At 63.9% G+C, this 56,612-nt stretch carries 51 protein-coding genes and 2 riboswitches (1 of these 53 running past the window's edge); of the genes, 32 read left to right on the top strand and 19 right to left on the bottom strand.

Annotated elements, in window-relative coordinates; genetic code table 11:
• From IAE38_RS13990 to IAE38_RS13980, 3 genes are all read left to right on the top strand, one after another.
• On the top strand, nucleotides 1-566 hold the 3' portion of the coding sequence (locus IAE38_RS13990; protein WP_201218057.1) for an ABC transporter ATP-binding protein. 583 nt of this gene lie to the left of the window's left edge; only the last 566 of its 1,149 coding nucleotides appear in the window; its start codon lies off the left edge, out of view; its stop codon occupies nucleotides 564-566.
• A gap of 110 nt (nucleotides 567-676) precedes the next feature.
• Entirely contained in the window at nucleotides 677-1,984 is a 1,308-nt protein-coding gene (locus IAE38_RS13985; RefSeq protein WP_201218056.1) for a substrate-binding domain-containing protein, read from the top strand.
• A 155-nt stretch (nucleotides 1,985-2,139) separates the two neighbouring features.
• Nucleotides 2,140-3,171: a TerC family protein gene (locus tag IAE38_RS13980; protein WP_201164111.1), complete on the top strand. Its 1,032-nt coding sequence runs from the start codon at nucleotides 2,140-2,142 to the stop codon at nucleotides 3,169-3,171.
• Here the strand turns inward: IAE38_RS13980 and IAE38_RS23905 are convergent.
• The 3 genes from IAE38_RS23905 to IAE38_RS13970 all read right to left on the bottom strand — a co-directional run bounded on the left by IAE38_RS23905 (nucleotide 3,095) and on the right by IAE38_RS13970 (nucleotide 5,253).
• A complete protein-coding gene (locus IAE38_RS23905; RefSeq protein ID WP_236404011.1) occupies nucleotides 3,095-3,454 on the bottom strand; it encodes a hypothetical protein in 360 nt (119 codons plus the stop codon). The two genes, IAE38_RS13980 and IAE38_RS23905, sit on opposite strands and share 77 nt — an antisense overlap.
• On the bottom strand, nucleotides 3,454-3,822 hold the full coding sequence (locus IAE38_RS13975; RefSeq protein WP_201164110.1) for a histone-like nucleoid-structuring protein, MvaT/MvaU family: 369 nt from the start codon (nucleotides 3,820-3,822) through the stop codon (nucleotides 3,454-3,456). The genes IAE38_RS23905 and IAE38_RS13975 overlap by 1 nt, the downstream gene beginning before the upstream one ends.
• A 210-nt stretch (nucleotides 3,823-4,032) precedes the next feature.
• On the bottom strand, nucleotides 4,033-5,253 hold the full coding sequence (locus IAE38_RS13970; RefSeq protein WP_201164109.1) for an acyl-CoA dehydrogenase: 1,221 nt from the start codon (nucleotides 5,251-5,253) through the stop codon (nucleotides 4,033-4,035).
• 139 nt (nucleotides 5,254-5,392) lie between these two features.
• Between IAE38_RS13970 and IAE38_RS13965 the strand changes: the two genes are divergently transcribed.
• Both IAE38_RS13965 and IAE38_RS13960 read left to right on the top strand, forming a co-directional pair.
• Nucleotides 5,393-6,316 carry a LysR family transcriptional regulator gene (locus tag IAE38_RS13965; RefSeq protein WP_028634441.1) on the top strand — a complete coding sequence of 308 codons (924 nt, stop codon included), beginning with the start codon at nucleotides 5,393-5,395 and terminating at the stop codon, nucleotides 6,314-6,316.
• 190 nt (nucleotides 6,317-6,506) lie between these two features.
• Nucleotides 6,507-7,661, top strand: a complete 1,155-nt coding sequence (locus tag IAE38_RS13960) for a cysteine desulfurase family protein (RefSeq protein ID WP_201218055.1) — start codon at nucleotides 6,507-6,509, stop codon at nucleotides 7,659-7,661.
• Nucleotides 7,662-7,691: 30 nt separating this feature from the next.
• On the opposite strand, the gene nfsB is transcribed toward IAE38_RS13960, so the two are convergent.
• Nucleotides 7,692-8,345: an oxygen-insensitive NAD(P)H nitroreductase gene (nfsB, locus tag IAE38_RS13955; protein ID WP_201218054.1), complete on the bottom strand. Its 654-nt coding sequence runs from the start codon at nucleotides 8,343-8,345 to the stop codon at nucleotides 7,692-7,694.
• A gap of 105 nt (nucleotides 8,346-8,450) precedes the next feature.
• On the opposite strand from nfsB, the gene IAE38_RS13950 reads away from it, so the two are divergent.
• Genes IAE38_RS13950 through IAE38_RS13940 form a run of 3 tightly spaced genes read left to right on the top strand, consistent with a single transcriptional unit; the run spans nucleotide 8,451 to nucleotide 10,868 of the window.
• Nucleotides 8,451-9,359 carry a LysR family transcriptional regulator gene (locus IAE38_RS13950; RefSeq protein WP_201218052.1) on the top strand — a complete coding sequence of 303 codons (909 nt, stop codon included), beginning with the start codon at nucleotides 8,451-8,453 and terminating at the stop codon, nucleotides 9,357-9,359.
• A gap of 48 nt (nucleotides 9,360-9,407) precedes the next feature.
• Complete coding sequence (locus IAE38_RS13945) at nucleotides 9,408-10,238, top strand: AraC family transcriptional regulator (protein WP_201218051.1); 831 nt, start codon at nucleotides 9,408-9,410, stop codon at nucleotides 10,236-10,238.
• Between the two features lie 48 nt (nucleotides 10,239-10,286).
• Entirely contained in the window at nucleotides 10,287-10,868 is a 582-nt protein-coding gene (locus tag IAE38_RS13940; protein WP_201218050.1) for a LysE family translocator, read from the top strand.
• Here IAE38_RS13940 and IAE38_RS13935 read toward each other — a convergent pair whose 3' ends face one another.
• A complete protein-coding gene (locus tag IAE38_RS13935) occupies nucleotides 10,869-12,068 on the bottom strand; it encodes a sugar transporter (RefSeq protein ID WP_201218049.1) in 1,200 nt (399 codons plus the stop codon).
• A 197-nt stretch (nucleotides 12,069-12,265) separates the two neighbouring features.
• On the opposite strand from IAE38_RS13935, the gene IAE38_RS13930 reads away from it, so the two are divergent.
• The gene (locus IAE38_RS13930; protein WP_201218048.1) at nucleotides 12,266-13,582 is read left to right on the top strand and encodes a PQQ-like beta-propeller repeat protein; all 1,317 of its coding nucleotides are present in this window, start codon (nucleotides 12,266-12,268) and stop codon (nucleotides 13,580-13,582) included.
• Between the two features lie 42 nt (nucleotides 13,583-13,624).
• Here IAE38_RS13930 and calA read toward each other — a convergent pair whose 3' ends face one another.
• On the bottom strand, nucleotides 13,625-14,677 hold the full coding sequence (gene calA, locus IAE38_RS13925) for a vanillin reductase (RefSeq protein WP_201164101.1): 1,053 nt from the start codon (nucleotides 14,675-14,677) through the stop codon (nucleotides 13,625-13,627).
• Between the two features lie 180 nt (nucleotides 14,678-14,857).
• Between calA and IAE38_RS13920 the strand changes: the two genes are divergently transcribed.
• The gene (locus IAE38_RS13920) at nucleotides 14,858-15,763 is read left to right on the top strand and encodes an AraC family transcriptional regulator (RefSeq protein ID WP_028634450.1); all 906 of its coding nucleotides are present in this window, start codon (nucleotides 14,858-14,860) and stop codon (nucleotides 15,761-15,763) included.
• A 29-nt stretch (nucleotides 15,764-15,792) separates the two neighbouring features.
• On the opposite strand, the gene thpR is transcribed toward IAE38_RS13920, so the two are convergent.
• Nucleotides 15,793-16,338, bottom strand: a complete 546-nt coding sequence (gene thpR / locus IAE38_RS13915) for an RNA 2',3'-cyclic phosphodiesterase (protein WP_201218046.1) — start codon at nucleotides 16,336-16,338, stop codon at nucleotides 15,793-15,795.
• 157 nt (nucleotides 16,339-16,495) lie between these two features.
• On the opposite strand from thpR, the gene lpxO reads away from it, so the two are divergent.
• Together lpxO and IAE38_RS13905 are read left to right on the top strand one after the other, a co-directional pair.
• Complete coding sequence (gene lpxO, locus IAE38_RS13910) at nucleotides 16,496-17,395, top strand: lipid A hydroxylase LpxO (protein ID WP_028634452.1); 900 nt, start codon at nucleotides 16,496-16,498, stop codon at nucleotides 17,393-17,395.
• Between the two features lie 20 nt (nucleotides 17,396-17,415).
• Nucleotides 17,416-17,985: a GNAT family N-acetyltransferase gene (locus IAE38_RS13905; RefSeq protein ID WP_201218045.1), complete on the top strand. Its 570-nt coding sequence runs from the start codon at nucleotides 17,416-17,418 to the stop codon at nucleotides 17,983-17,985.
• 51 nt (nucleotides 17,986-18,036) lie between these two features.
• On the opposite strand, the gene IAE38_RS13900 is transcribed toward IAE38_RS13905, so the two are convergent.
• On the bottom strand, nucleotides 18,037-18,783 hold the full coding sequence (locus IAE38_RS13900; RefSeq protein WP_028634454.1) for an outer membrane beta-barrel protein: 747 nt from the start codon (nucleotides 18,781-18,783) through the stop codon (nucleotides 18,037-18,039).
• Between the two features lie 161 nt (nucleotides 18,784-18,944).
• A riboswitch (cobalamin riboswitch) is annotated at nucleotides 18,945-19,151 on the top strand.
• 107 nt (nucleotides 19,152-19,258) lie between these two features.
• Here IAE38_RS13900 and IAE38_RS13895 point away from each other — a divergent pair.
• The 7 genes from IAE38_RS13895 to IAE38_RS13865 all read left to right on the top strand — a co-directional run bounded on the left by IAE38_RS13895 (nucleotide 19,259) and on the right by IAE38_RS13865 (nucleotide 27,618).
• A complete protein-coding gene (locus tag IAE38_RS13895; RefSeq protein WP_201164098.1) occupies nucleotides 19,259-21,385 on the top strand; it encodes a TonB-dependent receptor in 2,127 nt (708 codons plus the stop codon).
• Nucleotides 21,386-21,515: 130 nt separating this feature from the next.
• Nucleotides 21,516-22,682, top strand: a complete 1,167-nt coding sequence (locus IAE38_RS13890; RefSeq protein ID WP_201218044.1) for a DUF1624 domain-containing protein — start codon at nucleotides 21,516-21,518, stop codon at nucleotides 22,680-22,682.
• 26 nt (nucleotides 22,683-22,708) lie between these two features.
• Nucleotides 22,709-22,907, top strand: a riboswitch (cobalamin riboswitch).
• Between the two features lie 113 nt (nucleotides 22,908-23,020).
• Entirely contained in the window at nucleotides 23,021-24,031 is a 1,011-nt protein-coding gene (locus IAE38_RS13885) for an ABC transporter substrate-binding protein (RefSeq protein WP_201218043.1), read from the top strand.
• Nucleotides 24,028-25,047 (top strand): FecCD family ABC transporter permease, encoded by a 1,020-nt coding sequence (locus IAE38_RS13880; RefSeq protein ID WP_201218042.1) that lies wholly within the window; start codon nucleotides 24,028-24,030, stop codon nucleotides 25,045-25,047. Before IAE38_RS13885 ends, IAE38_RS13880 begins: the two co-directional genes overlap by 4 nt.
• A gap of 5 nt (nucleotides 25,048-25,052) precedes the next feature.
• The gene (locus IAE38_RS13875) at nucleotides 25,053-25,832 is read left to right on the top strand and encodes an ABC transporter ATP-binding protein (RefSeq protein ID WP_201218041.1); all 780 of its coding nucleotides are present in this window, start codon (nucleotides 25,053-25,055) and stop codon (nucleotides 25,830-25,832) included.
• Between the two features lie 17 nt (nucleotides 25,833-25,849).
• Complete coding sequence (locus tag IAE38_RS13870) at nucleotides 25,850-26,284, top strand: pseudoazurin (protein ID WP_201218040.1); 435 nt, start codon at nucleotides 25,850-25,852, stop codon at nucleotides 26,282-26,284.
• The gene (locus IAE38_RS13865; protein WP_201218039.1) at nucleotides 26,281-27,618 is read left to right on the top strand and encodes an OprD family porin; all 1,338 of its coding nucleotides are present in this window, start codon (nucleotides 26,281-26,283) and stop codon (nucleotides 27,616-27,618) included. Before IAE38_RS13870 ends, IAE38_RS13865 begins: the two co-directional genes overlap by 4 nt.
• Here the strand turns inward: IAE38_RS13865 and IAE38_RS13860 are convergent.
• Both IAE38_RS13860 and IAE38_RS13855 read right to left on the bottom strand, forming a co-directional pair.
• Nucleotides 27,613-27,885, bottom strand: coding sequence for a hypothetical protein (locus tag IAE38_RS13860; protein ID WP_201218038.1), 273 nt, complete (start codon nucleotides 27,883-27,885; stop codon nucleotides 27,613-27,615). The two genes, IAE38_RS13865 and IAE38_RS13860, sit on opposite strands and share 6 nt — an antisense overlap.
• Before the next feature lie 131 nt (nucleotides 27,886-28,016).
• Complete coding sequence (locus IAE38_RS13855) at nucleotides 28,017-28,514, bottom strand: GNAT family N-acetyltransferase (RefSeq protein WP_201218037.1); 498 nt, start codon at nucleotides 28,512-28,514, stop codon at nucleotides 28,017-28,019.
• Between the two features lie 128 nt (nucleotides 28,515-28,642).
• Here IAE38_RS13855 and IAE38_RS13850 point away from each other — a divergent pair, with 128 nt between their 5' ends.
• The 5 genes from IAE38_RS13850 (at nucleotide 28,643) to IAE38_RS13830 (ending at nucleotide 33,777) form a co-directional block, all read left to right on the top strand.
• Nucleotides 28,643-29,128, top strand: coding sequence for a hypothetical protein (locus IAE38_RS13850; RefSeq protein ID WP_201218036.1), 486 nt, complete (start codon nucleotides 28,643-28,645; stop codon nucleotides 29,126-29,128).
• 165 nt (nucleotides 29,129-29,293) lie between these two features.
• Nucleotides 29,294-30,844, top strand: coding sequence for a sensor domain-containing diguanylate cyclase (locus IAE38_RS13845; RefSeq protein WP_442968293.1), 1,551 nt, complete (start codon nucleotides 29,294-29,296; stop codon nucleotides 30,842-30,844).
• Nucleotides 30,845-31,012: 168 nt separating this feature from the next.
• Entirely contained in the window at nucleotides 31,013-32,350 is a 1,338-nt protein-coding gene (locus IAE38_RS13840; protein WP_201218033.1) for an MFS transporter, read from the top strand.
• Between the two features lie 132 nt (nucleotides 32,351-32,482).
• Nucleotides 32,483-32,932, top strand: coding sequence for a type II 3-dehydroquinate dehydratase (gene aroQ / locus IAE38_RS13835; RefSeq protein ID WP_028634466.1), 450 nt, complete (start codon nucleotides 32,483-32,485; stop codon nucleotides 32,930-32,932).
• Entirely contained in the window at nucleotides 32,929-33,777 is an 849-nt protein-coding gene (locus IAE38_RS13830; RefSeq protein ID WP_201218032.1) for a shikimate dehydrogenase, read from the top strand. The genes aroQ and IAE38_RS13830 overlap by 4 nt, the downstream gene beginning before the upstream one ends.
• A 34-nt stretch (nucleotides 33,778-33,811) precedes the next feature.
• Here the strand turns inward: IAE38_RS13830 and IAE38_RS13825 are convergent, their stop codons facing one another.
• The 4 genes from IAE38_RS13825 to IAE38_RS13810 form a co-directional block, all read right to left on the bottom strand.
• Nucleotides 33,812-34,372, bottom strand: coding sequence for a DUF4174 domain-containing protein (locus IAE38_RS13825; protein WP_201218031.1), 561 nt, complete (start codon nucleotides 34,370-34,372; stop codon nucleotides 33,812-33,814).
• Nucleotides 34,373-34,596: 224 nt separating this feature from the next.
• Entirely contained in the window at nucleotides 34,597-39,060 is a 4,464-nt protein-coding gene (locus IAE38_RS13820) for an NEL-type E3 ubiquitin ligase domain-containing protein (protein WP_201218030.1), read from the bottom strand.
• Between the two features lie 98 nt (nucleotides 39,061-39,158).
• Entirely contained in the window at nucleotides 39,159-41,519 is a 2,361-nt protein-coding gene (locus IAE38_RS13815) for a DNA polymerase II (RefSeq protein WP_201218029.1), read from the bottom strand.
• A 74-nt stretch (nucleotides 41,520-41,593) separates the two neighbouring features.
• Nucleotides 41,594-42,514, bottom strand: coding sequence for a LysR substrate-binding domain-containing protein (locus IAE38_RS13810; protein WP_201164085.1), 921 nt, complete (start codon nucleotides 42,512-42,514; stop codon nucleotides 41,594-41,596).
• Between the two features lie 159 nt (nucleotides 42,515-42,673).
• Here IAE38_RS13810 and IAE38_RS13805 point away from each other — a divergent pair, with 159 nt between their 5' ends.
• The 7 genes from IAE38_RS13805 to IAE38_RS13775 all read left to right on the top strand — a co-directional run bounded on the left by IAE38_RS13805 (nucleotide 42,674) and on the right by IAE38_RS13775 (nucleotide 47,261).
• Complete coding sequence (locus IAE38_RS13805; RefSeq protein ID WP_201218028.1) at nucleotides 42,674-43,462, top strand: YqcI/YcgG family protein; 789 nt, start codon at nucleotides 42,674-42,676, stop codon at nucleotides 43,460-43,462.
• Between the two features lie 2 nt (nucleotides 43,463-43,464).
• A complete protein-coding gene (locus tag IAE38_RS13800) occupies nucleotides 43,465-44,091 on the top strand; it encodes a LysE family translocator (RefSeq protein ID WP_201218027.1) in 627 nt (208 codons plus the stop codon).
• 256 nt (nucleotides 44,092-44,347) lie between these two features.
• A complete protein-coding gene (locus IAE38_RS13795) occupies nucleotides 44,348-45,043 on the top strand; it encodes a sel1 repeat family protein (protein ID WP_201164082.1) in 696 nt (231 codons plus the stop codon).
• Nucleotides 45,044-45,127: 84 nt separating this feature from the next.
• On the top strand, nucleotides 45,128-45,820 hold the full coding sequence (locus IAE38_RS13790) for an AzlC family ABC transporter permease (protein ID WP_201218026.1): 693 nt from the start codon (nucleotides 45,128-45,130) through the stop codon (nucleotides 45,818-45,820).
• A complete protein-coding gene (locus IAE38_RS13785; RefSeq protein ID WP_028634476.1) occupies nucleotides 45,817-46,131 on the top strand; it encodes an AzlD domain-containing protein in 315 nt (104 codons plus the stop codon). Before IAE38_RS13790 ends, IAE38_RS13785 begins: the two co-directional genes overlap by 4 nt.
• On the top strand, nucleotides 46,128-46,961 hold the full coding sequence (locus tag IAE38_RS13780; RefSeq protein ID WP_201218024.1) for an AraC family transcriptional regulator: 834 nt from the start codon (nucleotides 46,128-46,130) through the stop codon (nucleotides 46,959-46,961). Before IAE38_RS13785 ends, IAE38_RS13780 begins: the two co-directional genes overlap by 4 nt.
• Nucleotides 46,962-47,033: 72 nt before the next feature.
• Nucleotides 47,034-47,261 carry a hypothetical protein gene (locus tag IAE38_RS13775; RefSeq protein WP_201218023.1) on the top strand — a complete coding sequence of 76 codons (228 nt, stop codon included), beginning with the start codon at nucleotides 47,034-47,036 and terminating at the stop codon, nucleotides 47,259-47,261.
• Nucleotides 47,262-47,297: 36 nt separating this feature from the next.
• Here IAE38_RS13775 and IAE38_RS13770 read toward each other — a convergent pair whose 3' ends face one another.
• From IAE38_RS13770 to IAE38_RS13750, 5 genes are all read right to left on the bottom strand, one after another.
• Nucleotides 47,298-47,780, bottom strand: a complete 483-nt coding sequence (locus tag IAE38_RS13770; RefSeq protein ID WP_201218022.1) for a copper chaperone PCu(A)C — start codon at nucleotides 47,778-47,780, stop codon at nucleotides 47,298-47,300.
• On the bottom strand, nucleotides 47,781-48,389 hold the full coding sequence (locus tag IAE38_RS13765; protein ID WP_201218021.1) for an SCO family protein: 609 nt from the start codon (nucleotides 48,387-48,389) through the stop codon (nucleotides 47,781-47,783). It abuts the gene before it with no gap.
• 215 nt (nucleotides 48,390-48,604) lie between these two features.
• Nucleotides 48,605-49,189, bottom strand: a complete 585-nt coding sequence (gene nfuA, locus IAE38_RS13760; RefSeq protein ID WP_028634481.1) for a Fe-S biogenesis protein NfuA — start codon at nucleotides 49,187-49,189, stop codon at nucleotides 48,605-48,607.
• Nucleotides 49,190-49,247: 58 nt separating this feature from the next.
• The gene (locus tag IAE38_RS13755) at nucleotides 49,248-50,282 is read right to left on the bottom strand and encodes an acyltransferase family protein (RefSeq protein ID WP_201218019.1); all 1,035 of its coding nucleotides are present in this window, start codon (nucleotides 50,280-50,282) and stop codon (nucleotides 49,248-49,250) included.
• A gap of 106 nt (nucleotides 50,283-50,388) precedes the next feature.
• A complete protein-coding gene (locus tag IAE38_RS13750; RefSeq protein WP_201218018.1) occupies nucleotides 50,389-52,689 on the bottom strand; it encodes a fatty acid cis/trans isomerase in 2,301 nt (766 codons plus the stop codon).
• A gap of 172 nt (nucleotides 52,690-52,861) precedes the next feature.
• Between IAE38_RS13750 and metH the strand changes: the two genes are divergently transcribed.
• Nucleotides 52,862-56,569 (top strand): methionine synthase, encoded by a 3,708-nt coding sequence (gene metH, locus IAE38_RS13745; protein ID WP_201218017.1) that lies wholly within the window; start codon nucleotides 52,862-52,864, stop codon nucleotides 56,567-56,569.
• Nucleotides 56,570-56,612: the final 43 nt, after the last annotated feature.

Below are 56,612 nucleotides of genomic sequence, written 5' to 3'. Positions count from 1 at the left end.
GCATCACCATCGTGTATGTCACCCATGACCAGGAAGAAGCCATGCGCCTGTCCCAGCGCATTGCCATTTTCAGCCATGGCAAGATCGTCGGCCTGGGCACCGGCTACGACCTGTATCAGAACCCGCCCAATGCGTTCGTGGCCTCGTTTCTGGGCAACTCCAACTTCCTGCGCATCAAGGCCACCGGCAACGGTGCCGGGCGCTTCGAGGGCCAGCCGGTGGCCATCCGCCTCACCCCGGGGCTGGTTGCCGAACAGGAGGCGCTGGTGATGGTGCGGCCTGAAAAAGCCCTGGCCCTGACCGCCGAACAGGCCGCGGCACAACCCCTGCCTGCGGGCTGGAACGAAGTCAGCGCCAAGGTCGGCGAGGTGTTGTTCCTGGGTGAAAGCCAAACCTGCCACGTGATCACGGCGGGGGGGACCGAGCTGACCGTGAAAGCCTTGTCGGCTGCCGGCATGCCGATGCAGCCAGGGGATGCGGTGCACGTGCGCTGGGCGGTGGCCGATGCGTGCATCTACACCGAATGGGAAGAGAGCGACCTGAGCAAGTCGGCTGGAGCCCATTGAAGCCTTGAACGCGGCGGCGCCACTGCGGCGCCGCTGCGCCAGCGCAGTCATATAAACATCACGCAACTGTCGTAATCTGCCGGCCACCTCTGTGCCACGGGCCTTCCGGCATGCCTCGCCTGCTCATCCTGCTGTTCAACCTGCTCCCGCTGACAGCCCTGGCCGAGCCCGTGCACCTGCGCCTGGCCGGCTCCAATACCATGGGTGCGACCTTGCTGCCTGCACTTGTGGTCGGGCAACTGCAGGCGCAGCAGGCAACCGCGGTGCACACCCAGCCAGGCCAAACCGCCAATGAAACAGTGATCACTGCCGTCGACGCCTCCGGCAGCCCCATTCGGGTCGACATAGCCGCCCACGGCAGCAGCACCGGCTTTGTCGCCCTGGGCCGCGGTAACGCCGACCTGGCAGCAGCGTCGCGCCCCATCACCGAGCGCGAACAACGCGCGCTGCACGCGCTGGGCAACCTGCGCGAGGCCGACACCGAGCAGGTGATCGCCCTGGATGGCATTGCCGTGATCACCCACCCAGATAACCCACTGGCGCAACTCACCACCGATCAGCTCGCCCAGGTGTTCTGCGGCCAGGTGCATCACTGGGAGCAACTGGGTGTGCCCGGTGGTGCCATTCATCTCTATGCCCGGGACAACCGCTCGGGCACCTATGCCAGCTTCAAAGCGATGGTGCTGGCACCCCGTCAGTGCCAATTGGCGCACAACGCCCAACGCTTCGAAGCCAGCGAGCCCTTGGCCGCAGCGGTGGCCAACGACCGGCAGGCGATTGGCTTCAGCAGCCTGGCCGCCGTCCACCGGGCCAAGGTGTTGCCTGTGGCGGACGGCGATACCCCCGCCCTGCTACCCACGTCGGCGCAGGTCGCCAGTGAGGATTACCCGCTCTCCAGGCGTTTGTTCCTGTACCTGCCCGCCCACCCCAAACCGCAGGCCATGGCCTTGGCCGAATTTGCCCAGAGCCCAGCCGGCCAGGCGATCGTCGCCCGGCAAGGCTTCGTTTCCCAGCAGATCGAAGCGCAACAGGTAAACACCCGGCCCACCATGCCGCCGAGCTATCGCAGCCTGGCGCAGCAGGCGCGGCGGTTGAGTGTGAGCTTGCGCTTCCAGCCAGGCAGCGCCGCGCTGGACAACAAAGCCCTGCGCGACATCCAGCGGGTCGCCCGCTACCTCGACCAGGCCGGCAAGCTGCAGCGCCGGGCGGTACTGGTGGGGTTCGGTGACCCCAAGGACACCCCAGGGCGCGCAGCGCTGCTGTCACGGCTGCGGGCGCAAGCGGTGCGGCGCGTGCTGGCCCGCGAGGGTGTCGAGGTGCTGGAACTGATCGGCCTGGGGGACGACCTGCCGGTAGCCGACAATGAGCGTGAGCAGGGCCGCCTGCGCAACCGTCGGGTAGAGGTGTGGGTGTACTGACAGGTGCCAGCAAAGAAATGTAACAGCTGGCCACCCTCCCCGCCGGTAACCTCGTCTAGCCTGAAACCCATGTGATACCGGGCCCCTCTGACGGCTGCCAAGCCGCCATGTCGGATCACTGTTGCCTTGCAACATCGACAATCAAGGAGGGGCTCATGACAGCTCTGCACACATTGCTCACCACCCCGTTTCTTGGCACCAGCACCTGGTTGTGGCTGGTTTTCATGGCGATCGTCATCGGCTTGCTGGTGCTCGACCTGGGCGTTCTGCATCGCCAGGACCGGGAAATTGAAATGCGCGAAAGCCTGTTGCTGTACTCAGGCTACTTCAGTGTCGGCCTGTTGTTCGGCGCCTGGGTGTGGTTCCAGCTGGGTGCCCAGTCGGCACTGGAGTTCTACACAGGCTTTCTGGTCGAACAATCGCTGTCCATGGACAACGTGTTCGTCATGGCCATGATCTTCGGTTATTTCGCCGTGCCCCGCCGCTACCAGCACCGGGTGCTGTTCTGGGGCATTTTGGGGGTGGTGTTCCTGCGGGCGATCATGATTGGCGTGGGCGCGGCGCTGGTGCAGAACTTTGCCTGGGTGCTGTACCTGTTCGGCGCCTTCCTGTTGTTCACCGGTATAAAAATGGCCTTGGCCAAGGATGACGACAAGCCTGACCTCGCCAACAACCCGATCTTGAAGTTCGTGCGCCGGCACATGCGCGTCACCGACGACATCCACGGCTCACGGTTTTTCGTGCAGCACACCCCGCCTGGGCACAGCAAGCCGCTACGCCACGCCACGCCTCTGTTCCTGGCGCTGGTACTGATCGAATTGGCCGACCTGGTATTCGCGGTGGACAGCGTGCCAGCGATTTTTGCCATCACCCAGGACCCGTTCATCGTCTACACCTCGAACATCTTCGCCATCCTCGGCCTGCGCTCGCTGTACTTCGCCCTGTCGGCGCTGATGCACCGCTTCGTGTACCTCAAATACGCGCTGGCCCTGGTGCTGATTTTCATCGGCTGCAAGATCTTTTATCACGGCATGGTGGGCAAAGTGCCGGCACTGTTGTCACTGGGGGTGACGTTCGGTTTGCTGCTGGGCGGCGTGGTGATATCGCTGATCAAGACGCGGGGGCAGCAGTTGCCTGCGCAAGAGGCTGCTCAAGCGCGCGATACCACTGGGCATAAGGAGTGTTGACTGCCATGTGCCGGTTGAAGTCCGGGCTGCCGTCGGACCACCAAACCGGCCCGCGCTCGCCCAGGGCCTCCTTGGCCGCCTGCACATGGGCGCGTGCTTGCTGGAGCAGGCTTGGGTCACTGTGCGCCCTGGCATGTTTCACGGCGCGCCGTGCCTGCATCAGCGCATGCACCCAAGTGCTGCGCTGCGCGTCTGACAATGAGGGGTTGGAGCAGCGCCACAGCCGCCCCCGGACCACGAAGTATCGGCCGTCCGGGGTGGTGGGGTAGCGCTTGCCAGACATTAGCGGGCCAGCCAGTTTTCCACTTCGTCGGCACCGTATTCGGCTTTCCACGACTTGAGCTTGGTGTGGTTGCCGCCTTTGGTCTCGATCACTTCACCGGTGTGCGGGTTCTTGTACTGTTTGACCTGCCGCGCACGGCGCGGCGCTTTTTGCCCAGCAGCGGGTGCGGCCTTGTGTTGCCCGGCCTGCGGGTCGAGCAAATTGACGATGTCGCGCAGGCTGTACTCATACTTGGCCAACAGGTTGCGCAGTTTGGTTTCAAACTCGATTTCTTTCTGCAGCTCCGGGCTGCCTTTCATGGCTTCCAGTTCAGCAAGTTGCGACGCCAGCTTTTGTTCAAGCTGGCGGAATTCGGCGAGACGGGACATGGGCATGGTTCCTTTTTCAAGACGGCCAGGTAATAACGCGTTATCAACTGCTTAGTGGCACCGAACAGTATATTGGTTCAACACGTTGTCGAACTTGCTCGGGCACCTTCAGCCTGTCGTACTCCCAGTTATAGACTGTCCCAACCCCTTTTGCCCAGCCACTCTCAATACACGCGCTGCCTTCTCAATGCGCACCCTCTGACTCGCTGCCTACTTCATCATCTGCACAGGCAGATACTTGCCCACCTCATACTTGCCAATCGCCGCACGGTGCACTTCGTCCGGCCCATCGGCCAGGCGCAAGGTGCGCTGCATGGCGTACATATACGCCAATGGGAAGTCCCCACTTACACCCGCGCCCCCGTGAAGCTGAATGGCACGATCAATGACCTTCAACGCCACATTCGGCGCGACAACTTTTATTTGGGCAATCTCGCTGCGGGCAATCTTGTTGCCCACGGTGTCCATCATGTACGCCGCTTTGAGCGTGAGCAGCCGCGCCATGTCAATTTCCATTCGTGAATCGGCAATGTTGTCCATATTGCCGCCCAGGCGCGCCAGCGGCTTGCCGAATGCCGTGCGCGACACGGCGCGCTTGCACATCAGTTCCAGTGCCCGTTCGGCCATGCCGATGGAACGCATGCAGTGGTGAATACGGCCGGGGCCAAGCCGCCCCTGGGCTATTTCAAAACCACGGCCCTCGCCTAGGATCACATGGTCGTAGGGCACCCGTACGTTTTCGAACAGCACTTCGGCATGGCCATGGGGGGCGTCGTCGTAGCCGAACACGGGCAACGGGCGTACCACCTTCACGCCCGGCGCATCCATGGGCACCAGCACCATCGAATGCTGCTGGTGGCGCGGGCCCTGTGGGTTGGAAAGGCCCATGAAGATCATCACCTTGCAGCGCGGGTCGCAGGCCCCGGAGGTCCACCACTTGCGGCCGTTGATCACCCATTCGTCACCCTCGCGCAACGCGGTGGCCGCCATGTTGGTGGCATCCGACGAAGCCACGTCCGGCTCGGTCATGGCAAACGCCGAGCGGATCTGGCCTTGCAGCAGCGGCTCCAGCCACTGGCGTTTCTGCGCCGGGGTGCCATAGCGCACCAGCACCTCCATGTTGCCGGTGTCAGGCGCTGAACAGTTGAAAGGTTCCGGCCCCAGCAGCGAGCGGCCCATGATCTCGGCCAGCGGTGCGTATTCAAGGTTGGTCAGCCCCGCGCCGTATTCCGATTCCGGCAGAAAGAGGTTCCACAAGCCCTCTGCGCGGGCTTTGGCCTTGAGGGCTTCCATGACTGCCGTGGGCTGCCAGCGGTCGCCTTCAGCAACCTGGCGCTCGAACACCGCTTCAGCGGGGTATACATGGGTGTCCATGAACGCGCTGACGCGCTCGCGCAGTGCCTGCACCTTGGGCGAATAGGCGAAATCCATCGGGGCTACCTTCATGGTCCGGGGTAAGTGAGCAGAGCCTAGAGCAGCCACGCGCCATCCAGCTAGTCTATTTTCGCCGTGTATTAACATTCATAACCGATATATGATCGACGAATAATTCAAACAACGAGCGGCGCCCATGAACCTCAGCAAGGTCGATCTCAACCTGTTCATCGTGTTCGATGCGATCTACACCGAAGCCAACCTTACACGCGCCGGGCAGATCGTCGGCATTACCCAGCCGGCGGTGTCCAACGCCCTGTCGCGCCTGCGCGAAACCTTCAACGACCCACTGTTTGTGCGCACCGCCCAGGGCATGGTGCCCACCCCCATGGCGCAGAACATCATCGGCTCGGTCCGCAATGCCCTGGCGCTGCTGCGCACCTCGGTGCAGGAAAGCCGCACGTTCAACCCTCAGCAGGCCAACAAGACGTTTCGCATCAGCATGACCGACCTGACCGAGGCGGTGATATTGCCCCCGCTGTTTCAGCGCCTGCGGCGCCTGGCGCCCTCGGTGCTGATCGAGAGCTTTTTGTGCAAACGGCGCGAAACCACCAAGGAGCTGGCCGCCGGCCGCCTGGATTTCGCCATTGATGCCCCGCTCAACACCGACCCCCAAGTACGCCATGTCAAGCTCATGCAGGACCGCTATGTGTGCGCGTTGCGCCAGGGCCACCCGCTGGCAGACAGCACGCTCACCCTGGAAAGCTACCTGGGCATGACCCACATTCATATTTCCAGCCGGCGCAATGGCCTGGGTTACGTAGACCTGGCCCTCGGCAAAATGGGCGTGCAGCGCAAGGTTGCCCTGCGCTCGCAGCACTACCTGATGGCCTCTCAGGTGCTGCAACAGACTGACATGGCGATGACTGTGCCCGAGCGCTTCGCCCGTCGCCACCAGCTTTGCTACAAACCACTGCCGGTGGAGGTACCCGCACTGGAAACCCACCTGTACTGGCACGAGAGCACCGACCAGGACCCGGCCAACCGCTGGATGCGTGAGCAGATCACCGAGCTGTGCGAGCGTGTGGTGGCGCAAGAAGAGAGAACGATGCAGCCTTGAACGCGCGTATCAGATCAGTAATGAACCCTCTGGCGGCTTAACGTTAGAAAAAAATTCTCCTTATTCCCAACAGGGAGAATTTTTTCGCGAAATATTCTTAAAACAGGGCAACTAAAGGTAAAACCATCTTCCGGCGCCGGGTAATCTTGCTCAATCACTTGAAGCTTTCTGGCCACACACGGAATTGCCCATGCCTGACGCCCCGCTCTATTTCGACTACGCCGCCACTACGCCCGTTGATGAACGGGTGATCGAAACCATGCTCGCCAGCCTTGGGCGAGAGGCCCACTTCGGCAACCCTGCTTCCAGTGGTCACGCGTACGGCCAAGCCGCTCGCGCTGCCGTCGATCAGGCGCGCCAGCAGGTGGCAGAGCGGGTGGGCACCACGGCGGATGCGTTGGTGTGGACGTCTGGCGCAACCGAATCCAACAACCTGGCGCTCAAGGGCATCGCCCAGGGTCTGGGGCAACCTGCACACCTGATCACCAGCCAGCTGGAACACAAGGCCGTGCTGGACACGGTGGCAGAGCTTGAACGCCAGGGCTGGTCGGTCACGCGCCTGCCCCCTGACGCCGCCGGGCTGATTCAACCCGCTGCCGTGCAGGCTGCGCTGCGCGCAGACACCCGTCTGGTGTCGCTGATGGCGGTGAACAACGAACTGGGTACGGTCACCGACTTTGCCGCCATCGGCGAGCGGGTGCGTGCCCACGGCGCCTTGCTGCACGTGGATGCTGCCCAGGCCGTGGGTAAATTGCCCATCGACCTGGCAGTACAGGCGGTAGACCTGATGTCGTTCTCGGCGCACAAGGTGTACGGCCCCAAAGGCATTGGCGCGCTCTACGTGGGGCCGCGGGCACGCCCCCACTTGCGTGCGCAGATCCATGGCGGTGGGCATGAACAGGGGTTGCGTTCCGGTACCCTGGCGACCCACCAGATCGCCGGCATGGGCAGCGCCTTCGCCCTCGCAGGGCAGCCGGGGGGCAGCGAATACCAACGCCTGGAGCGGCTTGCCTGGCGCCTGCGCGATGGGCTGCTGGCACTGCCCGGCGTCAGCCTCAATGGCTGCGCCCGGCAACGCGTGCCGCACACCCTCAACCTGTGTATCGACAGTACAGGCTTCAACAGCGCCGCACTGGCGAACGAGCTGGCGCTGTCAACCACCTCGGCGTGCAACTCGGCAAGCAATGCGGCTTCGCATGTGCTGCTGGCGTTGGGGCTGGATGAGCGCAAGGCACGCAACAGCGTGCGCCTGAGTGTGGGCAGGTTTACCCGCGAGGCGGATGTGGAAACCGCGATTGCGGTATTCACCAGGGTGCTGACTGCATCCTCGGCCGCGCTCTGGTGAGGTTGCGGGGCCTGTGAGGCCCCAGCCACACTAGAGGAACGTGAACACCTGTTCGGCAGGCAAGCGGGACTTGCTCAGGCCGGCGTTGAAATCTGCCTCGCCGTGATAGCCCAGGCACAACATCACCACGCTGGTCAAACCACGCTCACGCAGCCCCAGTTCAGCGTCCAGGCGTTTGCTGTCGAAGCCTTCCATGGGCGTCGCATCCAGGCCGTAGGCCGCCGCGCCGAGCAGGGCCGTACCCAGGGCCAGGTAGGTCTGCTTTTCCATCCAGTGCTGAATGTCCTTGAGGTCATGGCGATGCAGGTCCACGTAGTGGCGCCGGCTGTTGTTCTGCGCTGCCCGTGCCTGCTCGTCGCGGAAGCGCCCGTCGGTGGCCTCCTGGGCCAACACAGCATCCAGGTGCGCCTCGGTCATGGTGGTACGGGCGCAGAAGACGATCACATGGGACGCATCACGCAGCTTCGGCGAGTTGTAGGCGTAGTCGGCGTCGGTACTCTTGGCCAGGCGGGCCTTGCCCTCATCGCTGCCGACAACCACAAAATGCCAGGGCTGGGAGTTGACCGAGGACGGGCTGTGGCGCAGTTGCTCGAGCAGCGCGTCAAGGGTGGCCTGGGGAATGCAACGCGATGCGTCGTAGGCCTTGGTGGTGTAGCGGCGCTTGGCCAGCGAAACGGTATCCATGGGGTAGCTCCAGGCATTTCAAGGGGGACAGGTGGGCCATATTATCTTTCCTGCAGCAAAGAAAAACCGGCACAATCGAGCAACACTTTTCTTGCCGGAGTGAAAATGCTGCGCCTCGCTGACCTCGAACTGTTCGTGCGCAGCAGCGTATTGGGCAGCTTTACCGCAGCCGCCCTGGAAGCTGAGCTGCTGCCCGGCCAGGTGGCCGCCGCCATCAAGCGCCTGGAGCGCGACCTGGATGTGCGCCTGTTCGCCCGCACCACCCGCAGCCTGCGCCTTACCGCCGAAGGGGAGCGCTACCTGCCCACTGCCGTGACCGCGCTGGAGACCCTGCGCCAGGGCCATGAAGACCTGCACGGCAACCCAGGGTCGCTGCGCGGCACCCTGCAGGTGTCCGCGCCCTCGGACCTGGGCCGCAACATGTTGCTGCCCTGGCTCAGCGCGTTCCGCCGCGCGCACCCCGCCTTGCACCTGCGCTTTCTGTTGTCTGACCAGATTGCCGACCTCAACCGTGACCCGGTGGACGTTGCCATCCGCTACGGGCGCAATCAGGACGCCAACTACATCGCCCTGCCGCTGGCCGACTGGAACCGCCGGGTGCTGGTGGCCTCGCCCGCCTACCTGAACAGGCATGGCCGGCCGCAGACGCCCGATGCCCTGCAGCAACACGCCTGCCTGCTGTACATGCAATATGGTCGCGTGTATGACAAATGGCAGCTGGGTAACCGCACGGTGCAGGTGCGCGGGCCGCTGGTCAGCGACGACGCCGATGTGATTCGCCGGCTGGCGATTCTGGGGGAAGGTATCGTCTACAAGTCCTGGCTGGATGTGAGCAACGACCTGGCAAGCGGCGAGCTGGAAATCGTCCTGCCCGACCTTGCAGGCGAGCCGACCCCGGTCACGCTGGTATGCCCACACCGCAAGCAACTCACCCCCGCGGTCGGCCAGTTGCACCTGTGGTTGCGTGAACGGTTCGAGGCGCTGCGGGGCAGTTGCACAAACCTTCCAGACTGATGCGGGCAGCTGCGCTAAGGTAGCTGTTTACCCTGGGTGGAGACGGCCATGGGCAACTGGATCGACCTGAAAACGGACGCTGATACCGGCATTGAGTCGGTGCGCGCGCACTTTGTCGGGCATGCCTACGACCCCCACTGGCACGACAGCTTTCTGGTTGGCGTTACCGAGCAGGGCGTGCAGCAATTCAATTGCCGCCGGGTACGCCACCGCAGCACCCCCGGGCAGGTTTTTCTGCTGGAACCCGGTGACATTCACGATGGCCTGGCCCCGACCGAGGATGGGTTCACTTACTCGACGCTGTACCTGCAGCCTGCCTGGCTGGACCAGCAACTGCGTGCACTGTTCGAACACGTGCCCCACGACAGCCTGCCGAGCTTTGCCGATACCCTCAGCCACGACGTGCAGCTGGCCCAGGCCACCGCCCTCGCCTTCCAGGCGGTGCACCAGCAGGACCTGCGCATCGTCCGGCAGAGCGCGACCGACGCATTGCTGGCCAGCCTTACCCGCCACCTGCACTGGCGCCGCCGCCAGAACCCCGACCCGCGCCTGCCGCTGACAGCGCAACGGGCACGGGACTACCTGCATGACAACCTGGAGCGCGATATCGGCCTGGAGGAGATGGCGCTTGCCTGCGGCATCGACCGTTTCCGCCTCACCCGTGCATTCAAGGCAGCGTTCGGCCTGGCACCCCACGCCTACCTTATCCAGCTGCGCCTGGCCCATGCCCGCCGCCGGCTGGCGCTGGGCCAGCGCCCAGCCGACGTGGCGATTGCCCTGGGCTTTGCCGATCAAAGCCACCTGGGGCGCTGGTTCCGCCGCGCCTACCAGCTGACCCCGGCGCAGTACCGCAGGCTTTGCTCAAACCTTCCAGACTGACGCGCAGTAACCCGTGAGCATGGTGCTTCTTTGACAGGAGCCCATTCCATGACCCCTACCCTTTTGCCATTCATGCTGTTTGCCCTGGTAGCCAGTATCAGCCCTGGCCCCACCAACCTGTTGATCCTTGCACGGGGCGCCAGCCTGGGCCTGCGCGCGACCCTGGCGCCCGTCATGGCCGCCTGCACCGCCGCGGCTGCCATCGTGCTGGTGGTTGGCCTTGGCATGGGGGAACTGTTGCTGCGCCATCCATTGGCCAGGCAACTGATGACCTGGGGTGGTGTGCTGTGGCTTACCTGGCTTGCCTGGCAACTGCTGCGCAGCCCGACAGGGGTTGACTCACGCGCTGGTGGGCGTGGGTTCGATGCGCTGAATGCCGCCGCCCTGCAGATGATCAACCCCAAGGTATGGTTGATGGCCGTCGCCGTGATCGGGGTGTTTGCCACACCCTCGGTCGCAGTGTGGCAACTGGCGCTGCTGTTCTTGCTGATTGCCCTGCCGTGCATGGCCGCGTGGGCGTTGCTGGGTGCCGGCAGCGCCAGGTGGCTGGCACCCCGGCGCATGCGCGTGTTCAACCAGGTTCTGGCCCTGGCATTGCTGGTTTCGGCCTGGGCAGCGGTGTTGCTCTGATCAGTGCACCAATGCCTGCCGGAAGCGTTTGCTGCTGCAAGAGGCCAGCACCAGCCCCACCAGCGCCACCGCGCCCCCTACCAGGCCTATGTTGGCCACGCCCATCTGGCTGCTGACGATACTGCCTAACAAGGCGCCGCCGCCGATGCCGATGTTGTAGATACCCGAGAACAGCGCCATGGCCACGTCCGTTGCGTCCGAAGCCAGCTTCAGGGTTTTGGACTGCAGTGCCAGGCTGAAGCTGAGGATGGCCACCCCCCAGAACATGCTCAGTGCGGCAAAGGCGTAGAAGTTGCCCGCAAATGGCAGAAGTAACAACAGGCAGGCGGCGAGCAGGCCAATCGAGCCCACCAGAAAACCTTGAGGGAAACGGTCGCTGTAGCGGCTGAACAGGAACGAACCGACCACACCGGCACCGCCGAACAGCAGCAGAAGCAGCGTGGTGCGTTCACCGCTGAGCTGCGCCACATGCAGGGCGAAGGGTTCGATGTAGCTGTAGGCGGTGAACTGTGCCGTAACCACCAGCGTGACCAAGAGGTAGGTAATGACCAGCGCCGGGCGTTTGAACAGGATGGGCAGGCTGCGCAGCGAGCCGGAATTCTGGCTGGGCAGCAACGGCAATGACTTCATCAGGCACAGCATGGTGGCCAGCGCTACCCCGGCAATGCTCAGGAAGGTGACCCGCCAGCCCAGCGCCTCGCCCACCACGCGCCCCAGAGGAATGCCCAGCACCATGGCCAGGGTGGTGCCGGTGGCCAGCAGGCCCAGCGCCTTGGCCTGCTGGCCAGGCGGCGCCACGCGCACCGCCAGTGATGCAGTAATGGCCCAGAACACAGCATGCGCCAGCGCGATGCCGATTCGGCTGACCAGCAGCATGGCAAAACTCTGCGACAACCATGACAGCAGGTGGCTGACGATGAACACTACGAACACGAACAGCAGTAGCCGACGCCGCTCCACGTTGCGGGTCAGCAGCATCATCGGCAATGAAGCCAGCGCCACCACCCAGGCATAGATGGTCAGCATCAGGCCCACCTGGGCGGTACTCATGTCGAAACTGCGGCCGATGTCACTCAGCAACGCCACCGGTACGAACTCGGTGGTGTTGAAGATGAAGGCGGCCAGCGCCAGGGCGATGACGCTCAACCAGCTGCCCGTACCTTCGGTGGGAGGCAGGTGGGTGGGGGTGGGTCCGTTCATGAAAAACCGGTTCTCCGCAAGCAAGGCAACACCACGCACGCCTGGCACCTGCTGTTCGCGGGAGGGGCGCACGTTTTGTTATTGGAAGGAATGCAGGCATGGTACGCGTCAAACCAGGGCCTCACAACCGCAGGGCCGAAGGAGTAACATGCGCGCATTCTCAGAAACGCGTGGGCAACAAGGAGTTCCATCCACTCATGGACAAGCAGCATCCCCAGCAGCAGTGGCAGCAGGCAGTCACGGCCTATGCTCAGGCCATCAACCAGTACGTTGCCCAAGGGCAGGCACAGGGCTGGGATCACCTCGAAGAGCCGCAGCCACCTGCCACTGAACACTTGCTCGACGCCTGGCTGGCGGCCCTGCAATCGGCCAATCGGCCAGGCGTGGATGAGCAGGCGCACCAGGCATTCCGCCAGGCCTGGCCACCGGCCCACCAGCCCCTGGTGCCGTTGCTCGATGAGCACGCCCAGGGGATCGCCACACTCCTGTTGTTGGACGACGGCAGCGTGCTGGCGCGCATCGGCATGCCCCATGAAAAAGGCCAGGTGGTGCGTATCGACGGCAACAGCGTCACACCGGTGATCGGCGTCGAGCACTTTGGCCGTTGCCCTGAACGCCGCTATTTCGCCCTGGCCAACGCCGAAGGTGTACGCGTGACCGATGGCTGGGGCGGCCCGCTGGTACAACGCCTGGCCTGGCCCAGCGGCCTTGAAGGGCTGCCCAAGGGCTACCCGTTCGAACCGTTTGAAATGCCACCTACACCAACCGTGCTGATCCCGTTTGCCAATGGCCAGCAGGTGCTGCTGGTCAGCGACGAGGGCATTTTCCTGCTGGCTGCCCACGGCGCAACACGCCTGCTACCGCAACAGCAGCAGGTGCTCGATGACCTGGCCGAGGGTATCGACCCCGACGATATCAACCTGGGGCTGAGCATGGCCCATGGCACGGTATCGGCCGACGGGCGCCTGATCGTGGTGGGCGACCAATGCAGCCGGCACCTGGTGCTGGACGACAACCTGCAGGTAGTGGCGCAGGTGGGCCCGGTGAGCGAGTACCCGCACTTTGCGCTGTTCAACGCCGCAAGTGACCAATTGCTGCTCAATGCCTGCCACTTCTACAGCGGTGCCACGCTGGCAGTGCGGGTGGCCGACCTGCCGGGGCTGGATACCGATTACTACAGCGAAGACCCGCGCACGCCCGTGATTCAGGAAGGCGCACGGGTGTATGCCGGGGTGGCGCGTGAGGGGGAGTACATCGTCGGCGACGCCTATGGCTATCTGCGGGCGTTCGCCGAAGACGGCAGTGAGCGCTGGCAGCACTTCATCGGGTCAACCCTGTGTGCCCTGGACATCAGCCGCGACGGGCGCACGGTGGTAGCCGGGACCTATGCCGGGTTCGTTGCGGTGATCGCGCTGGACACCGGGCGGCCTGACTGGCAGATCGGCACCGGCCCCCATGCTGAAACACAGCGCTGGCTGTTCTGGAAGGGCTGGGACAAACCGCTGCGCTGGTAGCACAGGTTGCCCGCACCCTGGCGGGTACGGGCAACCTGCAGGTCAACCCTGGAGGGTGGCCATGTCGATGACGAAGCGGTACTTCACGTCGCCAGCGATCATGCGCTCGTAGGCCTGGTTGATGTTGCGGATATCCAGCATCTCGATATCGCAACGGATGTCGTGCTTGGCGCAGAACTCCAGCACCTCCTGGGTTTCGGCAATGCCGCCGATCAACGAGCCGGCCAGTACCCGGCGTTTCAATACCAGGTTGGCTGCGTGCACGGCGGGGTCGATGGGCTCGATCAGGCCCACCAGAATGTGCACGCCATCGAACTTGAGGGTTTCCAGGTAGGGGTTGAGGTCGTGTTGCACGGGGATGGTGTCGAGCAGGAAGTCGAAGCGGCCGGCCGCCGCGCTCATCTGCTCGGTATCGCTCGACACGATCACATGGTCGGCGCCCTGGCGGCGAGCCTCGGCTGCCTTGGCCGCAGAGCGGGTGAACAGGGTCACTTCCGCACCCAAGGCCTTGGCCAGCTTGATGCCCATGTGCCCCAGGCCGCCCATCCCAAGGATGCCCACCTTGTGCCCGGGGCCTACGCCGTGGTGCTTGAGCGGCGAATAGGTGGTAATGCCAGCGCACAGGATGGGCGCTGCGCTGGGCAGGTCCATGCCGTCGGGGATGCGTACCACGAAGTGTTCGCTGACCACGATGCTGCTGGAGTAGCCGCCCATGGTATTGCTGCCGTCCACCCGGTCCGGGGTGGCGTAGGTCATGGTCGGGCCTTCGAGGCAGTATTGCTCCAGGTCCTTGGCGCAGGCCTCGCAGTGGCGGCAGGAATCGACCATGCAGCCCACACCCACCAGGTCACCCACCTTGTGCCCACTCACCTGGTCGCCCACCGCCGTGACACGGCCGATGATCTCGTGGCCAGGCATCAAGGGGTACACGGCAATCCCCCACTCGTTACGGGCCTGGTGAATATCGGAGTGGCAAACGCCGCAGTAGAGGATTTCGATGGCGACGTCATCCGGGCGCGGGCTGCGGCGCTCGAAGGTCATGGGTGCCAGTGGGCTGGTCGGGGTTTGGGCAGCGTAACCGATGGCTGTATACATACTGGGCCTCGCAGTGAAGTGAAACGATTCAGGCGAGCCATTTTGCTTGCTCGACGCCCCCTCGCCCACAGCTGATCCTCCGGCATGCATGCCTGATTCTCCGGGAATCCGGTTTTGCATGTGGCGCCGGGCTGTCAATCTGCGATCATCGTACTGTCCGATTCTCTGCCCTGGTGCTCCATGCAACTGACCCGCCACGTCGACGCCAATGCGCCGCTCTGCTCGCTGATCCGCCGCCTGGCCACGCGCCCGGGGTTCGTCCCTACCCATTTGCCACAGGTGCAGGTGCTGAGCTGGGACCATTACGTCGCCAGCAGCCCGCAAATCTACGAGCCTAGCCTGATGATCCTGGCCCAGGGCAGCAAGCTGGCTCGCCTGGGGCCGCGCACGCTGGAATATGGCGCCGGTCATTACCTGGTGCAGGCGCTGTCGGTACCGTTCATGTGCGAAACCTTCGCCACGCCCCAAGCGCCATTGCTGGGCGTGGCCGTGGACATCGACCGCTCGGTGCTCAGTGAACTGGTGCAGCGCATGGATTTGCCGGCGGGCGGTGTGGTGCAGGCCCAGACACCCCAGTCGATGACCTCAGCGGCGTTGGACGCGCCCATGCGCGACAGCGTGGAGCGCCTGCTGCACTGCCTGCAGGACCCGCTGGACGCCAAGGTGCTGGGCCCGGCGCGGGTCCGCGAGGTGCTGTACACCGCCCTGCGCGGCCCGCAGGCCGGGGTGTTGCGGGCTTTGGTGGAGCAGCAAGGGCACTTCGCGCGCATCGGTGCGGCGCTGGCTCACCTGCGCGAGCATTACAGCGAGCCTTTGAACGTCGAGACCCTCGCCGCACGGGCCAATATGAGCGTGTCGACGTTCCACGAGCATTTCAAGCGCTGCACCGACATGGCGCCCATGCAGTACCTGAAGCGCCTGCGGCTGCTCAAGGCGCAGCAGATGCTGATTGGCGAAGGGCTGGGGGTGGCGCAGACTGCGCATCGGGTGGGCTACCAGAGCACGTCGCAGTTCAGCCGCGAATACAAGCGCCAGTTCGAGCACAGCCCAGGGGAAGAGCTGCCGTACAAGAGCTTGCCGGTCTGACCTGCTGCACACACAGCACCCACCCGGGTTCACCCGGCCAACGACCACCGCGCCAACGGGGTGTAGGCCCCCTTTCGCGACTCGTAGAGCACAAACTCCCGCGTCAACAGGTAGAAATCCGGGGCGGTGGGCGCTTCCGGGGGCTGCCCCCGATAATCCCTGGACAACGTCAGGTGCGGGCGGTAATCCCGGCTGATCACCTGCAACCCCAATGGCAACAGGGCCTGCTGCAAGCCATACACCAGGTGCAACAGGGCCGGCGGGGTGCTCTGCGCTTCCAGCACCAGTGCGCCAGCCTTCTGCCACACCTGCAAGCGATCGAGCAGCAGCCTGGGCGCGCTGCCCGGGCGGGCGAGCTGGTCCACCGCTGCACAGATCGAGGGCACCAGGGCAGCGTCCACATCGCCCAGAAACAGCAGCGTCACATGGAAGTTGGCAGCCGGCACCGGCTTGCCGTTACGCAGGGCCAGACCGCGGCGCCAAGCGGCCAGATCGCGGCGCTGGGCGTCCCCCACCGGCACTGCAAAAAAGAGCCGCTTGAACGGGCTGCCACTAAGGCGGGTGTCCTGAGCCATACGATCTCCTTGACCTTCGGGGCGTGGGTAACACCCCCATCACTACACTTAAGTCGCCCGGCTGTTTCGTAACAATAAGTACAAACTGCCTTGGCGATTGTTTATGCTGGCGGGCTTATGCCATGGCGCATGGCCATTTTTCGACAAGTAAACGTCCATGAAAATTGCACTCGTACTTATCTTCGCCCTCTCGATCGCCTACGTTCACCTGCGGGGTCGGGTTCGTCACAAGCTGACGCGGCAGCTGGGCGACCATTCCAGCTTCCTGGCCCCCGTCAACAGCTTCCTGTACCTGTTCTCCAAGCATCCGGCCAGGCCCTACCTGCCCGTTGAAGCTTTCCCGGAGCTGCAGCCGCTGCAGGACCACTGGCAGGAGATCCGCGAGGAAGCCCAGCAGTTGCTGCAGGTTGGCGAGATCAAAAAGTCTGACAACTACGATGACGTGGGCTTCAATTCGTTCTTCAAGACCGGCTGGAAGCGCTTCTACCTTAAGTGGTACGGCGAGAGCCACCCGTCGGCAATGACCCTGTGCCCGCGCACCACTGAACTGCTGCAAGGCATCGGCACGGTCAAGGCCGCGATGTTCGCCACCCTGCCGCCAGGGGCCAAGCTGGTGCGCCACCGCGACCCGTATGCAGGCTCGTACCGCTACCACCTTGGCCTGGACACGCCCAACGATGACGGCTGCTACATCGACGTGGACGGCCAGAAGTACTCCTGGCGCGATGGCCAGGGGGTGGTCTTCGATGAAACCTATATCCATTACGCCGCCAACACCACCGAGCACAACCGCATCATCCTGTTCTGCGACGTCGAGCGCCCCCTCAAGTACCGCTGGGCTACTGCGTTCAACCGCTGGTTCAGCCGCAATGTGATGGCAGCGGCCGCCGCGCCGAACGATGCCGGTGACAAGACCGGTGGCATCAACCGCCTGTTCACCCGCATCTACAAGATCCGCGAGCGCGGCAAGGCGCTGAAAAAGCGTAACCGCACGCGCTACTACCTTGAAAAATGGGCTGTGGTCGCCGCGGTGGTGCTGGTGTTCATCTACATCTGAAGGCCGTTTGGAGTAACCGCATGATCCATATCCGCCCGATGACCGCAGACGACTTCGAGCGCTTCTGGCCCACCCTGCAGGCCACGGTGCGGGCCCGGGAAACCTATGCGCTTGACCCGCACATGAGCCCTGAGCAAGGCCGCCACTTATGGCTGGAGCTGCCCCTGCATACCTGGGTGGCAGAGGAAAACGGAGAACTGCTGGGCTCGTACTACCTCAAGGCAAACGCCGCAGGGCCCGGGGCGCACGTGGGCAACTGCGGCTATGTGGTCACGCCGCAGGCGCGTGGCCGCGGAGTGGCGCGTACCATGTGCGAGCATTCGCAGAAACTGGCGCGCCAGGAGGGCTTTCTGGCCCTGCAGTTCAACTCGGTGGTCGCCAGCAACGAGGTGGCCGTTGCCCTGTGGCACAAGCTGGGTTTCGAAACGGTAGGCCGCTTGCCCAAGGCTTATCGCCATGCCCACCTGGGGCTGGTGGACTGCCTGGTGATGTACAAGTGGCTGGCCGATGAGCCAGTGGTGGAAACCCCGCCCCTGCTGATCGGGCGCAAGAACATCGAGGCGCGGGTGTCACGCAGACGCGGCCGGTAGCACCGCCAGCCGCGCCGGCCCCGCAACGTTCAGCGGGGCCGGGCACCTGGGTTAGAAGGCCAGGCCCACTTTTACACCGAACTCGTCACGCTTGAGCTTGGTGTTGTCGGCAACCGGCGAGTTATCGTCCAGCTTGTACTCGGTGCGGGTGTAGTACACACCGGCCTGCACCGGCATGGCGCCCTGCTGGTTCATCAGCATCGTGACTTCAGCATAGGGGTTGGTGCGGTCCTTCAGGTCAACCGTGTCGCTGCCGAAGTCATCCACTTTCAGCCGTGCGCGGCCGTCCAGGGTGTGACGGGCGCCCACTTCCACGCGCAGGGTCGAGGCGTCGAACTGGTGGTTGTAGCCCAGCGCGGCCTTGGCGAACGGCGACTTGAGGGTGAGCTTGGTGTCCAGGTCGTTGATCTCAGGTTCGTAGCGCGACCAGCTGTAGCCGCCGCCGACGGTCACGTCGACGAAGTTGCGCGCGTCCAGCGCCGCACGCCAGCCAAGGTCCAGATCAGCCTGAGCTTCCTTGAGCTTGTTGTCGTTCTTCTTGCCGTACTTGGCCTCTGCGCCGATCTGGTAGATGAAGCCGGATTCGGCAGTCATCTTGTTGCCGAAGGTGGCAAATACACCGCCCTGGCCCATGTGATCCTTGTCGGTTTCGCTGCCGCCTTCGAACTTGAACTTGTCGTAGGAGCCCAGCAGGCCCAGGGTGAACAGCGGGTCCGTGCTTGGCGCTGCGGTGGCAGCCAGCGGGGCAGCGACCAAGGCGAGCAGGCAGGTGTGGCGCAGCAGGTTACGAGCAGACATGCGAATAGTCTCCATGACGTATTGACGGGTTGTGCACGAGCGCTTCGAGCGCTGCCTGTTCAGAAAAGTTCGAAATAAAAACACCTGAAACGCGAACGCCGTTCAAAGGCCCTCTGAAGGCCCACAACCCGCGCATTTGACGCCCGCGCTGTTCAATGGTCAGATGCGCGCCAGTTTCAGGTGTCCTGCGCCGCCGTGCGCAGGGTGAAACGGGAAGCCGGTGCGTCGTGTATCCACGACAAGTCCGGCGCTGCCCCCGCAACGGTAAGCGAGCGAACCTTTCGACACACCACTGTGCACCTGCATGGGAAGGTGAAAGGTTCTTGCCCCTCGCAAGCCCGGAGACCGGCCTGAAGCTCCTTATGGCAACCCGCGGTGGGCGGGCGCAGGCCAGTGCCTGCGCGCGTCTGCGTGCCAGGTGCGCCTTTGCGTGTATTCCACCGGGATTCCTTCTTTCCTGCAGCAGTGGAACGACATGTCCCGTACTTTCAAGCTACACCCCTTGGCGGCCTGCCTGGCCGTCGCCGTGCCGGCCCAGGCCGACACGCTCCCGGCAGCGGCCCTGGCCCTGCCCTCCACGGCGGTCACAGGTGCCTATGACAGCGCGGCCGCCAACCTGGCAACGCCCAGCCAGGCAGGGTCGCGCCTTGGCCTCAGCCCGCTGGAAACCCCGGCCAGTACCAGCACCCTTGGCACCGCCGAGATCCAACAGCGCAACAATGCCACCGTGCAGGAGGCCGTCACGCGCTCGCCCGGCATCACCTTCATCGGCTCACCAGGCGATGGCGGCACGGGGCTGTCTGCCCGTGGTTTCACCGGCCACGGCTCGGTCATGACCTTGTTCGACGGCGCACGCCTGTACACCGGGGCGGGCACCCAGACCTTCCCGGTGGACCCGTGGATGGTCGAGCGCATCGAGGTGATCCGCGGCCCGGCATCCGTGCTGCACGGCGAAGGGGCGACCGGCGCGGTGGTCAACGTGATTCCCAAGAAACCCCTTGCCGGCGAGGTGCGCAACCACCTGCGTGTGGGGTATGGCTCCTGGGATCGCCAACAAGTGGGCCTGGACAGCGGTGGCAGCCTGAGCGAACGCCTGAGCTACCGGCTGAACCTGAACCAGCAAGCAGGCAACGGTTGGGTCGACCGCACCCCCTCCCGTAGCCAGGCCCTGAGCATGGCGCTGCGCTTCGACGCCAGTGAAGACCTCAGCTTCACCCTCGCCCACGACCGCGGTGACGCCAGGCCAGCCAATTACTACGGCACGCCGCTGATCGACGGCCACTACCGCAGCAGCCTGCGCAGCAAGAACTACAACGTGCAGAATGACCAGCAGCACTACGTGGACCAATGGACGCGGCTGACCAGCGAGTGGTCGCTGAACGATCATGTCGGCGCCAGCAACCAGCTGTACTACATCAACAGCCGTCGCCAGTGGCGCAACGCCGAGGACTACCGCTGGGCCCCCGAGCAAGGCCAGTTGCTGCGTGGCAGCTTCCTGCAGATCCGCCACAACCAGGAACAGTTCGGCGACCGCCAGACCTTCGATTTCGATCACGCCTTGTTTGGCCTGCCGAGCAAGACGGTGATCGGCGCCGAGTACAACAAGGTCCGGTTCAATGTGGACAGCAACGCGCCCTATGACGATATCGGCGGTGATTACATCGACCCGTGGCAGCCCCGCCCAGGGCCGTTCCAGAGTGCATCGCCGTTGCGGCCACAGACCCTTTCGACCACACACACCGTTGCCCTGTTTGCCGAGAACCGCCTGCAACTGACCGACAAGCTGGCACTGGTGACTGGCCTGAGGCGGGATCAGAACCACATTGACCGGAACAACCTGGTGGATGGCAGCCGTAGCGACCGCAGCTTGCAGGGCGGCAACTGGCGCGCGGGGCTGGTGTATGCACTCAGCGAGGAGGTAGCGGTATATGGCCAGTATTCCACCAGCCAGGACGGCGTCGACAACCTGATCAGCCTGCGCCCTTCGCAGATGCACTACGCCCTCACCGAAGCCCGGCAGGCCGAGGTGGGGTTGAAGCAACGGTTCTGGAACGGCCAGGGCGAATGGACGTTGGCGGCCTACCACATCGTCAAGAAGAAGCTGCTGGTGGATGACCCGCTCACCCACGAACAACAGCAGGCAGGCCAGCAGACCTCCGACGGGTTGGAAGCCACCCTGGAACTAGCGCTGGCGCACCAATGGCAGGTGTCGGCCAACGCCGCGTTGCTGCGGGCGCGCTATGACCAGTTCGACGAAAACGTCGGTGGGGTGAACCTGGACCGCTCGGGCAACCGCCCGGTCAACGTGCCCAGGCGCACCGCCAACCTGTGGCTGAGCAAAGGCCTGGGCCAGCAGGTACAGGCCGGCATCGGGGCGCGCTTTGTGGATGAACGCTATGCCAACAACGCCAACACCCAGAGCGCCCCGGGCTACACCGTAGTCGATGCCAACATTGCCTGGCAGGTACAGCCGGATGTGCGGCTGGGGCTGCAGTTGAACAACCTGTTCGACCGCCAGTACGTGGTGTCGGCATTCAGTGGCGAGCAGTGGCTGATGGGCACGCCCCGGTCGTTGTTCGCCACGGTGGACTACCGCTTCTGACAAACCCGCCGTCGCCATGCGGCGGCGCACTCCACCCATACCACGGCCGGCAGAAATGCCTACCGTGATGGCAGATATTAGTTATAAGATAACGTTTCATTTGACACACTCACCTCGCCAGCGAAATTTCATGACAAGCGCAAACGCCACTCCCACCCTGCTCACCCAGCGCCTGCAAAGCATCGATGCCCTGCGCGGGCTGGTGATGCTGTTCATGCTTCTGGACCATGTGCGCGAAACGTTCTTCCTGCACAAACAGGTCAGCGACCCGATGGCCATCGACACCACCGAGCCCGCGTTGTTCGTCAGCCGCACCCTCGCCCACCTGTGCGCCCCGGTGTTCGTCCTGCTCACCGGGCTGTCTGCCTGGCTGTACGGCGAGAAGCACCAAGGCCGTGCCGATGTCGCGGCCTTTTTGTTCAAGCGCGGGCTGTTTCTGGTGGTGCTGGAGTTCACGCTGGTCAACTTCGCCTGGACATTCCAGCTGCCGCCCACGGTCATCTACTTGCAGGTGATCTGGGCCATAGGCATCAGCATGATCGGCCTGTCGCTGCTGGTATGGCTGCCACGGGCCGCTTTGCTGGCGCTGGGCGCGCTCATCATTGCCGGGCACAACCTGCTGGACGGCGTGCACTTCGATGCAGGGTCCGCTCTGCATGTGCCTTGGGCGATCCTGCATGACCGTGGCTGGCTGGAGGTGTCGGAGCACCTGCGCCTGCGCACCTCCTACCCGGTGTTGCCGTGGGTGGGTGTGATCGCCTTTGGCTATGGCCTTGGGCCTTGGTTTGGCCGCGCCAGCCAACCTGCTCAGCGTCAGCAACGCCTGCTGCTGGCTGGCGCAGGCACGTTGCTGGGCTTTGTGTTGCTGCGCCTGCTCAACGGCTATGGCGAAGCGCCCTGGGCGGCCTACCCGAATGTTGTGCAAACCCTCATGAGCCTGTTCAACATCACCAAATACCCCCCGTCGCTGTTGTTCCTGGCCTTGACGCTGGGTACCGGCCTGTTGCTGCTGCGCGGCTTCGAGCGCGCCGGCCAGGCCCGCTGGGTCGCTGCGCTGGCCGTGCTGGGGGCGGCGCCGATGTTCTTCTACCTGCTGCACCTGTACGTGCTCAAGGTGCTGTACCTGGCAGCGGTCGCTGTGTTTGGCCTGAACCAGGGCGCGTACTTCGGCTTCGACAGCATCGGCGCCGTTTGGGTGGGGGCGGCATTGCTGGCCCTGGCGCTGTACCTGCCCACCCGCGGGTTCGCCCGCCTGAAGGCGCGCAGGCGGGACATTGCCTGGCTGAAGTATTTCTAAAAGCGTTTCACCCGGCGGCGTGATGGTCTACCATGCGTGCCGCCGGTTTCCATCACGGAATCAATAGGGAATCCCAGGCCCCGTTCCACAGGGCCAAACGGAACTGCCCCCGCAACTGTAAGTGCCGAGCCTGCTCCCTGCATGCCACTGGGTCACACACCCGGGAAGGTCGGAGCCAGGCCATGACGCACCAGTCAGGAGACCTGCCGGCACCTATATCACCAACCGGCGGGGTGTCCGGGATGGGCTTTGCGTTTTGCCTTTTGCTACCGGCAGGGGCTCGGCGATGCCTGCCCGCACGTTCCTTCCGTGAACTGCCCGATAGGAGATCGCCCCGCATGCTGCCCCGTATTGCCACCCTGCTCGCCGGCCTGGGCTTCGCCGGCCTGGCCCAGGCTGCCGCTACCCACTACCCGCTGACCCTCGACAACTGTGGCAAGCCGCAGACCTTCGACCACGCGCCGCAGCGGGCCGTGACCATCGGCCAGGCCGGCAGCGAGATGCTCTATGCACTGGGGCTGGGCGACAAGCTGGTGGGCACCTCGCTGTGGTTCAACGACGTGCTGCCTGAGTACCAGGCGCAGAACGCCAAGGTACCGCGCCTGGCCGACAACGACCCCAGCTTCGAAGCCGTGGTGGGCAAGCGCCCGCAACTGGTGGCTACCCAGTTCGAGTGGATGATCGGCGCCCAGGGTGTGGTGGGTACCCGGGAACAGTTCGACGAATTGCGCATACCGACCTATGTGATGCCGTCGGACTGCGAAGGCAAGGACAACCTGGTGGGGGCCGATGGCACGCGCCTGCAGGCCTTTCAGGTAGACAGCATCTACAAAACCGTCAGCCAACTGGCCGAAATCTTCGATGTGCAAGACCGCGGCACTGCCCTGAACGCCGAGTTGAAAGGCCGGCTGAACAGCGCCCTGGAGCAGCTGGCGGGCAAGGACCTGTCGCAGACCTCGGCGCTGTTCTGGTTCTCCAGCGCCGACCTGGACATCGACCCCTATGTGGCCGGGCGCCAGGGCGTGGCCGACTTCATGCTGCGCACCCTGGGGGTACGCAACGTGGTCGAATCCACTGAAGAATGGCCGACCGTAGGCTGGGAAACCCTGGCCAAGGCCAACCCGACCTGGTTGATCGTCGCACGCATGGACCGCCGCCGCTTCCCGGCCGACGATTACCAGAAAAAACTCGAATTCCTGCGTAACGACCCGGTCACCCGCAACATGGATGCGGTGAAAAACGGGCGCATCATCGTGCTGGATGCCGAGGCCATGCAAGCCGGCATCCGCCTGTTCCGTGGCCTGCAAACCCTGGCGACGGCGTTCGCCAGCGGTCACGCAGCCCAGTGACCAGCCGCCTGCCCTTCACCGCCGTGGCGGCCGTGGCCGCCCTGCTGACTGCCTTGCTGGCAGGCACCGCCATTGGTGAAAGCAACCTGTCACCCAGCCTGGTTGGCCAGGTGCTGGCCAACCACCTGTGGCAGGCGGGCTACGCAGTGGACCCGATTGATGCCGGCATTGTCTGGAACTACCGCCTGACCCGTACCCTGGTGGCTGCAGCCTGCGGCGCTGGCCTGGCGACCTGCGGGGTGATTCTCCAGGCCCTGTTGCGCAACCCGTTGGCCGAGCCCTACCTGCTGGGCCTGTCGGCAGGTGCCTCGACCGGCGCGGTGCTGGTCGGCTTGCTGGGCCTGGGCAGCATGGCGTTGAGCATGTCGGCAGGGGCATTCATAGGCGCTCTGGCGGCATTCGCCCTGGTGCTGGTACTGGCCCGGGCCGCCAGCCCGGCCGGCAACAACGCCCAGGTCATTTTGGCGGGCATTGCCGGCTCGCAGCTGTTCAACGCCCTCACCGCCTTCCTCATCACCAAGTCGGCCACCGCCGAGCAGGCGCGGGGCATTCTGTTCTGGTTGCTGGGTAACCTGAGCGGTGTGCGATGGCCGTCAGTGTGGCTGGCGGTACCGGTCGCAGTGCTGGGTTTGCTGGTATGCCTGTGGCACCGCCGGGCGCTGGATGCATTCACCTTCGGCGCCGATTCTGCGGCTTCACTGGGCATTCCGGTGCGGCGCACGCAGTTGCTGCTGATCAGCTGCGCGGCACTGGTAACGGCGGTGATGGTATCGATCGTGGGCGCCATCGGTTTCGTCGGCCTGGTCATCCCCCATGCCCTGCGTTTGCTGTTGGGCCCCGGTCACGGGCGCCTGCTGCCCGCCAGCGCACTGGGCGGCGCATTGTTCCTGGTAGCGGCCGACATTCTTTCGCGCACGTTGATTGCCGGGCAGGTCATCCCCGTGGGGGTGGTGACTGCGCTGATCGGCGCGCCGGTGTTCGCGCTGATCCTGGTCGCAAGACGGGGGCACTCGTGACAGCCATGGCCCCCGCGCACATCGCACCGCTGAGCTGCCAGGGCCTGGGGCTGGACCTGGCCGGCAACACCGTACTGGACGCCCTCGACCTGACCGTGCACGCCGGCGAGACCCTGGCTATCGTCGGGCCCAACGGCTCCGGCAAGTCCTCGCTGCTCAAGCTGCTGGCCGGGCTGCGCAAGCCCACCCGCGGCAGCGTACAGCTGATGGGCCAACCGTTGGCACAGGTGGCCAGGCGCCAGATCGCCCAGGCCCTGGCATTGGTGGAGCAACAGGCTGACACGCTCGATGCGATCCGCGTGTTCGATGCCGTTGCCCTGGGCCGCACGCCATGGTTGTCGGCGCTTGCACCGTTCTGCGCAAACGACCGTGCCATCGTCGAACAGGCGTTGGCCGACGTGGATGCCCTGCACCTGCGCAGCCGGCTGTGGGGCGCGTTGTCTGGTGGTGAACGCCAGCGCGTGCATATCGCCCGCGCCCTGGCCCAACAGCCGCGCCTGCTGCTGCTGGACGAGCCCACCAACCACCTGGATATCCAGCACCAGCTAAGCCTGTTGCACCAGGTGCAAGCCTTGCAGGTGACCACGGTGGTGGCCCTGCATGACCTCAACCAGGCCCTCACCTGCCACCGTGTGGCGGTGCTCGACAAAGGCCGCCTGGTTGCCTTGGGCAAGCCGCTGGAGGTGCTCACGCCCCAGCGCCTGCTCGACACCTTCGGTGTGCATGCCCACTACCTCACCGACCCCTACGACGGCGCGCGCATCCTGCGCTTTCGCGCCCCTTGAACCAGGAAGTTCTGCCCATGTCGTTGCACCCTGTTGCCTTGCTGCTCGCCAGCGCCCTGCTCGCCTCCGCAGCACTGGCCGAGGTTCACGAAGTAAAAATGCTCAACCGCGGTGAGGCGGGGGCGATGGTCTATGAACCTGATCACCTGCGTATCGCACCGGGCGACACGGTGCGTTTCGTACCCACCCAGAGCGGGCACAACGCGGCCAGCGTGCCGGGTTTGATGCCAGAGGGCGCTACGGCTTTCAAGAGCAAGCTCAACCAGGTCTTCGAGCAGCGCTTTACCGTGCCGGGCTTGTACGGCGTGCAATGCATTCCGCACCTGGCAATGGGCATGGTCATGCTCATCCAGGTCGGTGACGTGACCGAGGCCGCGGTGCCGGCAAGCCTGCCGGCGAGGGCCAAGGCGCGCTTCGGGGCGCAACTGCAACAGCTGGTGGCCGGCCAGTGAGAAGGTTGTCACTGGCGCTGCTACTGGTGGCGATAGCCCCCTGGGCACAGGCCGAAAATGCCCAATCCCAAAGCCAGGGTTTTGTCCAGGACGCCAGCTGGAGCGTGCTCAACCGCAGTGTTTACGACCTGCGCGATTTCAAGCATGGCGGGCGCAACGGTGCCGCGCGCAATGCCTACAAGCCGCGCAACGAGCGTAACGGCAAGGCGGAAGAATGGGGCTACGGCCTGATGGGTACCTTCCAGTCTGGTTTCACCCAGGGGCTGGTGGGGGTGGGCGTGGATGCCCACGCTTACCTGGGCGTCAAGCTGGACAGCGGCGGCGGCCGGGCGGGCAAAGCGCGCCTGCTGGCCGTGGACAACGACGGGCACCCGCAATCTGATTACAGCCGCGCAGGCGCCGCCGTGAAGCTGCGCATCGCCAACACCGTGCTCACCTACGGCGAGCAGCGGGTGAAAACGCCGGTGTTCAGTGCCTCCGACAGCCGTCTGCTCCCGGAAACCTTTACCGGGTTCTTTCTGGCCAGTGAGGAACTGGAGGCGCTCAGGCTGGTGGCCGGGCATTTCACCGAAAACGCCGACCGCAATGCCTCCAGTCATGGCCGGGGCTTTGCAGTCAATTACTCCAATGGCCGCCAGGGTAACCAGGTCGACCTGGCCGGCGCCATCTGGTCAGCCAGCCCTGCCTTCAGCGCCAGCCTGTACACGTCGCGGTATGAAGACACCTGGAACCAGCACTACCTGGGCAGCACCCTGAGCCATGCCCTGGACGAGCAGCGCGGTGTCAGCCTGGACCTTAACCTGTACCGCACCACCGACACCGGCAAGGCACTGTCGGGGCGTATCGACAACACCACCTGGAGCCTGGTTTCGCGCTACGACCAGGGGCCTCACGGCTTCAGCCTGGGCTGGCAGCAGGTGCATGGGGACACACCGTTCGACTACGTCTCGCGGGGCGCCATCTACATCGCCAATGCGGTGCAGATGTCCGATTTCAACGGGCCAAACGAAAAGTCCTGGCAGGCGCGCTACGACCTGAACATGGGTGCCTACGGCATCCCGGGCCTGGCGCTGACGGCCCTGTACGTACGCGGCTTCGGTATCGACGGCACCGGGGTAGACCCGGCAGGTGGCTATGCCTATCTGGGCTACGGCAAGGGCGGCAAGCACTGGGAGCGTGACCTTGAGGCCCGCTATGTAGTGCAGGGCGGCCGGGCCAAGGGCGTCACCTTCTCGGTCCGACACAACGTGCACCGGGGTAACCAGGCGCAAGCCGAGCTGGATGTCGACCAGCTTCGGCTGGCGGTGGAATGGCCGTTGTCCGGCGGGTTATGAAAGGGGTGGCTGGCTGTACGCCAGGTCGGCGAACGCGGCTTCGAGCTCCGCATCGACATGGCCGGCGGCCCTCACGCGGGTGTGCAGGTACTGCCTGACCGTGTTGGGCCAGCGCCCTTCCCGATGCGCCGCATTGATCAGGTTCCGGGCATCCTGCCGGGTGGCACCGCGCCACAGGTCCATCAGCCTGTTTTCAAAATCATCGGAGGTCCACCCCTCCAGGCGTGCTTCGAATTCGTCCAGCAACTTGAGCTTGTACAGGGCCATGTGTGGCATCGTCCTTCTCCCTCTGCAGCGATGAAAAATCCATGTCCTGGGAGGGTAAGCACGGCCTGGCAGGCAAGGAAATGAACGCGTGGATCACTGCCGCCAGGCTTGTGTAGGGCAATTCCGTAGGTTCAGCGCAGGGGCAGCTGCATGTGGGTGGTCTGCCACACCGGGTCTTGTTCAACGTCCACCACGCTGAAACCCTGGCGCTCCCAGAAGCGGATGGCGCCGGGCAGAAATGGATGGGTGTGCAGGTACAGGCAGTCTACCCCTTGCGCCTGGGCTTGCAGACGCAACCTGGCGAACAGCGCTGCTGCCAGGCCGTGCCTGCGGTAGGCCGGCAAGACGAACAGCCGCACCACCTCGACCACCTGCTGGGCGCGGTAGCAGAGCTGGGCAAAGCGGTGATCGTAGGGCAGGTAGCCAACCACGGCCACCAGGCGCCCGCCGTCCCGCGCCTCCAGAAAACAGCCAGCGCCGTCCAGGTACGTGCTGGCGAAGTGCGCCAGATCATGGGGCAAGGGCGTGCCGGCGAGCATCGGGAACAATTCGCGGCGGGCCGCTTCGACGAACGCCACCACTTCATCAATGGCGTCGCGTGGAACAGGTTGCAGGGTCAGGTCGGGCATGGGGCAGCCACCAGGCAATGGAGGCCAGGTTCTACCCCAGCCGCGCGGCCAAGGCAAACGACAAGGCTCGTCGGCGTTGCGCAGACACCGTTATAATCGCCAGCCTCACAGCCCGACCAGGCCACGCCATGCCTTGCCTCAACAAGTTGCTGTTGCCCCTGCTGCTGGCCCTCGCCGTTACCGCCTGCGATCAGAAACCCACCCGTGAAGAGCAGATCCTCGCGCGGCTGCCGCTGCAGGAGGCCTATACCCATAACATCGAGCGCATGGCTGGCCTGCTCGGGCGCACCCACCCCCGGTTGACACAGGCAAGCATCGAGCAGGTGCTGCGCAAACACCTCACGGTCGAGGACCAGCGCCAGGACCTGTTTCGGCTTTACAGCGAGAAAAACTTCAGCGATGCAGAGTTCGACACGATCGTCACGGCGCTGCAGGACCCGGCCAAGGCACGTGCTCTGGAGGACACGGAGAACGGCCGGCGCCTGAGCGAAAAACTCACGTCGCTGATGCGCGACACCGCTGGGGACCCCAACGTGCAAGCCTTGGCCAAACAACGCATGCAGCAGGTGGAAGACGAACTGCGGAAGCTGGACAACGCCAGCCCTGCTGGATAATAGGCCCGGAAGCGCTAATTGGGGCGCTTAGCGCCCCAACGCACCCGATGGTGGCCATCTTGACGTCAAGCAGTTCCCCAAAGCACCGATAACCTGTAGGGTTATCGCCCTTTTTGCCGCATCTGTTCGCCTTCGAGGTCAGGATTGCCAAACGCCAAGCAAGGAATGCGGCTCGATCTGCGCACACTTATTCTGGTGCTTTGCGCCCTTACCGCGCTGGTGATGCTGTGCGCCAGCTATTTCGCCAGCTACCGGGTGCAGCGCCAGTTGCTGATCGACCACGCCCTGGAAGCCAACCGGGTCTATGCGGCAAAGCTGGCTGCCATCACTGAAACCTATATTCGCAACGCCCTGCAGCAACTGGCATTCAGCGCGGGTGTGCAGCGCCAGCAACTGGCCGACAGCGCTGCGCTACGGGCCGAAACCGACCGGGTACTGGGCCAGAGCATGGCCTTCAACTCTACCTTCGTGATCGACGCGAACGGTGTACTGCTGTCGGTATCGCCCGCACACCTGCGACACCTGGTGGGCGGGCGCATGCAGTCCCCCGGCGTAGAAGAAGCCCTGCACGAACGCCGCCCTCTGGTTTCCACCCCCTATGTCTCGGCAGCCAACAACCTGGTCGTGACATTGTCACAACCGATCTTCGACGCCGATGGGCGTTACCTGGGCTACGTGGCGGGAAGCCTCTACCTGCACGAGCGCAACATCCTCAACAGCTTGCTGGGCGAGCACTTTTACAAGGACGGCTCCTACCTGTACGTGGTCGACAGCCAGCGCCGCCTGCTGTACCACCCCAACCCGCAGCGGGTTGGCACAGTGGTGCAGAGCAACCCGCTGATCAACCAGCTGGGCACCTTGCGCAACGGCACCCGCCAACTGAGCAACAGCCAGGGGGTGGAGATGCTGGCAGGTTTCGCCACCGTGCCAAGTGCCGGCTGGGGCGTGGTGGCCCAGCAGCCTCTGACACGCACACTGACACCACTGGGGAACCTCATCCTCAACGTGGTGGGTACATCGGCGCCGTTGGCCCTGGTGGGCTTCCTGCTGCTGTGGTGGCTGGCCCTGATCATCGCGCAGCCGTTGTGGCAACTGGCTGCCGGGGCCCGCACCATGGACAGCCCGGAAACCGCCGAGCGCCTGCGCCGGGTGCCTGCCTGGTACTTCGAGGCGGCCGAGCTCAAGCGCGCCCTGCTGTTCGGGCTGAACCTGCTGCAGGAACGCATTGGCCGGCTCAACCGCGACGCCCAGACCGACCCGCTCACAGGCCTTGTCAACCGTCGCGGCCTGGAGTTCAGCCTGGCACTGCTGCAGGCCGATGGCCGATCGTTCTCGGCCATCGTGCTGGACATCGACCACTTCAAACGGGTCAACGACAACCATGGCCATGAGGTGGGTGACCAGGTGCTGCGGCGCCTGGCAGAGCTGATGCGCGGCTGCTGCCGCGAGGGTGACCTGCTGTGCCGTACCGGCGGCGAGGAATTCCTCATGCTGTTGCCAGGCGCAGGCCTGGAGGTAGCGGCCAACGTGGCCGAGCGCCTGAGGCTGACGGTGCAGGATACTCCCGTGGAACCGGTAGGCGCGGTGACGGTGTCACTGGGCGTAGCGCGTTGGGATGCCAAGGGTGGCAATGAGCCTGCCGACGCGCTAGGTGCGGCTGACCGTGCGCTGTACCAGGCCAAGCAACAGGGGCGCAACCGGATGGTTCACGCCTGACCTCCTGGCAGGCCGCCGCACCTGCGGTCGTATCAGGTATCCGAAGGTCGCCCTCGACAAAGCGGCCTGTGGGCAACGGCGATCTACTGGCAGACACATAAAAATGATGGGGCGGCCCGATCGCCCCACGTTCTTCATGACTGCCAATGGAAACCGGAGAGCACCCGCATGTCCGCAACTCATGAGGTATCCCCCGCCACCCTGCGTCGCGTCATCGCCGCTTCCGCCATCGGCAACTTCGTCGAATGGTTCGATTTTGCGGTGTATGGCTTTCTCGCCACCCTGATCGCCAGCCAGTTCTTTGCCAGCGAAGATGCCAGCGTGGCCTTGCTCAAGACGTTCGCCGTGTTTGCGGTGGCCTTTGCCCTGCGCCCGCTGGGCGGTATCGTGTTCGGCGCGCTGGGCGACCGCCTTGGGCGCAAGCGCATCCTGTCGTTGACCATCCTGCTGATGGCGGGCTCCACGACGCTCATCGGCCTGCTGCCCACCTACGCCAGCATCGGCCTGGCGGCGCCGGCGCTGCTTACTCTGGCGCGCTGCCTGCAAGGGTTTTCTGCCGGTGGCGAGTATGCCGGTGCCTGCGCCTACTTGATGGAGCATGCGCCTGACGACAAGCGTGCGTTCTATGGCAGCTTCGTACCGGTGTCCACCTTCTCCGCCTTTGCCTGCGCCGCTGTGATCGCCTATGGCCTGGAGGCCAGCTTGTCTGCCGAAGCCATGAGTGCGTGGGGCTGGCGTGTCCCCTTCCTGATCGCCGCCCCGTTGGGCCTGGTGGGCCTGTACCTGCGCTGGCGCATGGAAGAAACCCCGGCGTTCCGCGAGGCGCTTGCCCAGGGCAAGGTCCACGAGCATTCACCGCTCAAGGACACCTTGCGCCACCATGGCCGCACCATCCGCAACCTGGGTGCGTTCATCTCGCTGACCGCGCTGTCGTTCTATATGTTCACCACGTACTTCGCCACCTACCTGCAACTGGTGGGCAACCTGACCCGCGCCCAGTCGCTGCTGGTCACCACGGTGGCACTGATCTTCGCCGCGGTGGGGTGCCCGCTGGCAGGGGCATTTTCCGACCGTGTGGGGCGGCGCAAGACCATCGGCTTTACCTGCCTGTGGGTGATGGCCTGCGTGTTCCCGGCCTATTGGCTGGCGAGCTCCGGTTCCATGCCCGGGGCGCTGCTGGGGGTGATCCTGTTGGCAGTGGGCGCCCTGTGCAGCGGCGTGGTCACGGCAGCGCTGCTGTCCGAGAGCTTCCCCACCCGCACCCGCTATACCGCGTCGGCCATCACCTACAATGTGGCCTACACCCTGTTCGGCGGCACCGCACCCCTGGTGGCGACGTGGCTGATCGGGCAGACCGGCAGCAGCCTGGCACCGGCCTTCTACCTGGTGGCGATCGCGTTGGTGGCCTTGATTGGCGGGCTGGCGCTGCCGGAAACCTCGCGCATTTCGCTGCATGACGAGGTGCCGACCGACCCGGCAAGCAGCAGCACGCGTCCCGCGGTTTGAGGCGAGGGGCCGCAGTGCGGCCCTGGTTCGTTAATCGCACACTTTCGCCAGGACAGCGCTGGGTGCAATTGACTAAATTAACCGGCTGGTACAAAACTGGGGGCATTCAACAACAACAAAGCGATACTCCACATGAAGCCCCTTATTCTTGTGCTCAACGGCCCCAACCTGAACATGCTGGGTACCCGCGAACCCTCCCAGTACGGCTACGAGACACTGGCCGACCTGGCGCAGGGCTGTGCTGACACTGCCCAATCATTGAACCTGGACATCGAGTTCCGCCAGACCAACCACGAAGGCGAGCTGATCGACTGGATACATGCCGCCCGTGGCCGCTGCGCCGGCATCGTCATCAACCCTGGCGCCTGGACACACACCTCCGTGGCCATCCGCGATGCCCTGGTCGCCAGCGAAGTGCCGGTGATCGAGGTGCACCTGTCCAATGTGCACAAGCGTGAGCCGTTCAGGCACCTGTCGTTCATTTCATCCATCGCCGTCGGGGTAATCTGCGGCCTGGGCAGCCATGGCTATCGCATGGCCATCAGTCATTTCGGCGCGCTGTTGCAGGAGCGTGCGGCATGAGCCAGCAGGCAATCCTTGCCGGCCTCATCGGCCGTGGCATCCAACTGTCGCGCACCCCGGCGCTGCACGAGCACGAGGGGGATGCCCAAGCCTTGCGTTACCTGTATCGCCTGATTGATGCTGACCAGCTGCAGCTGGATGACAGCGCCCTGCCCAGCTTGCTCGACGGTGCGCAGCACACCGGCTTTACCGGCTTGAACATCACCTACCCCTTCAAACAGTCGATTCTTCCGCTGCTGGATGAGCTGTCCGAGGAAGCCAGGGGCATCGGCGCGGTCAACACCGTTGTGTTCAAGGATGGCAAACGCGTGGGCCACAACACCGACTGCCTGGGCTTTGCCGAGGGTCTGCGCCGGGGGCTGCCAGACGTATCACGGCGGGTGGTGGTGCAGTTGGGGGCTGGCGGTGCGGGCTCGGCGGTGGCACACGCCCTGCTGGCCGAAGGCGTTGGCCAATTGGTGCTGTTCGAAGTGGACGCTGCGCGGGCTCAGGCCCTCGTCGACAACCTGAATGCCCATTTCGGCGCCGAGCGCGCGGTATTGGGTACTGATCTGGCCCCTGCCCTGGCGGACGCAGACGGTTTGGTCAACACCACGCCGGTCGGAATGGCCAAGCTGCCCGGCACCCCGTTGCCGGTAGAGCTGTTGCACCCGGACCTGTGGGTAGCAGAAATCATTTACTTCCCGCTGGAAACCGAATTGCTGCGCGCCGCGAGGGCCATTGGCTGTCGCACGCTCGATGGCAGCAACATGGCCGTATTCCAAGCGGTGAAGGCATTCGAGCTGTTCAGCGGAAAGCAAGCTGACGCCGCGCGCATGCAAGCGCATTTCGCCAGCTTTGCCTGAAACAAAGGGCTGCGGCGCAACCCTTTGATGCGGTTCAATCGTCGAGGGGTTTTGGCGGGGCGGCGGGCTTCGCAGGTTTGGCTGGCTTGCCAGGCTTGCTTTCCTTGGCCCCCTCCTGCGGCGCCGCCGCTACCGGTTCGGGTGCTTTCAAGGCTTTTTCAGTGGCGGGCAGATCGTCCACTGCCTTGATAATCACCTGCGGGTCCAGCGCGTCACCGGTGTCATCATCCTTGAGCATGTGCCGCTCGCCGTCCTTGCCGACCAGAATCACCTTGGTGCCTTTGCTGGCACCGAGCTTTAACTCGCGGATCAGCGCCATGGTGGTCTGCTGCTCGAGGTTCTTGTCGTCGCGCTTACCCATCATCTGAGCCACGCTGAACAACACCAGGCCCCGTTCCTTGAAGGCCGCCTGGGTCGCTGGGTCTTCGAATGCCTTGTTGACCGCCCTCAGGGTCGGGTCGGCACTGCTGGGGGCGATGATGACCAACGGCCTTGCCTTGCCCAGTTCCTTGGCCAGCGGTGCATCGCTGTCTGCAGCGAACAACGGGCTGGCAACGGCGAGCAGGGTGGCGAGGGTCAGTGACCGGACGAGCATGCGCATCTCCTTATTCTCTCGATAAACCAAAGACTACAGATCCTGGAGAAAGATCCGACGCGGGAGCCTAAACCAACTGGGCTGGCAATGGGCCTGCGCAAAAGTAACCTGGCGTTTCTAGCCACCACATGCAGATCAGGAAAAGCCCCCAACGCGTGCACCTGAGCATAGCCCAAACCCACGTCGTTGCCCTGCCCGCACAGGTGCAGGACACGCTTTCAACCTCAATCGACGGCCGTATCCAGGGCATGCCGGGTCAGCTCCAGCATCAGCGTGCGCTCCGCTGCCTGGCGCTGGTCAGCTATGACGGCGGTTTGCTCCAGGCGCTGCATCTCGCTGAGCCCTGGGGCTTCCTGTATGGCCTCCAGGCGCTCATGAAATGGGGCATTCAACGCCTCGAACCGCTCAGGGTAAGCACTGCGCAGGTGGCGACACCAGAACTCCCGCCCCAGCAACGACGTGGCCAGTTGCTCCGTGCTCTCGGCCCCCAGGACCCGACTGCGGGCCTGGCTGATGTGCCGCTCGGTGACACCGGCTACTTCGCGGAACGTCATGCCACGGGTATTGACGGGCAGGTCCAGGTCGTCACGCAACGCCAGGCGATAGGCCAACGCCACTTCGATCAGATCAGGGTCGGCACCGGAGCGCTGGCGCATCTGCATATCTTCCATCGCGATGTGGTCCACTTCATCCATGCGCCACAACTGCCTGCCCAAATGGAGCAGCATCTGCTGCTCGTCGCCATCCTGCGCGCCGGCTTCGGCGCGCCATACCAGCAGGCGCAGTTCCAGGTCGCTGAACCGCAGGGCCACGCTGTCCTGGCAAGTGAGTTGCTCGGCATCGCTGAACATCGCGTCCCGCAGTTCAGCTGAATCACGCATGGCCTGCAAGAGTGCCAGTACCCGAGAGGCCAGGTAGCGCGCACCGGTGCGGTTCTGGAAGTCGGCGGTGTCTGTCAGGCGCTGCAACAAATTGAAAAACTGCGCAGCGCCTTGCATTGCCTGCAGCGGCTCCCAACATGCACCCAGTTCTGTGCGCTGATCCATGCCGATGGCGTCCATCCAGCGCAGGCGGGCCAACGCCAAGGCGCGAGCATCGTCCAGCGAGGCCGCGGACTGCAGCGCCTCCTGCAGCCGCTCACGCTCGGCGTCGGTCAAGGGGTTGCCACTGAGGTGCACCTCGCCCTGCACCCACAAGGGCGACTCGTAGAACCCTTCGGGCAATTCGGTGATCTGGTTGTCCCGTAGGTCCAGTACCCTCAGCGAGGTGTTTTCCATCAACAGGTAAGGAAGGCTGCGCAGCTGGGTACCGGCCAACCGCAGCTCGTGCAGGTGGACCAGGCCATTGACCGCGAACGGCCTGCCCAGCGGGTTGCGCGACAGGTCGAGAAAACGCAGGTTGGCGCAACTGGCAAGGATGGTCGCCTGGCCCGGGTCCAGGCAGATGAGGTTGCAAGAAAGGTCGAGTGTCCAGAGGTTTTCCATCTGCAGCAATGCCTGTGGAACCCGCGGCAGACGGTTGTTGGGCATCTCCAGCGACCGCACACTGGAAAATGCCCGCAGAAAACTTTCGGGTAGCTGGTTGATATGAGCGTCACGCAGGGTCAGCGAATACACATGGTTGAAGTTGGCCTGTTCAGGCAGCTCCGGGAAGGTTTCGGTGTGAATGCCAATCATGTCCCAACGGTAAGCCTGGATCAGGTCGTTGCCATGGGTGCCCTGATCAAGCACATGCTGCCAGCAGTTCTGCAAGGCCTGCCGAAGCTCACGGCGCCGTTGCCGTTCTGCCCGTGTGGCGCCGCGGCTGGTCCACAGACGCAGTTGAGCATTGATCAGCTCGAACTCCTGCTCCACTTGATTCAGGCGTGCCTCCACGCCCCCTGGCGCCTCTTGCGCCTGCGCCAGCCAGGCATCGAGCTGACCATCGGTATAGGTTGGGTAGAGTAACCGCAGCCTGCGGTGATAGGGGTTGGGGCGCCGGCTTCTGCGACCGCTCAAAGGGTAGCCAACCCGGCCATCCGGCAGGCGAACCGGCATCCGCCAGGCACCAGGGTCGCTGCTGCCCAGCAAGCCCGGCAACGTGGTGCGGTTGGCCTCGGTCAGGCGCAGCACCCGGGCTTGCAAGTGCTCGGCGAAAGGGGCTTCAAGCTGCAGTGTAGCGAGGTCTGCCTGGTCGCACACGCTGGCCATGACCTGGAACAACTCACCCGCTGGTGCCAGCACCGCGCCTTGTGCGTCGAGCACGCTGAACAGGCCATCGTCGTACAGCACGTCCAGCACCCGCTGCCCCGACTGAGTATCAGCCAGCAGGGCACCCCTCGCCTGGCTGCTGAACAGCCGCCAGCGGACCCTTGCCGAGGCGCCTGCCAGGTGACGCAGCATACCGAACGCCAGCCGTGCCACATCAGTGCTCTGGGGAGTATCGAAGTACAGCGCTTCCAGTGCCCGGTCCAGGCGTATCTGCAGCGAGCGTACCCGTGCGGCCTCGGCCAACTGCAGCGGTACACGCCCCGTTAGCCTCAGCCGCTCCAGGTCTGCGTGGCTGGCACGGCGCAACAAGGCTTGCGCAGCGCTGCCATACAAGCGGGGGAAAACACGGCATAGCGCACGGCAGCCTTCATCATCCGGTTGCTGCAGCGCCTGGTACAAGCGCTGCAGCAGTGGCCGCCGTTGCGCGTGCACCCAGTTTGCCAACTGTTCATGCGTGCGCCCTTGCTCGAGTGGGGGCGCAATCACGTCATCAAACCACTGAAGGTCGTCGACAGGCCCACCGGCACGCAGCTGCGCAACCAGCCTGCGCATACGTTGCTCAAGCCCCGCCCTTATCGCTGTATCGATCAGACCGGGGGCACAGCCATCCGCGCTCAGGTGCAATGCTCGCAGCCGTGCATCGTCCAGGCCGTGAACAGCCAGCACGTGGTCGATAGCGCTGTCATCCAGTTCGGCCATCGGGCCGCCAAGGCGCCGGAACAGGTAGCGTGTACCTTGCCAGTCCATGGGCGACTCGCTCCACAGCCGCCAGGCACCGGCCCCATTGTGTTGCAGCAAAGGACCGTACCCGTCACGGGGCAGCAGTTGCCACTGCCCATCGGTGGGGCGTTGCTGCACGCGGTACGCCTGCCCGTCCATGCGTATCCAGGCATGCTCGTCGGTGCGGCTGACGCCTTGGGCATCGGTGACGGCATGCCTAGGTGGTTGTTCGCTGTGGAACGGGACCAAGTCCCCCGCCCACAAGCGCTCGCCGCCGCCCTGGACGTTGGCCTGGACCAGGCTGTCTACCCACGCTGAGCGCCTCCTGGCCTGGCGCACGACGTGCACGCCGGCAGCGCCGGCCGCCACCAATGCCAGGTCGGTGGCCACGTGGTCGAGGTGCTCCAAAGCCTGCTCGGCCTCACCCTCATGCCAGGCGTCCAGGGCATAGAAGGCCTCTTGCAACAGGCTCCACACCGTCACAGCCAACAGCACAGCACCGATGGCCGGCACCCACAGGCTGGCCAGCCCCAGCAATGTCCAGCCCTCAGCCGCAAGGCGCTGCTCGTGAGCCTGCTCGCGTTCGCGGTCCAGTTGCTGGACTGGCGGCAGCAATGTGGCTGCATCGGATTGGATCTGCGCGATGCGGGCGAGCGCAAGGCTCTCGAACAGCGGCCCGGGCAACGGATAGGCGCGGGGGTACAGGTCGGCGGTGGCCCATGCCGGGATATCGTGATAGAAGCGGGTGGCCAACTTGGCGAAGAACCCCTGGCTGTCACGACGGCGCACGAAACGGGCGAAGAATTGCTGGTAGGGCTTTTCGCGCAGACGGGCGTTCAGCACCTTGCGGGCAAAACGCGCCAGGTTTTCTGCAGCGCTCCAGGCGCCCTGCGGGTCGCCAGGGATGTACACCAGTACACGCCGGCTGGACGTATAAAACGGTGCCAAAGACTCGTCTCGCACGTCCAACACCACAATCTGCTGCAACGGGCAGCCCAGCACTTCAAGGTTTTTCGCAACCACGCGATCGCCCTGCAGGTGCCCCAACCGGCCATCACGCCACAGGTTGATCAGCAAACCCAGTTCCGCCTCGGTCAATACGCCACGCGCACGGGCCTTGAATGCGTCGATCAGCATCTCGTGCCGGGTCAGTTCCCCCAGCACCGCCACCGTGGCCGCAGGGGCAAGGTGCGCCTGCAGATGCGCCTGATAGCGCGCTCCAAGGTCCAGCTCGCGAACCAGGCGGGCGAACTGGGCAGCGTGAGGTTCACGCAAACGCTGCCCTGCCCCGTCGTGCAATCCGGCCCCGGGCGCGAGGATGCCTGGCGTGGCTTCGTCAGCCGTGAAATTGCGCAGCACAGCTTCCAGCAGCGGGATCTGGAAATACACCCGTTGAGTCAGCGGCACGCGGATCGGGGCGTAGGTCAGCAAGGGCACCTGGTAGGCGTTGCGAAACCATAACTGCTCCACCGGCACACTCACCCCATGGCGCTGGGCGAGGGCCGCTTGCAGCAGAGGTGTGATGAAGTGATCGATGCCCTGGATGGCCGCCCAGCGCACACTGAGCCGCTGCCGGCAGGCCAGGCTGCTGCGCAGCGCCTGGCACACGGCCGGCATGTGCTGATGGCTGACAGCCTTGAGCCAGGTGGGCAGTTGCGCGGCGAGAAGCCGGTCCTGGCCCGCTTGCTCGAGCAGGTTGGGTTGAGTGGTGGTGTCCATCCGGTGCTCCCGCAGTGTCGATACGGGTGCCAGGGTATGCAAAGGTCGCCCCATTGAAGTGGCGACCTACTACCACCCACACGGGTCACGCGCCGGCCCTAGAACAACAGCATCTGGTGATCAACCAACGCCGCGAAACTGTCGCCTACAAAAGGCAGAATCGCGTCAGCGACCGGTTGCAACTGACGCGTCAGGTAATGCTCATAGTCGATCGGTGCCCTGCGGTTTTCCAGCGGCTCAGGGCCGGACGTTGTCATCACATAGCTGATCCAGCCACCGCGCTGATACTGCAACCCACGGCCCAGCTGGCGATTGTAGTCATCGGCAAGGCGTGCGGCACGCACATGGGGCGGCACGTTGCGCTGGTAGTCCGCCAGCGGCCGACGCAAGCGCTTGCGGTAGACCAGCAGGTCGTCCTGTTCGCCGGCGAGGGTGCGCGCCACATACCCACGCACGTAATCACGGTAGGGCTCACCACGGAAGATGCGGCCATACAATTGCTGCTGGAACGCCCTGGCCAACGGCGACCAGTCGGTGCGCACCGACTCGAGCCCTTTGTAGACCATGTCTTCGGTACCATCGGCACGCTGCACCAACCCGGCATAGCGTTTTTTGCTGCCTTCATCGGTGCCGCGGATGGTCGGCATCAGAAAACGCCGGTAATGGGTTTCGAACTGCAGTTCCAGAGCGCTCTCAATGCCCAATGCCTGTTGCAGGTGCCCTCGCCACCATTGGTTGACCTCGGCCACCAGGACCTTGCCGATGTGCGCGGCAGCCGCCTCATCGTGGGCCGTTTTTAGCCACACGAACGTGGAGTCGGTGTCGCCGTAGATCACATCAAACCCTCGCGCTTCGATCAACGCGCGGGTTTGGCGCATGATCTGGTGGCCACGCAGGGTAATCGAGGATGCCAACCGCGCGTCGAAGAAGCGGCAGCCACTGGAGCCCAGCACGCCGTAAAAGGCGTTCATGATGATTTTCAGGGCTTGCGACAACGGCGCATTGCCGACCTGCTTGGCCTGCTCCCTGCCCTGCCACACGCGCTCGACGATGGCCGGCAGGCAATGGCGGGTTCGCGAGAAGCGCGCCCCCTTGAAGCCCTCCACCGCGTGCTGGTCATCGGGCTGGTCAAGCCCCTCGACCAGCCCGACCGGGTCGATCAGGAACGTGCGAATGATCGAGGGGTACAGGCTCTTGTAGTCCAGCACCAGCACCGAGTGATACAACCCTGGCCGCGAATCCATGACAAAACCGCCCGGGCTGGCCTCTTCCGGGCGGCTGCCCAGGTTGGGCGCGACATACCCGAGGCGGTGCATGTGGGGCATGTACAAGTGGCAGAACGCAGCCACCGATCCCCCGCTGCGATCGGCTGCAAGCCCGGTCACCGAGGCGCGCTCCAGTAGAAATTCCAGCAATCGGGTATGGGCAAAGATGCGTGTGACCAGTTCGCAGTCCTTGAGGTTGTAGCGCGCCAGGGCCGGCTTGTCCTCGGCGAACATACGGTTGATTTCATCCATGCGCTGGTAGGGCGTGCTGATCGCCTTGCCATCGCCCAGCAGGGTCTGGGCAACGTTCTCCAGGCTGAACGACGGAAAGCTCCAGGTGGCCGACCGCAGCGCCTCGATCCCGTCGATCAGCAGGCGCCCCGGCACCTCGGCAAACACGTGCCCGCCCTTGGCGTGGGCGCGCAGTGTCATGGGTGCACCGCCCCGGCCCAGCGCCAGGGGCACCTGCAGGCGCCCGGCGTGTTCGTGCAGCAGGCGCAGGTCGAACTGCACGACGTTCCAGCCGATGATCGCGTCCGGGTCGTGGCGGGCCACCCACTGGTTCAGGCAATGCAGCAAGGCGGCCCTGTCGGTGCAGTAGTGCAGGTCAAAATCTACCTGCGCCGCATCGCCGTTGGCCGGGCCAAGCATGTACACCTGGCGCTGGCCGCAACCTTCCAGGGCGATGCTGTACAACTCGCCGCGTTCGGTGGTTTCGATATCCAGCGACACCAGCCGTAGCGGCGGCCGGTACTCGGCGACCGGTTTGAGCTGGGCTTCGCACACCACGCCTTGGGCATCGACCTGGCCTGCGAACTGCACAGGGGCGGTGATGAAGCGCTCCATCAAGTAGCGTTCCGGTGGCCGTATGTCGGCCTCGAACACGTCGATACCCGCCGTGCGCAGGCGCTGCTCAAGCTGCAGCAACTGCCGATACTGGCGGCAATACAACCCCAGCACCGGGCGCTGGTCGAAGGCCTTGAGCCCAAGCGGGCGCAGCTCCACGCCCGGCTCGTCGGCCAGCAGCACCCGGGCAAGGGCCTGTTGCGCCTGGGGGATGAACGCCACCGACACCTGAGGCGCCAGGCGCAGCAATCGTGGCCCGTGGTCGGTGGCCAGCCAGAACTCCACGCAGGTACCTTCAGGCGTGTCGTACCAGTGCCGGGTCAGCACGAAGCCCTGCTGCAACTCCACCACATTGCCCTCTGAATCACTTGTCGGACGCCAATTGTACCCGTGCGGCCAACAGCCCACACCCCGCGAAGGGTTCAGCCGTACAGGTAGTTGATGTCCTTCAGGGCCAACGGCGGCACCTGCCCCAGCAGAAAGTCACGCAGCTTGTGCATCTGCCGGGCCTTGGGGCTGGCTTTGAGCCAGGTCATGTAGTAACCGTCACCGGTGGCCACGGCGTGCTTGAAAGGCGTCACCAGGCGACCTGCGGCGAGGTCTGCACTGGCCAGTACCAGGTCGACCACCGAGATACCCAACCCCTGCTGAGCGGCGGAAATACCCTGGTCCAGCGTGTCGAACACCTGCCCCTGGTCGATGCTGATGTCCAGCGCATCCATGCGCGCCAGCCAGCGCCGCCAGTCCCTGCGGTCGGGGGACGGGTGCAGGAACTCACAGTGGTTCAGGTCGGCCAGTGCGGGCTGTGCCTGCGCCATGTAGTCGGGGTGGCACACCGGGATCAGCCATTCATCGAACAGCCGGAAACTCTCGATATCGGCCGGGAAACGGCCGCTGGCCAGCAAGATCGCGCAGTCGTAAGGCTCGGAGTAGAAGTCCACGGTGTCGATGTCCATCCACACGCTGGACAACTGCACGCTGCAGGTGTCCTCGTGCTTCTTGAAGCCGTCGAGCGCCCGCAGCAGCCAGCGCACGGTCAATGTGGAGGGGGCCTTCAGGCGCAGCCCGTAGCGGTCCTGGCGCAGCAATGCACAGGCGTTCTCGATGATCTTGAACCCGACTTTGAGCTCCTGGGCCAGCAGACGCCCGTGCTCGGTGAGGCTCAGCTTGGGGCCGCGTCGCTCGAACAGGTCGCAGCCGAACATGGCTTCCAGCGTCTTGATGTGATGGCTGACGGCGCCCTGGGTCAGGGCCAGCTCTTCCGCGGCGCGGGTGAAAGAACCATACCGAGAGGCCACCTCGAAGGCACGCAGGGCGTGCAAGGCCTGAATCCGTTCCGACATGTGTAGGTCCCAAGCATGAGCAAGACTAATAGTAGGTCATAGTTCCACGCGTTTTACAACGTGAAGCGGGTTTCGGAAAATGCAGTTAATTTACAAATATAACCAAGATCCTGCCTGCAAATGTGTGGAACGTTCATCTAATTTACATCTGGGGAAATCATGTTTACGGGATATGGACACTGCTATCGCCTGGATGCGCTGGAGCTGACCACCGAACATGGAAGCAACAAGCAACACTGGACTCACTCAACCTTGGAGCACTTTCGCAACATCCTCGCCAACCCCGACTTCCCCTGCCTGTTCGGCCGCAAGGCAGTCAACGGCCAAACCTGCCATGTTCTATTCGCCCGCGCCGAGCAACTGGCTGATGACGTCGCCCAGGGGCTTGCGGACTACGTGCGCCATGTCAGCCCCATCAAACCCAAGCAGCGCATCGGCAGCCCACTGGTGGTGTTTCTCGAAACGGCCACCGACAGCACCCTGGCCCAACAGCAGGCGCTGGCCTGGAAGGTACTGCGTGGCGTGCATGCGCGAGACCCTCATCCCTGGCCACAAGGGGTACCGACCGACCCCGATGACACGAACTGGTCATTCTGCTATGCCGGCATGCCGCTGTTCATCAACATGAACTTCCCCGGCCACCAGGCCATGAAAAGCCGCAACCTGGGCCCGCACATCACCCTGGTCATCAACCCCCGGGAGAACTTCGACGAAGTCGCCAATGCCAGCACCGAGAGTGGCAAGCGCATCCGTGAGCGGATCCGCGAGCGCGTGCACCACTACAACGAGGGCGTGATGCCAGACACCCTCGGCTTCTTCGGCGATGCCGACAACTACGAATGGAAGCAATACCAGTTGCAGGAAGCGGGCTCACTGAACCCGCCACGTTGCCCTTTTCATGCCCACGCCGCCACCCAGGCAGTACCTGACATCCTTACCGAGAACTGAACGTGAATACCGCCCTGACCGCCACCTACGCCCTCACCGTGCTGCTACTGATTGCCACCCCTGGGCCAGTCGTGGCATTGATCGTCAACACTGCCGCCGCCTCCGGCTCGCGCAAGGCCATCTTCACGGCCCTGGGCACCAACTGGGCGTCACTGGTACTGATTGCTGCGGCTGCCTGGATCATCCTCACCAGTGCGGCCATCGACAAGGCCTGGCTCAGCACCATGAGCCTGCTGGGCTGTCTGTTCATCGGGTACATCGCAGTGGGCACGCTCAAGGAGGCCCTCCAGGCGCCAGCAACGGCCACCGCGAACGACACCGTGAAACCTGGGCGTGGCGGCCTGTGGCAGGGTTTCATGGTGGGCATTTCCAACCCCAAGGACATCATATTTTTCATCGCCTTCTTTCCACAGTTCATCCAGATCACCGAGTCGTTCGGCAAGAGCATGGTGGTGCTGTCGTTGCTGTGGGTCATCATCGACTTCGCGGTACTCAGCTTGTACATCTTCGCCATCGGCAAGATTGCCTCTCAGCGCAGCAACCGCTTCATCAGCCTGGCTTCGGGTGTGGCGCTGCTGCTGATCGCCATCGGTGGCCTGCTGTACAACGTCAGGGAACTGGCTGCCTGACGGCAGCGCCGGAGCATCCACCACACCCTCCAAAGCCCCCTGTTCATTGACCGCTTGCATCAGAAGGGTCTAGGCAATAACGCCCTGGCCACAACGAGCGGCGGCACGGCTTGCCTGACAATCGTCGGTTGGCCTTTCGGCAAGCCCCATTCGGTGGCTAGAATACAAAGTCGTTCCGATTTGCCAGAGGCGCACGCTTGACTGCCATGATTACCGAAGCCGTCCATCACCGCCTGGCAACCTGCGGGGCAAGCCTATGAGGCCGCTGCACCGTCTACCGGTGCTGCTGGTTGCCCTTGCGCCTGTGCTTGCCCAGGCGCTGGAGGTGCACATCGACCCCCACGCCGACCTGCTGTATCGCCAGGCCTTGCCGCTGCTGGAACAGGCGGACAACCAAGACGACAGCCCGGGCAGTTTGCGCACGGCACTGGGTGACGACGCGGAGCTGAGCCGCCAGGGCCAAGCCATGGCCCACACCCTGCCCACCGCTGTGGCATTACTGAAAAAGTCGGTGGAGCTTGGCCACCCGGTGGCGCAGTACCGCTTGGCGCTGTACTACATGACCTACCTGCCCTCCGCGCAAATTTCCGATGCTGCCTGCCCGTTGCTCGAAGCCAGCCTGAGCCAGGGCTTTGCCGCACCAGCGCCCGCCATTGCCACCTGGTGCCCACCCTACAATGCCAGTGCCGATTACCGCGCGGCACTGGAAGCCATCCCCAGCATGGCCACCCTGTATGCGGCCTATTACCCGCAACCTGCCACGCGCCTTGCCTGTAACCGCAACCAGCCCCAGGGGCTGTCCATGCTGTGGGGCCGCCAGCGTGACTATCAGGCTGAGGTGTACCGGCTGCTCAGCGACCTTGACCCACAGCACCGCCCGACGCTGCTGCAAAAGGCGGTGGATACCAACGGCTGTGTCACTGCCCAGCAGCACTTGACCAGCCGCCCCTAGGGCAAGCGGACAGCAAGAACGTTCAAGCCAGGCCCTGCCCCGTCTGGCATGCTGGCCTGCCTTACATCCTATGCGCCAGCCATCATGCCCCAGTTCGCCCGCCACGCCTTCCTGCACGGCGCCATCGCCATTGTGCCGCTGTCCGTGGCGGTTGCCCCCTGGGGCCTGCTGGCCGGTTCCATGGCCATCGAAGCTAATCTCAGCGCGCTGCAAGGCCAAGGGCTGTCGGCCATCGTCTTCGCCGGCGCCGCGCAACTGGTGGCGATCGGCATGCTCAAAGGCGGCGCCAACCTGGCCTCTATCCTGCTCACCACCTTGCTGCTGACCTCGCAGCACCTGCTGTACGGCCTGTCGATGCGCCCGGTGCTGTCACCACTGCCACTGCGCTGGCGCCTGGGCCTGGGCTTCCTTCTGACCGACGAGTTTTTCGCCCTGACCAGCCGCTACGACCAGCAGCAGTTCAACCGCTGGTATGCGCTGGGGGTTGGGCTGACCTTCTACGTTGCCTGGAACCTGTTCACCCTGGTTGGCATCATCGTGGGGCAGAACATTCCACACCTCGACCAGTTGGGCCTGGACTTTTCCATCGTCGCCACCTTCGTCGCCCTGATCACGCCACTGGTGCGCAACCTGCCCACGGTGGTGTGTGTGGCGGTGTCGTTGTTCACCTCGGTGCTGTTTACCCATTGGCACTGGGAAACCGCACTGGTTGCCGCTGGCCTGCTGGGCATGGGTGCGGGCTTCGTGTGCCAGAAGCTGGCAGGGGGCCGTTCATGATCTGGCTGCTGATCGCCGGGATGGGCACCCTGGTGTTCCTGAACCGTTATGCGTTTCTGGAACCGCGCCTGCCCCTGCGCCTGGGCTCCAACGCCCGACAGTTTCTGGGCTTTGCCGTCCCCGGCATGCTCACGGCCATCTGTGGCCCGATCATCTTTATGCCCGACCACCAGCTTGACCTGAGCCTGTTGAACCCCTACCTGCTCGGCTCACTGGTGGCCATCGCCCTGGTGCTGTTGACCCGCCGCGTGTTGCTGAGCATGCTGGTGAGCATGTTGATCTTCTTTCTTCTGCGCAGCTGGCTGGCATGAGCACGCCCCTGCGCGAGCAGACTCACCTGTGGCAGGCGCCAGCGCTGGGCGACGTGGAGATGCTGCACGCCCGCTACGTTCAGCAGCGCTTTGCCCCGCATGTGCATGAAGGGTATGTGTTCACGGTGATCGAGTCCGGCGCGCAACGTTTCTGGCACCGTGGCAGCGAGCACCTGGCGCCTGTGGGCAGCATGGTGCTGATCAACCCTGATGAGCTGCATACCGGGGCCAAAGCCCATGAGGCTGGCTGGCAATACCGCGGCTTTTACCCGGAACACCAACGCGTAACCGGCGTGCTCGAAGAACTGGAACTGAGCCGGCAAGGCATGCCGCGCTTCAGGGACAGCGTGATTGTCGACCCGGCCCTGGCAGCGGCCTTCAGCCAACTGCACCGGTTGTCCGAAAGCAGTGCCAGCGCGTTGCAGCAGCAGACGGCCTGGCGCCAGGCGGTGCTGGCACTGGTGCAGCGCCACGGGCAAGGCGCAGAGCCATCCGCCCCTGGCCAGGAGCCGCTGGCGGTAGCCCGTGCGCGGGAAATGCTGGAAACGCACCTGGCCGAACCGCCCTCGCTGGAAGCGCTGGCCGCTGCAGTCAATTTGTCGCCCTTTCACTTTGCCCGGGTGTTCCGCCAGGCCACAGGCCTGCCGCCCCACGCGTGGTTGAACCAGCGACGCTTGTCGCGGGCCAGGGAAATGCTCAGGCGCGGCCTGGCGGCATCGGACGTGGCCTTCACCCTGGGCTTTGCCGACCAGAGCCACCTGAACCGGCAGTTCAAGCAGGCCTACGGGGTTACGCCGGGGGCCTATCGCAGCGCCTGTCGCTACGCCTGAACTGCGTCAAGGCGCCCCAGGCGCTTCCCCCATCCGCTGCTACACTCTAGTGGCTGAATGGAGGATGCGGCCATGTCCGAAAAAGAGATCACCACCCTTTTGTCACTGATGAACCAACGCCAGGCCTGCCTGGGCAATGCGTTCAAGGAAATTGCCGACTGGATCGACCGCCAGGGCGATGTGCCTGCGGCTGGGAAGATTCGTGCAACCCTCAGGGCGCTGGAGGCTGACGAGGCGCGGGTACGCAAGACGCTGACGTCGCTGACCCTGGACAGGCCGCTGCCAAGGTTCCGCAGTTGAGCTGCCAGGGCCGCCGCGCGGCCCCGGCTCAACCGGTCAGTGGCTCATGTGCATGTGGTCGTGCCCACTGCCGGCCTCGGCGGTGAGCGGGCGTACCTCTGCCTGTACCTCTACGGTTTCCTTCACGCCCTTGGCGGTTTCCACGGTGAGGGTCAGCGGCACTTTCTCGCCTTCCTTTACCTGACCATTCAAGCCCATCAGCATTACATGCAGCCCATTGGGATCTAGGGTCACGGCTTTGCCAGCAGGCAACTCGACCGCATTGACCTCGCGCATGCCCATGACGTCGCCATTCATGGTCATCTCATGAACCTGCACGGTCTTGGCCACTGGCGAGGCCACGCTCACCAGCTTGCTGTCAGCATCGGCCGTGAGCGTCATGAACGCACCGGTGGACTGCTGGTGCGGCACGCTGGCGCGCACCCACGCATCGCTCACGGTGGTCTGGGCCAGTGCCGGCAAGCCCAGGCTCATGAGAAAAAGGGCCGCCAGGCCATGCTTGACTGGTTGCATCGACATTCAGCAGATCTCCATCAGGGTAACCAGGTCCTCGGCACATTCCTTGGCGTTCAGGGAATGGCCCAGGCTCAGGCGCAGGGTGCCACGCGTGTCGTAAACGTAGCTGGTGGACGAATGGGAAATGGTATAGGTGTCGCCGGCCGGGACTTTCTCGTAGAACACCTTGAACTCCCGAGCCACGGCGTCGATCTCTTCAGGCGTACCGGTCAGCGCCGTGAAAGTGGGGTCGAATGCCTTGACGTAGGCATCGAGCACTTCGGGCGTATCGCGCTCAGGGTCCAGGGTAATGAACACCACCTGGAACAGGTCGCGGTCACGCCCCCGCAGCAACTTGCGAATTTGTGCGGCACGCGCCAGCGTGGTGGGGCAAATGGCCGGGCACTGGGTGAAGCCGAAGAAGATCATCGGCATGCTGCCATAGAAGCTCGACAGGGTGCGCACGTTGCCTTGAGGGTCCTTGAGGCTGAACTTGCGCCCCAGGATCTCGTTGCTCATGTTCTTGCCGTATTTGAACTCGAGCCCCCGGGCCGGGCTGCAGCCCGCCAGCAAACCGAGCCCGAGAACACCCATGCCGGCGACAACCGCGCGCCGGGTCAGAAGATCAGTCATGAAACCATCCTTTACAGGGAAGGTGCCGGCCCTCGGGACGGGCCAGCCAAAAACCGGGGCATTCTGGCATGCCCCCTGGGGGTGTTCTACCCGGGCCAGGCAGGAACGGCGCACAGCCCTTTGAATACGGGCTGCGGCCTGTTGTCGCAGGGGTTGAAACCGTAACACTTTGTTGCTAAGCGCACGTGTCAGGCCAACCTTTGACGCTGACGACGTCAGTAGTAGGCGTTCTCTTTCTGGCTGTGGTCGGTCACGTCGCGCACGCCTTTGAGCTCGGGTACGCGCTCCAGCAACGTACGCTCGATGCCGTCCTTCAAGGTCACATCGGCTTGGCCACAGCCCTGGCAACCGCCGCCGAACTGCAGTACAGCGATACCGTCGTCAACCACATCCACCAGGCTGACCTGGCCGCCGTGGCTGGCAAGACCGGGGTTGATCTCGGTCTGCAGGTAATAGTTGATGCGCTCGTTGATCGGGCTGTCTTCGTTCACCATCGGCACCTTGGCGTTAGGCGCCTTGATGGTCAGCTGGCCACCCATGCGGTCGGTGGCGTAGTCCACCAGCGCATCTTCCAGAAACGGCACGCTTACCGCATCCAGGTAGGCCGTGAAGCTCTTCAGGCCCACGGCCGTGTCATCAGGCTTTTCTTCGCCCGGCTTGCAGTAGGCAATGCACGTCTCTGCGTACTGGGTGCCCGGCTGAGTGATGAAAACGCGGATGCCGATGCCAGGCGTATTCTGCTTGGAGAGCAGATCGGCCAGGTAGTCATGGGCGGCGTCGGTAATGGTTATAGCGCTCATGTAGGTTCCTCACAGACTTGCGACCAAGTGTACGCCAAGCCGGCCCTCTAACAAAGTCCTAGTATTTGACTCGGGAAAGGGCATAGGGCTGGCCCGCCTCCTGCGGTGCGGCCAGCCACGCACGCATGCGTCGGTACAGGCCGCGTTCCAGCCACTGGTAACTGAACCACGACAGCAGCGCGATGGAAGGCACGCACAGGGCAAATACCAGGTAAGGGTTGAGCTGCAGGCGCTGGCTGGCGAACCACCCGGCATAGAGCACCAGCACGTGGATCAGGTACACGGAATACGAGCAATCACCCAGCGCCTTGAGCACGCGATTGCCCGCAAACAGCGGCTCCAGCGCGATGAACGCGAGCACGATGAGCGCGCTGGGTATGCCCCAATGCAACAGGCGCTGGGAAGCATCCAGGTGGTAGATGGCGAGTACTGCAGCCGTCAGCAGCACCAGTGGCAGCCAGCGGCCCTGGCGGATCAGCCCACGGCGGTACATCACCCCCAGGCCGATGCCCAGCAGGAACTCATAGATGATGTCATTGTTGTAGAAGCGGCTCAGCACGCCCATCCGGCCCAGCACTTCGCTGACTAGCAGCAATACCGCAGTGACCAGCAATAGGTGGTGCCGCTGGCGCACGAAAAAGGCCAGGCCGAACAACAGGTAGAACAGCATCTCGAAGTTCAGCGTCCAGCCCACGTTCAGCGTCGGGTACAGCCCATACCCGCCGGGGTTCTCTGCCGGTATGAACAGCATCGACAGCAGCAGGTGATGCCAGCTGAACTCCTGGTGCGGCATCCATTGGCTGAACGCCAGCAGCAGTGCGGCCATCAGCGCCGTGTAGAACCAGTAGGCGGGCACGATGCGCAGTATTCGGTTAAGCAGGAACTCGCGCGGCGCTACGGTTTTATCCCGGGTTGACAGGTAAATGACCAGGCCGCTGATGACGAAGAAGATGTCCACGCCCACGGCGCCGCGGTCGGCCAGCAACTGGCCGACCGGCCCAGAGGCCTTGAAATCGAAGAAGATCTGCATGAAATGGTGACATACCACCACCCAGGCAGCGAATGCCCGAAGTGCCTGAAGCGAATACAGCATGGAGTACCCTGCGATAACCGGTGCATTGAGGTATCGGCTGCAGCGTGGCGCCGATACCACCCACCGTTTGGGACCGCAGGGTGGCCAGAAAGGTCAGCGGCCCCGATCAGAGGTTCTCGTAGCGGTTCATGTCCAGCACCCCGGCCTCGACCGGTTCGGTTTCCTTGATGAAGCTGTTCAGGTCATGGAAGTAGAACCAGAACTGCGGGTGGCTACGGCGCACGCCCCAGCGCATGACGATGCGCTCGAACTTGGCCGGGTCATCCCTGGCGTCTTCCATGTCTTCGACGAATTCCGCCACATCACTGCTGGGAATGTTAAAGATGAAGTTGGGGTAGCTGCTGAGCACCCCGGGGTACAAGGTCAGGGTATCGAGGCCTGGCTCGTAGCGGTAAGCCTCACCCAGCAGGAAGGCGACATTGGTATGCGCGCGGTTGCGCAACAAGCTGTACACCTGGCGCTGCCCGCCCTGCCCTTCGATGCGCAGCATGGTCGCCTCGGGCAACTGCTTGATCACCTTCAGCCCAGCTGCTGGCCGGGAGACAAGGCGGCTGAGGGACTGCTCCACATTACGGAACTCTTCTGTCATCTGCGGCCGTGAGCAGTACGCACCCTGGCAGCGGTTGATCGGGTCGGGTGCCACGTTGAGGCTGCCAGTGCGCTGCAGCAGCTTGAGGCCGAAGTCACGCTTGGGGTCGCGTGGGTCCAGCACGATACCGCTCGGGGTGTCCGTGTCGATGTCCTCATAGTCGAGCCACATCTTCACCTTGCCGCTGTTCTGGTACCAGTCACTGAGGATGTCCTGACGCTGGCTGGCCGGCATCAGGCGCAGGAAGTTGACCTCGGCGCCATTGCGGATCAGGTCGAAGTACAGCCGCGTCTGCAACTGGTGCGACAGGTTGCCGAATACATCGAAGTTCACCGCCAGCTGGTAGTAGGTGCGTTCCAGCAACGGGTAATCGAACAGCCACACGGTGAGCGGCACATCGCCCACCAGGCCTTTGGTCACCGAGGCACTGTCGAAATGACGGAAAATGCTCAACAAGGCGTTGTCGTTGCCCGCCCACAGGGTCGCCCAGCCCGGCGCGGGCATCTGCGCGTAGGCATCCCTGCGCAGTTTCTCGTAGTCGTTGCGCTTGTCACGGTAGGCGCGCCACAGGCTCAGCACGTTGCCTACATCGTCATTCTGCCCAGGCATGGCCAGCAGCGGCGTGGCCTCGCCCCGGTAGGTTGCATCGGTAACGTAACGGTCGAAGGCAGGCTCCTGGAACAGCGCCCAGAAGTTGTCACGGATTACGTCGGTGGCGATCTGGCCACGGCACACAGGGCCACGGATGAACGTGCGCACGAAGTACTCAGCGTTATCGAGCATGAACTGGTAGCGCGCCACCGCCGGGATCGCCTCGAAGGTTTCGAACGGGTTGGCGCGGTGGCGCGGCCCGTAGCCAGGCAAGGCGGTGGCGTGCCAGTCACCTGCGTAGAAGAGCTGTTTCACCCGCTTGAGCTTCTGCGGCCCCATCGGGTAGGTGATGTGGGTCTTGTGCACGATCACGCCCTGCACCGGGATCAGGCGGTAATAGAAGTCGGTGCCGGGCGGATCATTAGGGCGGCGGGTAGCGATGATGTCCACCGGCTGGCCGCTCGGGGTGCGCGAGCGTACCCACTGGAAGAAGTGGCCCTGCTCACCCCCAACGAAGTAGATATGGGCAAGGAACAGGTGCTCGTACAGCCAGCGCCCCACCAGCGCCTCCGTGGACCCTGGGCGGTTGAGCAGCTCTTCCCATTGCGTAATCTGGCTGGCTTCGGCAGCACTGGGCTTGATGGCCTGGTACTCCACTGGCGCACCGGAGGCCAGCCAGCGGCGCATGGTGTCGTATTCCTTGTCGGTCAGCCCGGTAACGGCCAGCGGCATGCCTTCCCTGGGGTGGGCGCCGGCATAGGCGTCGAATTCCTGAGGCAGCGGGCACATGTTGTTGCGGTTCAGCCCCAGCACGATCTCGTCCGGCACCTTGGCGTTGGGGGTGAGCGGGGTCTTGTGGCCGAGTTCGAGCATGCGCGCCATCAGCGCGGCCTGGCTGCCCTGGTTGTCGAGCACCGAGTAAAAACCTTTCTTGCGCCATTCTGCTTCGCTGTGGGCGTCGTAGAACAAGCGCGTGGTCGGTACCGCCTCGGCCCGCTCTCCCTGGTACACAGGCACCTTGGTAGCGCCGCGCACAGCGCCCTCGGCACTTTCCAGCTTGAGCTGGCAGGCGGCGTCGTTGCAGGCATGGCAGGCCACGCACTTCTCGGTGAAGATCGGCTGGATGTCCCGGGTGTAGGAAATAGCCGGGCTGGATTGGGGCGCTTGCCCGAACACCGCGCTGCTGATCAGCAGGGCGAAGATACTGGCAAGAATACGATGCAGCATGTGCGCAGAGTCCTGGTTCTTGAAAGCCATCACGAGTGTTGCCTGGTAAAGCAGTGCTGCATGCCGGCCAGCAACATGAGCAGTTTTCATGCAAATGGGCGATACGCCTAAAAACCGCGCAGCTTTGTTATGATTCGCCACCTTCTGATATTCGCCCGACCAGGTAGTTCATATGTCCGACCGCAGCGCTCGTCTCCAAGCACTCCACCAAGCACTTAAAGAGCGCATTCTGATTCTCGACGGCGGCATGGGCACTATGATTCAAAGCTACCGCCTGGAGGAAGACGACTATCGTGGCACACGCTTCGCCGACTGGCCAAGCGACGTCAAAGGCAACAACGACCTGCTGCTGCTCAGCCGCCCGGACGTGATTGCCGCTATCGAAAAAGCCTACCTGGATGCCGGCGCGGACATCCTCGAAACCAACACCTTCAACGCCACCCAGATTTCCCAGGCCGATTATGGCATGGAAGCGCTGGTCTACGAACTGAACGTCGAAGGCGCCCGCATCGCGCGCCAGGTGGCCGACGCCAAAACCCTGGAAACCCCCGACAAGCCGCGCTTCGTGGCCGGGGTGCTGGGCCCCACCAGCCGCACCTGCTCCATTTCCCCCGACGTCAATGACCCAGGCTACCGTAACGTCACCTTCGACGCGCTGGTAGAGAACTACGTCGAAGCGACCCGCGGCCTGATCGAGGGCGGCGCCGACCTGCTGCTGATCGAAACCATTTTCGACACGCTGAACGCCAAGGCGGCGATTTTCGCCGTACAGCAGGTGTTCGAAGACGATGGCGTAGAACTGCCCATCATGATCTCGGGCACCATCACCGATGCCTCCGGCCGTACCCTGTCCGGGCAGACCACCGAGGCGTTCTGGAACTCGGTTCGCCACGCCAAGCCGATTTCGGTAGGCCTGAACTGTGCGCTCGGCGCCAAGGACCTTCGGCCCTACCTGGAAGAGCTGTCGAGCAAGGCCGACACCCATGTTTCGGCGCACCCCAATGCCGGCCTGCCCAATGCGTTCGGTGAGTACGATGAAACCCCGGCCGAGATGGCTGCCGTGGTCGAGGAGTTTGCCGCCAGTGGCTTCCTGAACATCATCGGCGGTTGCTGTGGCACCACGCCAGGCCATATCCAGGCTATCGCGCAAGCGGTAGCCAAGTACCCGCCGCGGGCGATCCCGGACATCCCCAAAGCCTGCCGGCTGTCGGGGCTGGAGCCGTTCACCATTGACCGCCAGTCGCTGTTCGTCAACGTGGGTGAACGCACCAACATCACCGGTTCCGCCAAGTTCGCCAGGCTGATCCGCGAAGAGAACTACACCGAGGCGCTGGAAGTGGCGCTGCAGCAGGTGGAAGCCGGCGCCCAGGTGATCGACATCAACATGGACGAAGGGATGCTCGACTCCCAGGCCGCCATGGTGCGCTTTCTCAACCTGATCGCCGGTGAGCCGGACATTTCCCGTGTGCCGATCATGATCGATTCCTCCAAGTGGGAGGTGATCGAAGCGGGCCTCAAGTGCATTCAGGGCAAGGGTATCGTCAACTCCATCTCGATGAAGGAAGGCGTCGAGCAGTTCAAGCATCACGCCCGCCTGTGCAAGCGCTATGGCGCGGCGGTGGTGGTGATGGCCTTCGATGAAGTGGGCCAGGCCGATACCGCTGCGCGCAAGCAGGAAATCTGCAAGCGCAGTTATGACATCCTGGTAAACGAAGTGGGCTTCCCGCCTGAAGACATCATCTTCGACCCGAACATCTTCGCGGTGGCCACGGGTATCGAGGAGCACAACAACTACGCGGTGGACTTCATCGAAGCGTGTGCCTACATCCGCGACCACCTGCCCCATGCCCTCAGCTCGGGCGGTGTGTCCAACGTGTCGTTCTCGTTCCGTGGCAACAACCCGGTGCGCGAGGCGATCCACTCGGTGTTCCTGTTCCACGCAATCCAGAACGGCCTGACCATGGGTATCGTCAACGCCGGCCAGCTGGAGATCTACGACGAGATCCCGCCGCAGTTGCGCGAAAAGGTCGAGGACGTGGTGCTCAACCGCACGCCCCATGGCACCGATGCGTTGCTGGCGATTGCGGACGACTACAAGGGCGGCGGCGCCACCAAGGAAGTAGAGAACGAAGAGTGGCGCTCGCTGCCGGTTGAAAAACGCCTTGAGCACGCGCTGGTCAAGGGCATCACTGCATTCATCGTCGAAGACACCGAAGCCTGCCGCCAGCAATGCGCACGCCCGATCGAAGTGATCGAAGGCCCGCTGATGAACGGCATGAACGTGGTCGGCGACCTGTTCGGTGCCGGCAAGATGTTCCTGCCACAGGTGGTGAAATCGGCCCGGGTGATGAAGCAGGCCGTGGCGCACCTGATCCCTTTCATCGAAGCGGAAAAGGGCGACAAGCCGGAAGCCAAGGGCAAGATCCTGATGGCGACAGTAAAGGGTGACGTGCACGATATCGGCAAGAACATCGTCGGCGTGGTACTGGGCTGCAACGGCTATGACATCGTCGACCTTGGGGTGATGGTGCCTGCCGAGAAGATTCTGCAAACCGCACGGGAGCAGAAGTGCGACATCATCGGCCTGTCTGGCCTGATCACCCCGTCGCTGGACGAGATGGTGCACGTGGCCCGTGAAATGCAGCGTCAGGGCTTCGAGTTGCCGCTAATGATCGGCGGCGCGACGACGTCCAAGGCGCACACGGCGGTGAAGATCGAGCCCAAATACAGCAACGATGCCGTCATCTACGTGACCGATGCCTCGCGTGCGGTGGGCGTTGCGACCCAGCTGTTGTCCAAGGAGCTGAAAGCAGGCTTTGTGGAACGCACCCGCCAGGACTATCAGGAGGTGCGCGAGCGCACTGCCAACCGCAGCGCCCGCACCGAGCGCCTGAGCTACACCCGGGCCGTTGCCGCCAAGCCTCAGTATGACTGGGCGGGCTACCAGCCCGCGGTGCCTTCGTTCACGGGCGTGAAGGTGCTGCAGGACATCGACCTGCGCACCCTGGCCGAGTACATCGACTGGACGCCGTTCTTCATTTCCTGGGACCTGGCAGGCAAGTTCCCGCGCATTCTCACCGATGAGGTGGTGGGCGAAGCCGCCACCGCGCTGTACGACGATGCCCGTCAGATGCTCGACAAGCTGATCGACGAGAAACTCATCAGCGCCCGGGCCGTGTTCGGCTTCTGGCCGGCCAACCAGGTGGCCGACGATGACATCGAGGTGTATGGCGAAGATGGCCAGCCTCTGGCCACCCTGCACCACCTGCGCCAGCAAACCATCAAGCCCGACGGCAAACCGAACTGGTCACTGGCAGACTTCGTGGCGCCCAAGGCAAGCGGTGTGACCGACTATGTAGGCGGTTTCATCACCACGGCGGGCATTGGTGCCGAGGAAGTGGCCAAGGCCTACCAGGATAAAGGCGACGACTACAGCTCGATCATGGTCAAGGCGCTGGCCGACCGCCTGGCCGAGGCCTGTGCCGAGTGGTTGCATGAACAGGTACGCAAAGAGTACTGGGGCTATGCCTGCGACGAGCAACTGGACAACGAGGCGCTGATCAAGGAGCAGTACCGGGGTATTCGCCCGGCGCCAGGCTACCCGGCCTGCCCGGACCACACCGAGAAGCAGACGCTGTTCCGCCTGCTCGATGGCAGCGCCATCGGTGAAACCGGCCCGAGCGGCGTGTTCCTCACGGAGCACTTTGCGATGTTCCCGGCCGCCGCCGTGAGCGGCTGGTACTTTGCCCACCCGCAGGCCCAATACTTCGCGGTCGGCAAGGTCGACAAGGACCAGATAGAAAGCTACAGCGCCCGCAAAGGCCAGGACATGGCGATAAGCGAGCGCTGGCTTGCGCCCAACCTGGGCTACGATAGCTGATGTGGCAGCGGGCGATGCCCGCTCCTACGTTTGTTTCGGGCCA

The organism is Pseudomonas sp. S32, assembly GCF_016648095.1.
GTDB classification, from domain to species: Bacteria; Pseudomonadota; Gammaproteobacteria; order Pseudomonadales; family Pseudomonadaceae; genus Aquipseudomonas; species Aquipseudomonas parafulva.
This window is presented reverse-complemented; position numbering and strand designations above follow the sequence as displayed.

Coding starts and splice junctions, on each gene's coding strand:
- IAE38_RS13860 (WP_201218038.1), bottom strand. CDS start 27,885: ATGGCCCTGTACAAGCTCAAGTTGCTGGACGAATTCGAAGCACGCCTG.
- IAE38_RS13920 (WP_028634450.1), top strand. CDS start 14,858: ATGCAACTGACCCGCCACGTCGACGCCAATGCGCCGCTCTGCTCGCTG.
- IAE38_RS13805 (WP_201218028.1), top strand. CDS start 42,674: ATGTTTACGGGATATGGACACTGCTATCGCCTGGATGCGCTGGAGCTG.
- IAE38_RS13980 (WP_201164111.1), top strand. CDS start 2,140: ATGACAGCTCTGCACACATTGCTCACCACCCCGTTTCTTGGCACCAGC.
- IAE38_RS13985 (WP_201218056.1), top strand. CDS start 677: ATGCCTCGCCTGCTCATCCTGCTGTTCAACCTGCTCCCGCTGACAGCC.
- IAE38_RS13750 (WP_201218018.1), bottom strand. CDS start 52,689: ATGCTGCATCGTATTCTTGCCAGTATCTTCGCCCTGCTGATCAGCAGC.
- IAE38_RS13790 (WP_201218026.1), top strand. CDS start 45,128: ATGCCCCAGTTCGCCCGCCACGCCTTCCTGCACGGCGCCATCGCCATT.
- IAE38_RS13770 (WP_201218022.1), bottom strand. CDS start 47,780: ATGTCGATGCAACCAGTCAAGCATGGCCTGGCGGCCCTTTTTCTCATG.
- IAE38_RS13870 (WP_201218040.1), top strand. CDS start 25,850: ATGTCGTTGCACCCTGTTGCCTTGCTGCTCGCCAGCGCCCTGCTCGCC.
- IAE38_RS13895 (WP_201164098.1), top strand. CDS start 19,259: ATGTCCCGTACTTTCAAGCTACACCCCTTGGCGGCCTGCCTGGCCGTC.
- IAE38_RS13765 (WP_201218021.1), bottom strand. CDS start 48,389: ATGACTGATCTTCTGACCCGGCGCGCGGTTGTCGCCGGCATGGGTGTT.
- IAE38_RS13845 (WP_442968293.1), top strand. CDS start 29,294: ATGCGGCTCGATCTGCGCACACTTATTCTGGTGCTTTGCGCCCTTACC.
- IAE38_RS13885 (WP_201218043.1), top strand. CDS start 23,021: ATGCTGCCCCGTATTGCCACCCTGCTCGCCGGCCTGGGCTTCGCCGGC.
- IAE38_RS13930 (WP_201218048.1), top strand. CDS start 12,266: ATGGACAAGCAGCATCCCCAGCAGCAGTGGCAGCAGGCAGTCACGGCC.
- aroQ (WP_028634466.1), top strand. CDS start 32,483: ATGAAGCCCCTTATTCTTGTGCTCAACGGCCCCAACCTGAACATGCTG.
- IAE38_RS13850 (WP_201218036.1), top strand. CDS start 28,643: ATGCCTTGCCTCAACAAGTTGCTGTTGCCCCTGCTGCTGGCCCTCGCC.
- IAE38_RS13840 (WP_201218033.1), top strand. CDS start 31,013: ATGTCCGCAACTCATGAGGTATCCCCCGCCACCCTGCGTCGCGTCATC.
- IAE38_RS13830 (WP_201218032.1), top strand. CDS start 32,929: ATGAGCCAGCAGGCAATCCTTGCCGGCCTCATCGGCCGTGGCATCCAA.
- IAE38_RS13890 (WP_201218044.1), top strand. CDS start 21,516: ATGACAAGCGCAAACGCCACTCCCACCCTGCTCACCCAGCGCCTGCAA.
- IAE38_RS13975 (WP_201164110.1), bottom strand. CDS start 3,822: ATGTCCCGTCTCGCCGAATTCCGCCAGCTTGAACAAAAGCTGGCGTCG.
- IAE38_RS13875 (WP_201218041.1), top strand. CDS start 25,053: ATGGCCCCCGCGCACATCGCACCGCTGAGCTGCCAGGGCCTGGGGCTG.
- IAE38_RS13965 (WP_028634441.1), top strand. CDS start 5,393: ATGAACCTCAGCAAGGTCGATCTCAACCTGTTCATCGTGTTCGATGCG.
- calA (WP_201164101.1), bottom strand. CDS start 14,677: ATGTATACAGCCATCGGTTACGCTGCCCAAACCCCGACCAGCCCACTG.
- nfuA (WP_028634481.1), bottom strand. CDS start 49,189: ATGAGCGCTATAACCATTACCGACGCCGCCCATGACTACCTGGCCGAT.
- IAE38_RS13810 (WP_201164085.1), bottom strand. CDS start 42,514: ATGTCGGAACGGATTCAGGCCTTGCACGCCCTGCGTGCCTTCGAGGTG.
- IAE38_RS13935 (WP_201218049.1), bottom strand. CDS start 12,068: ATGAACGGACCCACCCCCACCCACCTGCCTCCCACCGAAGGTACGGGC.
- lpxO (WP_028634452.1), top strand. CDS start 16,496: ATGAAAATTGCACTCGTACTTATCTTCGCCCTCTCGATCGCCTACGTT.
- IAE38_RS13855 (WP_201218037.1), bottom strand. CDS start 28,514: ATGCCCGACCTGACCCTGCAACCTGTTCCACGCGACGCCATTGATGAA.
- IAE38_RS13940 (WP_201218050.1), top strand. CDS start 10,287: ATGACCCCTACCCTTTTGCCATTCATGCTGTTTGCCCTGGTAGCCAGT.
- IAE38_RS13945 (WP_201218051.1), top strand. CDS start 9,408: ATGGGCAACTGGATCGACCTGAAAACGGACGCTGATACCGGCATTGAG.
- IAE38_RS13970 (WP_201164109.1), bottom strand. CDS start 5,253: ATGGATTTCGCCTATTCGCCCAAGGTGCAGGCACTGCGCGAGCGCGTC.
- IAE38_RS13825 (WP_201218031.1), bottom strand. CDS start 34,372: ATGCTCGTCCGGTCACTGACCCTCGCCACCCTGCTCGCCGTTGCCAGC.
- nfsB (WP_201218054.1), bottom strand. CDS start 8,345: ATGGATACCGTTTCGCTGGCCAAGCGCCGCTACACCACCAAGGCCTAC.
- IAE38_RS13775 (WP_201218023.1), top strand. CDS start 47,034: ATGTCCGAAAAAGAGATCACCACCCTTTTGTCACTGATGAACCAACGC.
- IAE38_RS13795 (WP_201164082.1), top strand. CDS start 44,348: ATGAGGCCGCTGCACCGTCTACCGGTGCTGCTGGTTGCCCTTGCGCCT.
- IAE38_RS13960 (WP_201218055.1), top strand. CDS start 6,507: ATGCCTGACGCCCCGCTCTATTTCGACTACGCCGCCACTACGCCCGTT.
- IAE38_RS13900 (WP_028634454.1), bottom strand. CDS start 18,783: ATGTCTGCTCGTAACCTGCTGCGCCACACCTGCCTGCTCGCCTTGGTC.
- thpR (WP_201218046.1), bottom strand. CDS start 16,338: ATGGCTCAGGACACCCGCCTTAGTGGCAGCCCGTTCAAGCGGCTCTTT.
- metH (WP_201218017.1), top strand. CDS start 52,862: ATGTCCGACCGCAGCGCTCGTCTCCAAGCACTCCACCAAGCACTTAAA.
- IAE38_RS13820 (WP_201218030.1), bottom strand. CDS start 39,060: ATGGACACCACCACTCAACCCAACCTGCTCGAGCAAGCGGGCCAGGAC.
- IAE38_RS13905 (WP_201218045.1), top strand. CDS start 17,416: ATGATCCATATCCGCCCGATGACCGCAGACGACTTCGAGCGCTTCTGG.
- IAE38_RS13780 (WP_201218024.1), top strand. CDS start 46,128: ATGAGCACGCCCCTGCGCGAGCAGACTCACCTGTGGCAGGCGCCAGCG.
- IAE38_RS13785 (WP_028634476.1), top strand. CDS start 45,817: ATGATCTGGCTGCTGATCGCCGGGATGGGCACCCTGGTGTTCCTGAAC.
- IAE38_RS13950 (WP_201218052.1), top strand. CDS start 8,451: ATGCTGCGCCTCGCTGACCTCGAACTGTTCGTGCGCAGCAGCGTATTG.
- IAE38_RS13755 (WP_201218019.1), bottom strand. CDS start 50,282: ATGCTGTATTCGCTTCAGGCACTTCGGGCATTCGCTGCCTGGGTGGTG.
- IAE38_RS23905 (WP_236404011.1), bottom strand. CDS start 3,454: ATGTCTGGCAAGCGCTACCCCACCACCCCGGACGGCCGATACTTCGTG.